Origin of the sequence: Pseudomonas chlororaphis subsp. piscium (genome assembly GCF_003850345.1) — a bacterium.
In the GTDB taxonomy this organism is placed as follows: domain Bacteria; phylum Pseudomonadota; class Gammaproteobacteria; order Pseudomonadales; family Pseudomonadaceae; genus Aquipseudomonas; species Aquipseudomonas piscium.
In genome coordinates this window covers 5,761,823-5,817,739 of record NZ_CP027707.1, presented here as the reverse complement: position 1 = coordinate 5,817,739, position 55,917 = coordinate 5,761,823, and the positions used below count along the sequence as shown (strand labels likewise).

General features: G+C 62.2%; 53 protein-coding genes and 1 tRNA gene (2 of these 54 only partly in view). 31 read left to right on the top strand and 23 right to left on the bottom strand.

The features are described 5' to 3' along the window. Together C4K38_RS26270 and C4K38_RS26265 are read right to left on the bottom strand one after the other, a co-directional pair. On the bottom strand, positions 1-1,069 hold the start of the coding sequence (locus tag C4K38_RS26270; RefSeq protein WP_053280794.1) for a multidrug efflux RND transporter permease subunit. It extends 2,027 nt beyond the left edge of the window; only the first 1,069 of its 3,096 coding nucleotides appear in the window; the start codon lies at positions 1,067-1,069; the stop codon falls past the left edge of the window. After that, a complete protein-coding gene (locus tag C4K38_RS26265) occupies positions 1,066-2,235 on the bottom strand; it encodes an efflux RND transporter periplasmic adaptor subunit (RefSeq protein ID WP_053280793.1) in 1,170 nt (389 codons plus the stop codon). Before C4K38_RS26265 ends, C4K38_RS26270 begins: the two co-directional genes overlap by 4 nt. 237 nt (positions 2,236-2,472) lie before the next feature. Between C4K38_RS26265 and C4K38_RS26260 the strand changes: the two genes are divergently transcribed. Further along, a complete protein-coding gene (locus C4K38_RS26260) occupies positions 2,473-2,715 on the top strand; it encodes a hypothetical protein (RefSeq protein ID WP_007922116.1) in 243 nt (80 codons plus the stop codon). Between the two features lie 128 nt (positions 2,716-2,843). Here C4K38_RS26260 and C4K38_RS26255 read toward each other — a convergent pair whose 3' ends face one another. The 5 genes from C4K38_RS26255 to norR all read right to left on the bottom strand — a co-directional run bounded on the left by C4K38_RS26255 (position 2,844) and on the right by norR (position 7,337). Further along, a complete protein-coding gene (locus tag C4K38_RS26255) occupies positions 2,844-3,593 on the bottom strand; it encodes a YkgJ family cysteine cluster protein (RefSeq protein WP_053280792.1) in 750 nt (249 codons plus the stop codon). A 92-nt stretch (positions 3,594-3,685) separates the two neighbouring features. Beyond that, a complete protein-coding gene (locus tag C4K38_RS26250; RefSeq protein WP_053280791.1) occupies positions 3,686-4,021 on the bottom strand; it encodes a hypothetical protein in 336 nt (111 codons plus the stop codon). 202 nt (positions 4,022-4,223) lie between these two features. Further along, on the bottom strand, positions 4,224-4,715 hold the full coding sequence (locus C4K38_RS26245; RefSeq protein WP_053280790.1) for a GNAT family N-acetyltransferase: 492 nt from the start codon (positions 4,713-4,715) through the stop codon (positions 4,224-4,226). Positions 4,716-4,718: 3 nt separating this feature from the next. Then, positions 4,719-5,621, bottom strand: a complete 903-nt coding sequence (locus tag C4K38_RS26240) for a chemotaxis protein CheV (protein ID WP_053280789.1) — start codon at positions 5,619-5,621, stop codon at positions 4,719-4,721. Between the two features lie 162 nt (positions 5,622-5,783). Further along, positions 5,784-7,337, bottom strand: coding sequence for a nitric oxide reductase transcriptional regulator NorR (norR, locus tag C4K38_RS26235; RefSeq protein WP_053280788.1), 1,554 nt, complete (start codon positions 7,335-7,337; stop codon positions 5,784-5,786). 156 nt (positions 7,338-7,493) lie between these two features. On the opposite strand from norR, the gene hmpA reads away from it, so the two are divergent. The 9 genes from hmpA (at position 7,494) to queC (ending at position 16,466) form a co-directional block, all read left to right on the top strand. Next, positions 7,494-8,675, top strand: coding sequence for an NO-inducible flavohemoprotein (gene hmpA, locus C4K38_RS26230; protein WP_053280787.1), 1,182 nt, complete (start codon positions 7,494-7,496; stop codon positions 8,673-8,675). A gap of 278 nt (positions 8,676-8,953) precedes the next feature. After that, complete coding sequence (locus C4K38_RS26225) at positions 8,954-9,493, top strand: ester cyclase (RefSeq protein ID WP_053280786.1); 540 nt, start codon at positions 8,954-8,956, stop codon at positions 9,491-9,493. 24 nt (positions 9,494-9,517) lie between these two features. Then, on the top strand, positions 9,518-10,027 hold the full coding sequence (locus C4K38_RS26220; RefSeq protein WP_053280785.1) for a disulfide bond formation protein B: 510 nt from the start codon (positions 9,518-9,520) through the stop codon (positions 10,025-10,027). Between the two features lie 795 nt (positions 10,028-10,822). Beyond that, on the top strand, positions 10,823-11,764 hold the full coding sequence (gene cyoA / locus C4K38_RS26210) for a ubiquinol oxidase subunit II (protein WP_009050698.1): 942 nt from the start codon (positions 10,823-10,825) through the stop codon (positions 11,762-11,764). Between the two features lie 3 nt (positions 11,765-11,767). Beyond that, positions 11,768-13,786: a cytochrome o ubiquinol oxidase subunit I gene (gene cyoB, locus C4K38_RS26205; RefSeq protein ID WP_007929700.1), complete on the top strand. Its 2,019-nt coding sequence runs from the start codon at positions 11,768-11,770 to the stop codon at positions 13,784-13,786. A 3-nt stretch (positions 13,787-13,789) separates the two neighbouring features. Next, positions 13,790-14,416: a cytochrome o ubiquinol oxidase subunit III gene (locus C4K38_RS26200; RefSeq protein WP_053280784.1), complete on the top strand. Its 627-nt coding sequence runs from the start codon at positions 13,790-13,792 to the stop codon at positions 14,414-14,416. Then, positions 14,416-14,751, top strand: a complete 336-nt coding sequence (gene cyoD, locus C4K38_RS26195; RefSeq protein WP_053280783.1) for a cytochrome o ubiquinol oxidase subunit IV — start codon at positions 14,416-14,418, stop codon at positions 14,749-14,751. Before C4K38_RS26200 ends, cyoD begins: the two co-directional genes overlap by 1 nt. 11 nt (positions 14,752-14,762) lie before the next feature. Continuing rightward, positions 14,763-15,650 carry a heme o synthase gene (gene cyoE, locus C4K38_RS26190; protein ID WP_025806166.1) on the top strand — a complete coding sequence of 296 codons (888 nt, stop codon included), beginning with the start codon at positions 14,763-14,765 and terminating at the stop codon, positions 15,648-15,650. A gap of 117 nt (positions 15,651-15,767) precedes the next feature. Then, a complete protein-coding gene (gene queC / locus C4K38_RS26185) occupies positions 15,768-16,466 on the top strand; it encodes a 7-cyano-7-deazaguanine synthase QueC (protein WP_053280782.1) in 699 nt (232 codons plus the stop codon). 93 nt (positions 16,467-16,559) lie between these two features. On the opposite strand, the gene C4K38_RS26180 is transcribed toward queC, so the two are convergent. Both C4K38_RS26180 and C4K38_RS26175 read right to left on the bottom strand, forming a co-directional pair. Next, complete coding sequence (locus C4K38_RS26180; RefSeq protein WP_053280781.1) at positions 16,560-17,441, bottom strand: queuosine precursor transporter; 882 nt, start codon at positions 17,439-17,441, stop codon at positions 16,560-16,562. Further along, positions 17,428-18,030, bottom strand: coding sequence for a helix-turn-helix transcriptional regulator (locus C4K38_RS26175; RefSeq protein WP_053280780.1), 603 nt, complete (start codon positions 18,028-18,030; stop codon positions 17,428-17,430). The genes C4K38_RS26180 and C4K38_RS26175 overlap by 14 nt, the downstream gene beginning before the upstream one ends. 494 nt (positions 18,031-18,524) lie before the next feature. Here C4K38_RS26175 and C4K38_RS26170 point away from each other — a divergent pair, with 494 nt between their 5' ends. Then, positions 18,525-19,880, top strand: coding sequence for a serine hydroxymethyltransferase (locus C4K38_RS26170; RefSeq protein ID WP_053280779.1), 1,356 nt, complete (start codon positions 18,525-18,527; stop codon positions 19,878-19,880). Between the two features lie 98 nt (positions 19,881-19,978). Here C4K38_RS26170 and C4K38_RS26165 read toward each other — a convergent pair whose 3' ends face one another. The 3 genes from C4K38_RS26165 to C4K38_RS26155 form a co-directional block, all read right to left on the bottom strand. Next, positions 19,979-20,683 (bottom strand): hypothetical protein, encoded by a 705-nt coding sequence (locus tag C4K38_RS26165; RefSeq protein WP_053280778.1) that lies wholly within the window; start codon positions 20,681-20,683, stop codon positions 19,979-19,981. Between the two features lie 213 nt (positions 20,684-20,896). Next, a complete protein-coding gene (locus C4K38_RS26160; RefSeq protein WP_053280777.1) occupies positions 20,897-22,039 on the bottom strand; it encodes a fatty acid desaturase family protein in 1,143 nt (380 codons plus the stop codon). Between the two features lie 14 nt (positions 22,040-22,053). Continuing rightward, positions 22,054-23,523: an amidase gene (locus C4K38_RS26155; protein WP_053280776.1), complete on the bottom strand. Its 1,470-nt coding sequence runs from the start codon at positions 23,521-23,523 to the stop codon at positions 22,054-22,056. Between the two features lie 433 nt (positions 23,524-23,956). Here C4K38_RS26155 and C4K38_RS26150 point away from each other — a divergent pair, with 433 nt between their 5' ends. From C4K38_RS26150 to C4K38_RS26090, 13 genes are all read left to right on the top strand, one after another. Next, entirely contained in the window at positions 23,957-25,711 is a 1,755-nt protein-coding gene (locus C4K38_RS26150; protein WP_231998592.1) for a fatty acyl-AMP ligase, read from the top strand. After that, positions 25,708-26,577 (top strand): LuxR C-terminal-related transcriptional regulator, encoded by an 870-nt coding sequence (locus C4K38_RS26145; RefSeq protein WP_053280774.1) that lies wholly within the window; start codon positions 25,708-25,710, stop codon positions 26,575-26,577. The genes C4K38_RS26150 and C4K38_RS26145 overlap by 4 nt, the downstream gene beginning before the upstream one ends. 472 nt (positions 26,578-27,049) lie before the next feature. Beyond that, positions 27,050-27,328 (top strand): acyl carrier protein, encoded by a 279-nt coding sequence (locus tag C4K38_RS26140; protein WP_025806154.1) that lies wholly within the window; start codon positions 27,050-27,052, stop codon positions 27,326-27,328. After that, entirely contained in the window at positions 27,321-29,933 is a 2,613-nt protein-coding gene (locus C4K38_RS26135; protein ID WP_053280773.1) for an aminotransferase class III-fold pyridoxal phosphate-dependent enzyme, read from the top strand. The genes C4K38_RS26140 and C4K38_RS26135 overlap by 8 nt, the downstream gene beginning before the upstream one ends. A gap of 28 nt (positions 29,934-29,961) precedes the next feature. Next, positions 29,962-31,098 (top strand): acyl-CoA dehydrogenase family protein, encoded by a 1,137-nt coding sequence (locus C4K38_RS26130; protein ID WP_053280772.1) that lies wholly within the window; start codon positions 29,962-29,964, stop codon positions 31,096-31,098. Between the two features lie 79 nt (positions 31,099-31,177). Beyond that, the gene (locus tag C4K38_RS26125; protein WP_053280771.1) at positions 31,178-32,482 is read left to right on the top strand and encodes a fatty acid desaturase; all 1,305 of its coding nucleotides are present in this window, start codon (positions 31,178-31,180) and stop codon (positions 32,480-32,482) included. After that, complete coding sequence (locus tag C4K38_RS26120; RefSeq protein ID WP_053280770.1) at positions 32,479-33,510, top strand: ferredoxin--NADP reductase; 1,032 nt, start codon at positions 32,479-32,481, stop codon at positions 33,508-33,510. The genes C4K38_RS26125 and C4K38_RS26120 overlap by 4 nt, the downstream gene beginning before the upstream one ends. Positions 33,511-33,536: 26 nt before the next feature. Beyond that, complete coding sequence (locus C4K38_RS26115; protein ID WP_053280769.1) at positions 33,537-34,493, top strand: fatty acid desaturase family protein; 957 nt, start codon at positions 33,537-33,539, stop codon at positions 34,491-34,493. Positions 34,494-34,541: 48 nt separating this feature from the next. Continuing rightward, positions 34,542-35,039, top strand: coding sequence for an HIT family protein (locus tag C4K38_RS26110; protein ID WP_053280768.1), 498 nt, complete (start codon positions 34,542-34,544; stop codon positions 35,037-35,039). 109 nt (positions 35,040-35,148) lie between these two features. Continuing rightward, complete coding sequence (locus C4K38_RS26105) at positions 35,149-36,663, top strand: flavin-containing monooxygenase (protein WP_053280767.1); 1,515 nt, start codon at positions 35,149-35,151, stop codon at positions 36,661-36,663. After that, the gene (locus tag C4K38_RS26100; protein WP_053280766.1) at positions 36,660-37,043 is read left to right on the top strand and encodes a hypothetical protein; all 384 of its coding nucleotides are present in this window, start codon (positions 36,660-36,662) and stop codon (positions 37,041-37,043) included. The genes C4K38_RS26105 and C4K38_RS26100 overlap by 4 nt, the downstream gene beginning before the upstream one ends. 162 nt (positions 37,044-37,205) lie before the next feature. After that, positions 37,206-38,021 (top strand): carbon-nitrogen hydrolase family protein, encoded by an 816-nt coding sequence (locus tag C4K38_RS26095; RefSeq protein ID WP_053280765.1) that lies wholly within the window; start codon positions 37,206-37,208, stop codon positions 38,019-38,021. Between the two features lie 105 nt (positions 38,022-38,126). Then, a complete protein-coding gene (locus C4K38_RS26090) occupies positions 38,127-39,221 on the top strand; it encodes a polyamine ABC transporter substrate-binding protein (protein WP_053280764.1) in 1,095 nt (364 codons plus the stop codon). 229 nt (positions 39,222-39,450) lie between these two features. Here the strand turns inward: C4K38_RS26090 and C4K38_RS26085 are convergent, their stop codons facing one another. Continuing rightward, entirely contained in the window at positions 39,451-40,725 is a 1,275-nt protein-coding gene (locus tag C4K38_RS26085; protein WP_053280763.1) for a glycoside hydrolase family 68 protein, read from the bottom strand. Between the two features lie 403 nt (positions 40,726-41,128). Here C4K38_RS26085 and C4K38_RS26080 point away from each other — a divergent pair, with 403 nt between their 5' ends. Then, positions 41,129-41,950: an amidohydrolase family protein gene (locus C4K38_RS26080; protein ID WP_053280762.1), complete on the top strand. Its 822-nt coding sequence runs from the start codon at positions 41,129-41,131 to the stop codon at positions 41,948-41,950. A 9-nt stretch (positions 41,951-41,959) separates the two neighbouring features. On the opposite strand, the gene C4K38_RS26075 is transcribed toward C4K38_RS26080, so the two are convergent. Continuing rightward, positions 41,960-42,199, bottom strand: coding sequence for a hypothetical protein (locus C4K38_RS26075; RefSeq protein WP_023967206.1), 240 nt, complete (start codon positions 42,197-42,199; stop codon positions 41,960-41,962). Between the two features lie 147 nt (positions 42,200-42,346). Then, positions 42,347-43,597, bottom strand: a complete 1,251-nt coding sequence (locus C4K38_RS26070) for a 2-aminoadipate transaminase (RefSeq protein WP_053280761.1) — start codon at positions 43,595-43,597, stop codon at positions 42,347-42,349. 225 nt (positions 43,598-43,822) lie between these two features. Between C4K38_RS26070 and vapB the strand changes: the two genes are divergently transcribed. Further along, complete coding sequence (vapB, locus tag C4K38_RS32660) at positions 43,823-44,047, top strand: type II toxin-antitoxin system VapB family antitoxin (RefSeq protein ID WP_053280760.1); 225 nt, start codon at positions 43,823-43,825, stop codon at positions 44,045-44,047. 13 nt (positions 44,048-44,060) lie between these two features. Here the strand turns inward: vapB and C4K38_RS26060 are convergent, their stop codons facing one another. Together C4K38_RS26060 and C4K38_RS26055 are read right to left on the bottom strand one after the other, a co-directional pair. Beyond that, positions 44,061-46,001 (bottom strand): alkaline phosphatase D family protein, encoded by a 1,941-nt coding sequence (locus C4K38_RS26060; RefSeq protein ID WP_053280759.1) that lies wholly within the window; start codon positions 45,999-46,001, stop codon positions 44,061-44,063. Positions 46,002-46,104: 103 nt separating this feature from the next. Further along, entirely contained in the window at positions 46,105-46,662 is a 558-nt protein-coding gene (locus C4K38_RS26055) for a hypothetical protein (RefSeq protein WP_053280758.1), read from the bottom strand. Positions 46,663-46,855: 193 nt separating this feature from the next. Between C4K38_RS26055 and C4K38_RS26050 the strand changes: the two genes are divergently transcribed. Next, on the top strand, positions 46,856-47,683 hold the full coding sequence (locus C4K38_RS26050; RefSeq protein WP_053280757.1) for an NYN domain-containing protein: 828 nt from the start codon (positions 46,856-46,858) through the stop codon (positions 47,681-47,683). Between the two features lie 413 nt (positions 47,684-48,096). After that, positions 48,097-48,369 (top strand): DUF3077 domain-containing protein, encoded by a 273-nt coding sequence (locus C4K38_RS26045; RefSeq protein WP_038634924.1) that lies wholly within the window; start codon positions 48,097-48,099, stop codon positions 48,367-48,369. Between the two features lie 226 nt (positions 48,370-48,595). Here C4K38_RS26045 and C4K38_RS26040 read toward each other — a convergent pair whose 3' ends face one another. The 4 genes from C4K38_RS26040 to C4K38_RS26025 form a co-directional block, all read right to left on the bottom strand. Continuing rightward, the gene (locus C4K38_RS26040; protein WP_053280756.1) at positions 48,596-48,991 is read right to left on the bottom strand and encodes a hypothetical protein; all 396 of its coding nucleotides are present in this window, start codon (positions 48,989-48,991) and stop codon (positions 48,596-48,598) included. Continuing rightward, positions 48,988-50,457, bottom strand: coding sequence for a PAAR domain-containing protein (locus C4K38_RS26035; RefSeq protein WP_053280755.1), 1,470 nt, complete (start codon positions 50,455-50,457; stop codon positions 48,988-48,990). The genes C4K38_RS26040 and C4K38_RS26035 overlap by 4 nt, the downstream gene beginning before the upstream one ends. Before the next feature lie 97 nt (positions 50,458-50,554). After that, on the bottom strand, positions 50,555-50,827 hold the full coding sequence (locus C4K38_RS26030) for a hypothetical protein (protein ID WP_053280754.1): 273 nt from the start codon (positions 50,825-50,827) through the stop codon (positions 50,555-50,557). Beyond that, the gene (locus tag C4K38_RS26025; protein WP_053280753.1) at positions 50,814-51,602 is read right to left on the bottom strand and encodes an MlaA family lipoprotein; all 789 of its coding nucleotides are present in this window, start codon (positions 51,600-51,602) and stop codon (positions 50,814-50,816) included. Before C4K38_RS26025 ends, C4K38_RS26030 begins: the two co-directional genes overlap by 14 nt. Positions 51,603-51,770: 168 nt before the next feature. Here C4K38_RS26025 and C4K38_RS26020 point away from each other — a divergent pair, with 168 nt between their 5' ends. Together C4K38_RS26020 and C4K38_RS26015 are read left to right on the top strand one after the other, a co-directional pair. Next, positions 51,771-52,481: a response regulator gene (locus C4K38_RS26020; RefSeq protein WP_009050668.1), complete on the top strand. Its 711-nt coding sequence runs from the start codon at positions 51,771-51,773 to the stop codon at positions 52,479-52,481. Continuing rightward, positions 52,478-53,821, top strand: coding sequence for a sensor histidine kinase (locus C4K38_RS26015; protein ID WP_053280752.1), 1,344 nt, complete (start codon positions 52,478-52,480; stop codon positions 53,819-53,821). The genes C4K38_RS26020 and C4K38_RS26015 overlap by 4 nt, the downstream gene beginning before the upstream one ends. Before the next feature lie 65 nt (positions 53,822-53,886). On the opposite strand, the gene ppk2 is transcribed toward C4K38_RS26015, so the two are convergent. Next, positions 53,887-54,987, bottom strand: a complete 1,101-nt coding sequence (gene ppk2, locus C4K38_RS26010) for a polyphosphate kinase 2 (protein ID WP_053280751.1) — start codon at positions 54,985-54,987, stop codon at positions 53,887-53,889. A 290-nt stretch (positions 54,988-55,277) separates the two neighbouring features. After that, positions 55,278-55,362, bottom strand: a tRNA-Leu gene (locus tag C4K38_RS26005). Between the two features lie 108 nt (positions 55,363-55,470). On the opposite strand from C4K38_RS26005, the gene queA reads away from it, so the two are divergent. Further along, on the top strand, positions 55,471-55,917 hold the 5' end (the start) of the coding sequence (queA, locus tag C4K38_RS26000; protein WP_053280750.1) for a tRNA preQ1(34) S-adenosylmethionine ribosyltransferase-isomerase QueA. Its footprint extends 603 nt past the window's final position; only the first 447 of its 1,050 coding nucleotides appear in the window; its start codon is at positions 55,471-55,473; the stop codon falls past the right edge of the window.

The window sequence follows — 55,917 nt, the reverse complement described above, 5'->3', positions numbered from 1 at the left end:
GGAACAGCGCCATCACCGCCACCACCAGCAGCACCGCGATCAGCAGGGTGATTTCCACTTCGTGCAAGGAGGCGCGAATGGTCTTGGTGCGGTCCGAAAGCACAGTCACGTCCACCGAGGCCGGCAGCATGGCTTCCAGGCGCGGCAGTTCGCCCTGGATGCGGTCCACGGTGTCGACGATATTGGCCCCCGGCTGGCGGAAGATCACCAGGTTGAGCCCCGGCTGATCGTTGGACCAGGCCTGTACATAGGCGTTTTCCGGGCCGCTGATGACCCGGGCGACATCCTTGAGCTGCACCGGCGCGCCGTTCTTGTAGGAAACGATCAACTGGTTGTAGTCATCGGGATGGAACAGCTGGTCGTTGGTCGATAGGGTCGAGATGCTCGACTCGCCATACAGCGCGCCCTTGGCCAGGTTGAGGCTGGCCTGCTGCAGGGCGACGCGGATATCGGCCAGGGTCAGGCCGATGGCCGCCAGCCGGTCGGGCGAGGCCTGGACGCGGATCGCCGGGCGTTGCTGGCCGGTGATGTTGATCAGGCCGACGCCGTCGATCTGGCTGATCTGCCGGGCCAGCAGGGTTTCCACGTAGTCGCTCAGTTCAGTGCCGGGCATCTGCGTGGAACTGATGCTGAGGATCAGCACCGGGCTGTCCGCCGGGTTGACCTTGCGCCAGGTGGGCAGGCTCGGCATGTCGTTGGGCAGCTTGCCCGAGGCGGTGTTGATCGCTGCCTGCACTTCCTGGGCGGCGGTGTCGATGCTCTTGTCGAGGGTGAATTGCAGGGTCAGGTTGGTCGAGCCCAGGGCGCTGCTGGAGGTCATCTGGGTCATGCCGGGGATGGCGCTGAACTGCACCTCCAGCGGCGTGGCCACCGAGGAGGCCATGGTTTCCGGGCTGGCGCCGGGTAGCTGCGCGGTGACCTGGATGGTCGGGAATTCGGCTTCCGGCAGCGGGGCTATGGGTAGCCGGGGAAAGGCGATGGCGCCCAGCAGCACCAGGGCAAAGGTCAGCAGCAGGGTGGCGACCGGATGATCGACGCACCAGGCGGAGATCGAGCCGTGGCCCTTCATGGCTGTGGCTCCGTATTCGCCGCCTGGATCTGTTGCGGCGGTTCGCTGAGCACCTCGATATGCGAGCCGGCCTTGAGCCGCGACTGGCCGTCACTCACCAGCAGGTCGCCGGCCTGCACGCCCTTGATGATGTTCTGGCCGCTGTCCTGATAGACCATCTGCACCGGGACGATTTCCACCTTGTCATCCTTGACCCGATACACGAAGTGCTTGTCCAGGCCGCGCTGCACCACGCTGGGCGGTACCACCAGGGCGGCTTTTTCCACGGCGGTCCGGATCTTGATGGTCACCAGCTGGCCGGGCCAGAGCTTTTGCCCGGGATTGCTGAATTCGGCCTTGGCGCGAATGGTCCCGGTGTTGGTGTCGATCTGGTTGTCGATCAGGCTCAGGTGGCCTTCGCCCAGGTGCTCGCCTGTGGCGGAGTCTGTATCGGCGCCCAGGTAGGCGTCCACCGTTGCCGGGTGTTCGGCGACCAGCAGCCCCTGCAGGGTCGGCAGCATCTGTTGCGGCAAGGAGAACTCCACCGCGATCGGGTCGATCTGGGTCACCGAGAACAGGCCCTGGGTATCGCTGGTGCGCAGGAAGTTGCCTTCGTCGACGGTGCGGATGCCAACGCGGCCGGACACCGGCGAGCGGATCTGGGTATAGGACAGCTGCACCTGCGCCGCGTCGATGGCGGCCTGGTTGCCCTGGGCGCTGGCCTTGAGCTGGTTGACCAGTGCTTGCTGCTGGTCGTAGGTCTGCTTGGACACGCCGTCATCCACCGACAGCAGCTTGTAGCGCTTGAGGTTGACCAGGGCCACCTGCAGTTGCGCCTGGTTTTCCGCCAGTTGCGCCCGGGCCTGGTCGAGGCTGGCGCGGATCGAGCGGTCGTCGATGGTCGCCAGCAGGTCGCCGGCCTTGACCAGTTGGCCTTCCTTGACCAGCAAGCGGGTGAGAATGCCGTCCACCTGGGGCCGGATCACCACGCTGTGCAGCGACAGCACCGAGCCGATGCCACTGACATACCGCGGCACATCCCGCTGGGCGACGCTGATCACCCGCACCGGCACAGCGGTTGGCGCGGCCAGTTTGGCGCTGGGCGGCTTGAGCAGGTGCCACAGGCCACCGGCGGCGAGAACGGCGAGCACGCCTGCGAGCACTAGGGTTGTTTTTTGATTACGCATGGACGCCAGCGCCGGGGGGCAGGTGGGACGGGAGGATGACCAGTATCGATGGCCCCTTTATAGCCGACCGACCGGGTCAGCAACGTGACGCCTGCCTGACAGCGCTGTCAGCAAAGGCCGACCTATGACCCTTGCCCCATCGGTCGCGGCAGCTCAAAGATCCGCAACCTGGGTATACTGCCGGCCTTCGCGGCCCGCTTCCCCGGGCCCGGCCTTTGCTTTTCACCCGGAGCTTCCATGACTACCCCAGCACAACCGCCTGTGTCCGACGCTCCCAGCGCCGACCAGGTCGATGACGCCAGCGCGCCTGGCGAAGGCAAACCGGCGATCGCGCCGTTCAAGTTTCCGTTCAAGCCGTCCGAGTTCGCCCAGGCCAAGAATGCCCAGCAACCCTGGTACAAGAACGGCGCCACCAACGGCCACACCAAGACCCCAGGCGCGGCGCCACCCGGCACCCGTCGCTCGATGGGCAAGCGCTGAAGCCCGAGCTTTGTAGCCGCTGCCGAAGGCTGCGATAAGGCCGTAGGCCTTCGACAATCTTGAGGTCTTGCGCCCCCTTCGGGCGCGATCGTCCGAACGCGGCCCGAGCCTGCGGCAGCGGCTACAGATCAGGCCGCACGCAGGGAAATGAAGGCGTAGGTGAGCGGCGCCTCGGTCACCACCTGGGCGCCGGCGTCCTGCACCTGCCCGGCAATGTCCGCACCGGATACATGGAACAGCCACTCGCTGGCCGGCGCGGCCAGCGGTTGCGCCTGGACCCGCTCGATGGCTTCGGCGAGGGCGGCCATGTCCGGCAGGTAGGCAGTGAAACCATCGCCCTTGAGCGCGGTGGTGTGAATGCCCAGCAGTTGGCAGATGGCTTGTTTGCTGTGGATATCGTCGCGGTCGGCCTGGCGTGAGCGCTGGATCAGTTCGGCCAGTTCCAGGTCCACCAGCTCACCGCCGACGATCAGCTCCGGGCCTTTTTCCCAGGATTCGGGCGGGCACTCCTTGATCGCCGGGTTGAGCGGGATGTGCGGGTTGATTTCCATCGGGTAGATGCGGCACACCAGCGGCCGGCGCTCATAGATCCGGCACAGCTGGTCTTCGTCAAGATTCCGGCAGGGGCCGACGTTGTAGGCGGCGAAGGTGATCGCCACGTGGGCCTGGGCATTGCCGCTGGGCACCACACAGGAGCGCCGTTCGGCGTGCTCACGCTGCTGGGCCGGCAGCCCCAGGCCGTTGCTCAGGAACCCCTCCACCAGCACTATCACCTGGCCGCCATCCAGCGCCCACTGGCGGGCTTCTCCGAGGGTCAGGGGAACGTGATGATCGTTGCAGCATTTGCCGCAGCCTACGCAGGAAAAACGAGTATTCATTGAGCCGGCAGCCATAGTCGAAAGGCGGAAGCGGCGACGGAATGACTCACATCGCCCTCTGGATAGCGCTCTCGAAGCAAGTTATGCGCCAGTCACCGGCCCTTGGCCTCGAGGGCGGGGCGAATCGAATCCCACTCGGTGACATGGGTGCTCTTGCGCTGTTTGTCGTACAGGCACAGTTCGACGCCAATCTGGCCCTTCATGTGTTTTTGCGGGTACTGGCCCTGGAGCAGCAGGGCGCTGTAGCCGACCCGGTCGTCGAACTGCGCGGCGTTGCCCAGCACTTTGACATTCTTCAACTGGCTGGCCTTGGTGCAACTGGCCCGCACCTGCTTGTCGAATGTCACCCAGGCGTCCGGGCTGGAGGCCTGGGCCTGGCTGGCGAGAAGGGCGGTCAGGCAGGCGAGGCTCAGAGACAGGGCTTTCATGGCGGGGCGTTCCTTCGTTCACGGGTGTGCGAGGGAGTATGCCTGAGGTGCGGGCGATGAAAATCGCAGCCACCTGATATCCCTATAGCCGCTGCCGCAGGCTCGGGCCGCGTTCGGACGATCGCGCCCGAAGGGGGCGCAAGGTTTCAAGATCGCTGAAGGCCTTCGGCCTTATCGCAGCCTGCGGCAGCGGCTACAGGCGTTACAGCGGCGTGTGGGGAACCTGCTCGCGGCGGATGGCGACCATGCCGACGCTGTCGTACAGCCCGCGAGCTCGCTGGTTGTCTTCCAGCACCCGCAGGTCGACAAAGGCTTCGCGGCGCTGGCGGAAGACCTCGAAGGCCTGCAGCAGCAAGGCCCGGCCCAGTCCCTGGCCGCGGGCCCGCGGATGCACCACCAGATCCTTGATATAGGCACTGGTCCAGCACTGGATCACCCCGACGACGCCCTCGGCATCCTGGGCCACCAGGCACAATTGCGGGTCGTATTCGGCGTCGCTTTCGAAACGTTGGCGCCAGCTGTCCAGCTCCGGCACGCGGCCGCCGCCATCCTGGTAGCCAAGATGCATCAGGCCATGCACCGCTTCGGCCAGTTCCGGTCGATAGCTGTAGAGGCTAAAGGCGGCCGGCCAGCTGGCGGGCGCCGGTTGTCCGGTCAGGTCGCGGCGCATCAGCAGGCAGTACTTGTCGGCCATGGCTCAGGCGCTCTGGGCGGCGACGTGACGGGCCGCTTCGATCAGGCAGCGGGTCAGGTCCGGCGAGGAGAACTTGGTCAGCACCGCGTTGGCGCCGGCCAGGCGGGCCTTTTCCGCGTTCATGGCGCTGTCCAGCGAGGTATGCAGCAAGATGTAGAGGTGGGCGAAGTCCGGGGTCTCGCGCAGAGTGCGGGTCAGGGCGTAACCGTCCATCTCCGACATCTCGATGTCCGAGACGATCAGGTTGATCTCCTGGGCGGTGCCTTGCAGGTCCAGCAGGCAGTCGATGGCCTCCTTGGCGCTGCGCGCGGTGTGGCATTGCAGGCCGAGGTTGCGCAGGGTATGCACCGACTGCTGCAGGGCTACCTGGCTGTCGTCGACCACCAGGATCCGCGCGTTACCCAGCAGTTCGGCGTCTTCCATGCTCAGCTCGGTCGGCGCGGTTTCGATCTGCGCCGGGGCGATGCCGTGGATGACTTTCTCGATGTCCAGCACTTGCACCAGGGTACCGTCGACCTGGGTGACCCCGGTGATATAGGACTTGACCCCGCCGGAGCCATAGGGCGGCGGGCGGATATCGGTGGTCAGGCAATGCACGATCTTGCTCACCGCCTGCACATGCAAGCCCTGCTTGGAGCGGCTGACGTCGGTGACGATCAGGCAGCCGCCCTCCGGGTCTTCCAGCGGCCTTTCGCCGATGGCCCGGCTCAGGTCGATGACCGACAGCGAATTGCCGCGCAGGGTGGCGATGCCTTTCACATGCGGGTGCGATTCCGGCAGTTTGGTCAGCGGTGGGCAGGGGATGATTTCACTGACTTTGAGCAGGTTGATTGCCATCAGCTTGCCGCTGCGCAAGGTGAACAGCAGAAGCGAAAGGGAATCTGCGCGGGCTTTGTTGGAAGACATAAAAACCTTCTGTGGAAAACAGGTGGTTCGCGCCATGGGCCGCGAACAGCTAGCGATAACGGGTTATCGACGCGTGGAGGGCTGGCTTTAGCGGCTTTGTCGGTTTGCGGATCTATTGCGACAGTGTAGGAGCACGTTCGCTCCTGCAAAGGTTCGCGCTGTTTATTTCAGTCCCAGGCGCTTGGCCATGCGCCCCAGGTTGGCGCGGTCCAGGCCCAGCTCGCGGGCGGCGCTGGCCCAGTTGTGCTGGTGGCGTTCAAGACAAGTGCTGATCAGTTGGCGCTGATAGTTTTCGGTGGCCTGGCGCAGATCGCCGATGCTTGGAGTGTCTGCTAGCTCTGTTGGGGCCGGCGCCTGGGGCGCGGTCGGCGCCGAGGCGTCTGGTAGGTCCAGGTCGGCGGCGCTCAGGCTGAGGATCTTCGGCCGTTCGCGGCAGTTGCCCAGGGCCTTGAGGGCGCTGCGGCCGATCAGGTGTTCCAGTTCACGGACGTTGCCCGGCCAGGCATAGGCCAGCAGCGCCGCCTGGGCATCGCTGGTCAGGCGCAGGCTGCCCAGGCCCATGCGCGAGCGATTCTGCTCGAGGAAGTAGCCGCTGAGCAGCAACACATCGCGGCCGCGGTCGCGCAGGGCCGGCACCAGCAGCGGGTAGACGCTGAGGCGGTGATAGAAGTCCGCGCGATAACGACCGCTGCGCACTTCTTCGGCCAGGTCGCGGTTGGTGGCGGCGATCAGCCGCACGTCGACCTGATGTTCCTGGTCCGACCCCAGGCGTTGCAGCTGGCCGCTTTGCAGCACGCGCAGCAGCTTGGCCTGCACGGTCAGCGACAATTCGCCCACTTCGTCGAGAAACAGCGTGCCGCCATTGGCCAGCTCGAATTTGCCGCGACGGTCGTTGGTGGCGCCGGTAAAGGCGCCCCGTACGTGGCCGAACAGTTCGCTTTCCACCAGGGTGTCGGGCAGGGCGGCGCAGTTGAGGCTGATCAGCGGCTTGTCGGCTCGGGGCGAGGCGGCGTGGATGGCCTGGGCCACCAGTTCCTTGCCGACCCCGGTTTCGCCGGTGATCAGCACCGTCAGGTCGCTGCCGCCGACCAGGCCGATTTCCTCCAATAGGCGTTTGTGGGCCTTGCTCTGGCCGATCATCTCGCGATTCTGGCCGCTGGCCTGGCGATAGACCTCGGCGCGCTGGTGTTCGTCTTCGGCGCGCAGGGCCAGGCGCTCGATGCGCTCGGCGGCGTTGACGGTGGCCGCCGCCAGGCTGGCGAAGGCCTGCAGGGCATCCAGTTCGATGGGTTCGAAGCTCTGCGGGTCGAGGGCATCCAGGGTCAGCAGGCCCCAGGGGCGCTCGTCGATAAACAGTGGGCAGCCCATGCAGTCGTGGACTTCCAGGTGTTCATGAAGGCCATCCACCAAGCCGTCGTAAGGGTCCGGCAAGTCGCTGTCGCTGGCGAAGCGGGTAGGGCCGGGATGGCTGAGCAGGGCAGCAAAACGCGGGTGCTCGCTGACCTTGAAACGCCGGCCCAGGGTGTCGGTGCTCAGGCCGTCCACCGCCAGCGGCACCAGCCATTCGCCATCCAGGCGCAGCAGCGCGGCGGCGTCGCAGGGCAGCAGGGCGCGCATGGCTTCCAGCAGGCGGCGGTAGCGCTCGCCTTCGGGCAGTTCGCGGGACAGGTCGGAGACCAGTGGCAACAAGGCGGTGAGCAGGGATTTTGCGGTCATAATGACTCCGTATGGTCTTAATGACTATAAGTGCGGCTTTGTCGATATGACTACAAGTATTTTAAATTATTGATTTATATGGATTTTATTTTTGGCACGGAAACTGATAGGTAAAGGGCAACCTGCAAGTAGTCAGAAAGCTCAGGAGTAGTACCTATGCTTAGCGTCGAAGATCGTGCCATCATCAAATCCACCGTGCCGCTGCTGGAAAGCGGTGGCGAAGCCCTGATCACCCACTTCTACCGGATGATGCTCTCCGAGTATCCGCAAGTGCGTCCGCTGTTCAACCAGGCGCACCAGGCCAGCGGCGACCAGCCACGGGCCCTGGCCAACGGCGTATTGATGTACGCCCGGCACATCGACCAGCTCGACCAGTTGGGCGACCTGGTGGCGAAGATCATCAACAAGCACGTAGCCCTGCAGATCCTGCCGGAGCATTACCCGATCGTCGGCAGCTGCCTGCTGCGCGCCATCTCCGAAGTGCTGGGCGAAGAGATCGCCACGCCGGCGGTGATGAGCGCCTGGGGCGCGGCCTATAACCAGCTGGCGGACATCCTGATCGGTGCCGAAGGCGCGATCTACGACCAGAAGGCCCAGGCCCCGGGCGGCTGGCGCGGCGCGCGGGAATTCAAGCTGGTCCGCCGGGAGCAGGAGAGCGCGGAAATTACCTCGTTCTATTTCGAACCTGTGGATAACGGCCCGATTCTCGCCGCCGAGCCGGGTCAGTACATCGGCATGCAACTGTTCCTCGATGGCGAGGAAATCCGCCGCAACTACTCGCTGTCGGCCCTGTCCGACGCCGGCCAGTACCGCATCAGCGTCAAGCGCGAAGCCGGTGGCCGCGCTTCCAACTATTTGCACGACCAGATGCAGGTTGGCGCCAGCATCCAGCTGTTCCCGCCGGCGGGCGAATTCACCCTGGCGGACAGCGAGAAGCCGCTGGTGCTGATCAGCGGTGGCGTCGGTATCACTCCGACCTTGCCGATGCTTGAAGCCGCATTGGCCAGCCAGCGTCCGGTGCACTTTATCCACTGCGCGCGCAATGGTGGGGTGCATGCGTTCCGCGATTGGGTCGATGGCCTGGCCGCGCGTCATCCGCAACTCAAGCGCTTCTACTGCTATGCCGAAGACGACGGTGTCAGCCCGGTGGCGGACAAGGTCGGCCTGCTGAGCCAGGAGCAACTGGCCGAATGGTTGCCGCAGGAGCGTGACCTGGACGCCTACTTCCTCGGCCCGAAAGCCTTCATGGCGGCGATCAAGCGCCACCTCAAGGCCCTGGGCGTACCGGAAGAACAAAGCCGCTACGAGTTCTTCGGCCCGGCCGCGGCACTGGAGTAACCCCACCGGCCAGCCTCCGCCGGGAGGCTGGCTTCTTGTAGCCGCTGGCGCAGCCTGCGATCGAGCGCGCAGCGCTCGCAACACTATCCCCCCGAGTACACCAGGCAAACCGCGAGCTCAGGCTGGCGGTCGCTGCGCAACCGATCGCAGGCTGCGCCAGCGGCTACAAGGGCCGCACTCGTAAAAATCCTTTAAAGGTTAATCCGTTCTTAACCTGTTTATCGTTAATTCCCCGATGCTGATGATAGGCGCTCGTTCGCACTGATCAGGATCATTCCATGCAACTCTCAGCCATTCCCCGCATCACCCTGGCCGCAACCCTGCTCGCCAGTCCCCTGGTTTTCGCCGAGCCGGCCTTGCTCCAGGCGCAGACCCTGATCGTCGATCAGAGCCTGCCCAAGGTCCAGCGTGAAGCCATGGAACTGGCCGCGCGGCGCTACGGCAGTTTCTGGAACAGCGGCGATGAAAGCCTGGCCAAGGCCGCGCTGGCGGAGAACTTCGTCGATATGACGCCGCCTGCAGGGCGGGTCCAGGGCCCGACCGGACCGCTGCTGGCGTCGCGGTTCTTTCGTACGGCGGTGCCGGACCTGAGCGCACAAATCGAGCAGATGATCGTGGCCGGGGATCGGGTGGTGCTGCATCTGCATTTTCGCGGGCACTTCAGCGGGACCTTCAATGCACTCAAAGGTCATGGTCAGCGTGTAGACTTCCGGGCAACCGATATCTATCAGATCGCCGATGGCCGGATCACGGCCAATTGGCATATCGAAGACAACCTCAGCCTGATGCAGCAGTTGCAAACGCTGCCGTCGGGTTGAGCCACAGACAGAAAGGAATTGAGGATGACTGACGACACACTGCGCTTGGGGCGCGAGCGACGCTTTCTGGTGTTGCTGGGGGTGATCTGCCTGGCGCTGATCGGCGGCGCGCTGTACATGCAGGTGGTGCTGGGCGAGGCGCCTTGCCCGCTGTGCATCCTGCAGCGCTATGCGTTTCTGCTGATCGCGATTTTCGCTTTCATCGGCGCGGCCATGCGCAACCGTCGCAGCCTCACCCTGCTGGAAGCCCTGGTGATGATCAGCGCGCTGTTCGGCGCGGCGGTGGCGGGGCATCACGTCTACACCCAGGCCAACCCCGCGGTCAGCTGCGGCATCGATGTGCTGCAGCCGATCGTTGACAGCCTGCCGCTGGCGACCGTCTTCCCCCTGGGCTTCCAGGTCGATGGCTTCTGCTCCACGCCGTACCCGCCGGTGCTGGGCCTGTCCCTGGCGCAATGGGCGCTGGTGGCCTTTGTGCTGACCCTGGTGCTGGTGCCGCTGGGCATCATTCGTAACCGTCGCAAAAGCGCCTGATCCGGCGCAAAAAAGCCCCGGTCCCGATGTTCGGGAGCGGGGCTTTTTTGCGTGTAGGACAATGTGCGAAAGGGGCCTGATATGGGGCAATCGGATGCGCGATAAAAGTGCGACATGTTGTCACATGGCGGTGTCGCAGCTGTGTTTCAGCGGATGACGTCGAGACGATTTTTCTTGCACCAGGAGCGAAAAAAGTCTGTCAGTTCGTGTCGGCGTGGTGAGCGGCAAAACACCCATAGCCGGCTATCTAAATAAATCGTTTCAGCCCTCGTTTTACAAGGGATAGCGCGATGCCATCGGTGGATTTTGCGCGGGTGGAAGGTCCCTTTTTCGACCTGGCTGGAAGGCGTTTTTGGGGCTTTTTATTGCGAATGAATATCGATATGATCGCGACCCGTTGCAATAATCGCCACGTATTGTTGCGCGAACCGATAAAAATTATTTCGGGATAAGACATGGTTTATAAAACGCTACATATCTACAATCGCCCGCACTGAATTTCCGGCGCTGCTCACCCCTGAGCTTACGACGGCGGTCGAGGGGCGTTGGACGCTCCATGCGACCCCAGGTGTCGGCACCTTCCAAATATCCGCACCAAATGGAATTGGTCTGTAACAAGGCCTTTGACCACGAATTCGAATAAGAACTCACTGCTAGCCCAGGATTTGTCAAACAGCGCGTAACGCGCCGGGCAGGCCCTTATTCAATCGAAGAAAAAATGCCAACCCTTGGCACGGTGAAGTGTTGGCCATCAAAACCCAACTGCATTGCGCAAGCTGCTTTAGAGGTCGTGAGATGAGTAAAAACAGGTACCCCCGATTACTAGGCTTTTTGCCGCTGCTTGGCATGATGTTAATGCTGGGAGGCTGCAAGTGGACCTTGCTCGACCCGAAAGGACAGGTCGGTCTGGATGAACGAAACCTGATCATCACCGCCACCCTGCTGATGCTGTTGGTCGTGATTCCGGTGATCGTGATGACCTTCGCGTTTGCCTGGAAATACCGTGCGTCCAACACCAACGCGACCTACGCGCCTAAGTGGTCGCACTCCACCAAGATCGAAATCGCGGTGTGGCTGGTCCCGATCCTCATCATCATTGCCCTGGGTTATGTGACCTACAAGTCCACCCACGCGCTGGACCCGTATCGTCCGCTGGAATCCGACGCCAAGCCGATCAACATCGAAGTGGTCGCGCTGGACTGGAAGTGGCTGTTCATCTACCCGGACCAGGGTATCGCCACTGTTAACCAAATCCGGTTCCCGGAGCACACTCCGCTGAACTTCAAGATCACCTCCGACGCTGTGATGAACTCGTTCTTCATCCCTGCTCTGGGCGGCCAGATCTACGCGATGGCAGGCATGCAGACCAAGCTGCACCTGATCGCCAACCAGAAAGCTGAAATGGAAGGCATCTCCGCTAACTACAGTGGCGCTGGCTTCACCGGCATGAAATTCAAAGCGATCTCGACGAGCCAGGAAGATTTCGACGCCTGGGTAGCCGAAGTCAAGGCCGCACCTAAACAGCTTGATCAAGCTGAATACGAAGCCCTTGCCAAACCAAGCCAGAACAACCCTGTCGCGCTGTACTCCTCGTACACGCCGGACCTGTTTCAGAAAATTGTCGACAAGTATGAAGGCATGAAACCAGGCAAGCCGGTCAAGCACGAGAAGAAAGAAGTGGCCGCTGTGGAAGGGACTGACATGAGCTCGCATTCAGCTGCTGGGGCAGAGGAGTAAACGATGTTTGGTAAATTAAGTCTGGACGCGATACCGTTCCACGAGCCGATTGTCATGGTGACCGTTGCCATGATCATCCTCGGTGGTCTGGCGCTTGTCGCGGGTATCACGTACTTCAAGAAGTGGTCCTACCTGTGGACCGAATGGCTGACTTCGGTCGACCACAAGAAAATCGGCGTGATGTACATCATCGTCGCCATGGTCATGCTCCTGCGCGGTTTTGCCGACGCGATCATGATGCGTACCCAGCTGGCCATGGCCACCGAGGGTTCGCCGGGCTACCTGCCTCCTGAACACTATGACCAGATCTTCACCGCCCACGGTGTGATCATGATCATCTTCATGGCGATGCCATTCTTCACCGGCCTGATGAACCTTGCAGTGCCGCTGCAGATCGGCGCGCGTGACGTTGCCTATCCGTTCCTCAACTCCCTGAGCTTCTGGCTGCTGGTTTCCGGCGTCGTGCTGATCAACCTGTCCCTGGGCGTCGGCGAATTCGCCAAGACCGGCTGGGTTGCGTATCCGCCGCTGTCGGGCCTGCAATACAGTCCGGGCGTGGGTGTCGACTACTACATCTGGGCGCTACAGCTATCCGGGCTAGGGACGACGCTGACGGGGGTCAACTTCCTGGCCACCGTGCTGAAAATGCGTACCCCGGGCATGAAGATGATGGACATGCCGATCTTCACCTGGACCTGCACCTGGGCCAACGTGCTGATCGTGGCTTCGTTCCCGATCCTGACCGCTACCCTGGCACTGCTGACCCTCGACCGTTACATGGATTTCCACATTTTCACCAATGAACTTGGTGGCAATCCAATGATGTACGTGAACCTGTTCTGGGCTTGGGGTCACCCTGAGGTGTACATCCTGATCCTGCCGGCGTTCGGTATCTTCTCCGAAGTCATCTCGACCTTCTCGGGCAAGCGTCTGTTCGGCCACCACTCGATGATCTACGCTTCCGGCGCGATCTCGGTACTGGGCTTCATGGTTTGGCTGCACCACTTCTTCACCATGGGTTCGGGGGCTAGCGTCAACGCCTTCTTCGGCCTGGCGACCATGCTGATTTCCATCCCGACGGGGGTGAAGCTGTTCAACTGGCTGTTCACCATCTACCACGGCCGTCTGCGTATCACCAGCCAGGTTCTGTGGACCCTGGGCTTCATGGTGACCTTCGCCATCGGCGGCATGACCGGCGTACTGCTGGCCATCCCGGGTGCTGACTTCGTCCTGCACAACAGCCTGTTCGTGATCGCGCACTTCCACAACGTGATCATCGGTGGTGCTGTATTCGGCTACATCGCTGGCTTCAGCTTCTACTTCCCGAAAGCGTTCGGCTTCAAGCTGCACGAAGGCTGGGGCAAGGCTGCATTCTGGTTCTGGATCTCGGGCTTCTTCGTCGCGTTCATGCCGCTCTATGCACTGGGCTTCATGGGCATGACCCGTCGTCTGAACGCCACTACCAACCCTGAGTGGGTGCCGTACCTGTACGTCGCCATGTTCGGTGCGGTGATGATCGCCATCGGTATCGCCTGCCAGCTGATCCAGCTGTACGTCAGCGTGCGTGATCGCAAGCAGAACCAGACCGTTTCCGGCGACCCGTGGAATGCCCACACCCTGGAATGGTCGACTTCGTCGCCACCGCCGTTCTACAACTTCGCCGTACTGCCGAAGGCCAATGGCATCGACCCGTTCACCGAAGCCAAGGAAAACGGTACCGCGTACCAGAAGCCGGCTCGTTATGAACCGATCCACATGCCGAACAACACCGCCACCGGCCTGGTGATGGGTGCTCTGCTGACCGTCTTCGGTTTCGCGATGATCTGGCATATCTGGTGGCTGGCGATCGCTAGCCTGGCCGGTACCGTGATCTATTTCGTGATCCACGCGGCTCGCGATGATCAAGGCTACATGGTGCCGGTCGACGTGATCGAACGCATCGAAGCCGAGCAGCACGCTCGCCTGGTAGCCGAGAAGAAGATTCCGGCCAACCGTGTAGAAACCTCGTTGGAACAGGCTTAAACCATGTCGAACTTAGTGACCAATGCTGGACACACCCATGTCGATGACCATGGGCACGATGACCATCACCACGACTCGGGCGAGATGACCGTATACGGTTTCTGGCTCTACCTGATGACCGACTGCATTCTGTTTGCGTCGATCTTCGCGGTGTACGCGGTACTGGTAAACAACGTAGCGGGTGGCCCGTCGGGCCACGACATCTTCGAACTGCCTTACGTGCTCGGCGAAACCGCCTTGCTGCTGTTCAGTTCGATCACCTACGGCTTCGCCATGCTGGCGTTCTTCCGGGGTAACAAGAAGCAGGTCCTGGGCTGGCTGGCCCTGACCTTCCTGTTCGGCCTGGGCTTCATCGGCATGGAGGTCAACGAGTTCCACCTGCTGATCTCCGAAGGCTACGGTCCTAGCCGCAGCGGCTTCCTGTCCGGGTTCTTCACCCTGGTCGGCACCCACGGTCTGCACGTGACCGCTGGCCTGATCTGGATGGCGATCATGATGTATCAGGTCAACAAGCACGGCCTGACCGCAACCAACAAGACCCGCCTGAGCTGCCTGAGCCTGTTCTGGCACTTCCTGGACGTGGTCTGGATCTGCGTCTTCACCGTTGTTTACCTGATGGGGACTATGTAATGGCTAATGCACACTCCCATGACAGCCATGATGCCAGCCACGGCAGCGTAAAGTCGTACGCCATCGGCTTCATCCTGTCGGTGATCCTGACAATCATCCCGTTCGGCCTGGTGATGTACCCGACCCTGCCGAAATCCATCACCCTGATGATCGTGCTCGCCTTCGCGGTGATCCAGGTCCTGGTTCACCTGGTGTACTTCCTGCACCTGGACCGCTCCGAGGCCCAGCGTAACAACGTGATTGCGTTCGTCTTCGCTGCCCTGGTGATCGTCCTGCTGGTTGGTCTGTCGTTGTGGATCATGTTCAGCATCCACACCTACATGATGGCGAAGTGAGGTAAGACCCGATGTCGCTCAAGCACTTTATCCAAATCACCAAACCGGGGATCATTTTCGGTAACGTGCTTTCTGTGGCGGGCGGTTTTTTCCTGGCCTCCAAGGGACATGTCGATCTGGCCATCTTCCTGGCCGCGATGATCGGCACGTCCCTGGTGGTAGCTTCCGGTTGTGTGTTCAACAACTGCATCGACCGCGACATCGACCTGAAGATGGAGCGCACCAAGAACCGCGTGCTGGTTCAGGGCCTGATCTCCCTGAAAGTGGCACTGGTCTACGCGACCATCCTGGGTGTCGCCGGCGTTGCGTTGTTGTACAAGGTGGCCAATCCGCTGGCGGCGCTGTTTGCCGTGATCGGCTTTGTCATCTACGTCGGCTTCTACAGCCTGTACCTCAAGCGCAAGTCGGTGCACGGCACGCTGGTGGGCAGCCTGTCCGGGGCGATGCCGCCGGTGATCGGTTACGTGGCCGTGAGCAACAGCTTCGACATGGCCGCGCTGACCCTGCTGGTGATGTTCAGCCTGTGGCAGATGCCGCATTCCTACGCCATCGCGATCTTCCGCTTCAACGATTACCTGGCCGCATCGATTCCGGTGCTGCCAGTGAAGCGCGGCATCCTGGTGGCCAAGAAGCACATCCTGCTCTACATCCTGGCGTTCCTGGTGGCGACCCTGATGCTGACCTTCAGCGGTTATGCCGGCATGAGCTACCTGGCCGTCGCGGCCGCGATGGGCATGTACTGGCTGTACATGGCCTGGACCGGCTACAAGGCGGTGGACGACACCGTCTGGGCCCGCAAGCTGTTCGTGTTCTCGATCTTCACCATCACCGCGCTGAGCGTGATGATGTCCCTGGATTTCAAGGTACCGAGCGAACTGCTGCTGACCTACGCGCCATAAGCTGCAAAGGCTGTAAAAAAGCCCCGCCTTCGAGAGAAGCGCGGGGCTTTTTATTGAGTGTCAGTCGGTGGGCTGTTTAAATATTCAAATGACTTTACTCATGCAGGAAGCAGATTAATGAAGAAAAAAGCCGTTGTCGTATTCAGTGGCGGGCAGGACTCGACGACCTGTCTGATCCACGCATTGCCGCTCTATGATGAAGTGCACTGTATTACCTTTGATTACGGTCAGCGCCATCGCGCAGAAATAGAAGTGGCGCAGCAGCTCGCGAAGCAGCTGGGGGCGACAGTCCACAAAGTGCTGGATGCTTCGTTGCTCAATGAGTTGGCGATCAGCAGTCTCACTCGGGACAATATTCCGGTTCCGACGGTGAACAGTTCAGGCGAAAGCCTGCCCAGCACTTTCGTGCCGGGAAGAAATATTCTGTTTCTGACCCTGGCCTCTATCTATGCCTACCAGGTAAAGGCTGAAACGGTCATTACCGGGGTGTGTGAGACGGACTTCTCTGGTTATCCCGATTGCCGTGACGAGTTTGTAAAGGCCTTGAACAAGGCCGTCGAGTTGGGCATGGAATACCGCCTGCGTCTTGAGACGCCACTGATGTGGCTGAACAAGGCGCAGACGTGGGCCCTGGCGGATTATCACAATCAGTTGAGCCTGATTCGCGAGCAGACCCTGACCTGCTACAACGGGGTGATTGGCAGCGGTTGTGCCAATTGCGATGCTTGCAATCTTCGTGGCAGAGGGCTGAATGAGTATCTGGGGAACAAGACAGCAGTCATGAATAGCTTGAAAAGCAAGATGAACTTGCAATGAAGGCTTGAGCGACAGCCTGCCAATGGATTTCAACACTGTATCCACCTGCCGGATGAGTGTTGAATCCATCAGCTTGAGACAATAGGGGTTGTACTATTTTGTCTGGCTGTCCGTCATGTATCTTTTGAACAGCGATCTTGCTCCATAGGCAGGCAAGATGTTGAAGAAGGCAAAGCACACCTTGATCGCGATCTGCACATAAATCATGTTCAGGATGTCGCTGTTTTGCATCGAGCCATAAAAGGCAATGTAGCAAAACAGGAAGCTGTCGATAATGACCGCAAACAGCGTACTCAAGAATATCCGCAGGAACAGGAACCTGGAATTCGTCAGCTCTTTTATCTTGCACAGCAAGTAGGAGTTTATGTTCTCGGAAACCAGGAAAGACACAGAGGACGCCACCAGGACAGATGACACATGAATGATCACGTCGTTGTACGGGGTGTCGAGCTTCCAGCCTGGCAGGCCGGGGAGAAAGGTCGAGCCATAGAGCAGGATGATAATCATGGCGTTGCTGGCAAAGGCAAAGAAGATCGCTTTTCTTGCCAGCCTGAGTCCGAAGTTCTCGTTCAACAGGTCAACGATCAAGAATGTCAGAGGGTAAAGGAAGGTACCCGGAGTGATAATGATGCCAAGGGATTCAAGATAAATGGGTTTGGTAGCGGCAATGCTAGTGAATATATAGAAGGTAAAGAGCAGTAGATTGAGAATGATATAAATCATCCATGAGCTTTCGTGGCGGTCATTCAGGTCGTATGCGGTCAGCGCTCCTCCTTGGGAGTAGAATTTCTTGTAAATGTTTTTAACTTCCATTTTGTTCAGGTTTTCCATTATTTCGCTGTTAAGCACTTCGCTCAGTTTGATCTTTATGACTTTGCCTGTAGCGATGATCATGATCACGGCCAGGCTCTTGTTGTTCTCAAAGCCCAGAAGTTTATATTTGCTGTTCTCGAGTTCGCCTTCATACGCTGTCATTGAAGCGCTCCTCGATGATGTCACCCACCACAAAAACTCGGTCTGAGTCGGAGCATGGCTCATTGATGATGAACAGCTTTTTTGTCTGTCTGTCGTAGACCAGTTTTTCCTTGTCGTCGGTCGACGTTCCCTTTTGAATGATCAAGAGGTCGCCGACTCCGTATAGGCCATTGATCTCATTCTCGAGCAGCACTGCTATCAAGTTGTAGGATGCGCCGAAGTAATAGGTCAATGGATAAAGTATGGCCAGTTCGCCAATCCGTTTGTCCATGTTGATCATCAGCAGGCTTTCCTTGAGGATCGGAACCGCCGCCGGGTTCATGTTTCCTTGTGGAGAAATACTGCTGTCGATGATCTCCTTCTCTTCAAAATCGACGGTTTCTATTTCTTCGTAGGAGACACCGAAGAAATCAGAGATTTTGCGAATGGTGGATTGCTGTACGTTGCTGACCTTGCCTTCCAGAATGTTGTATATGGTCGTTCTGGTCAGGCCGCTGGCATTGCATAAAGACAGTTGCGTCTCGCCGCGACTTTTTATCAGGTACTTGATATTGCTCTTCAAATACTCTGTTCTTTCTCTTCTGTGCATCAAATGCTCACCATTTCCTTATAGTCGCCACGCATAGAGTCTTTCATAGAGGGCGTGGCTTACATGACATTCAACTGCTCGACGTCAAAAGTGAGAACAGTCGGATCGATGCGGCAAGAGCTTGTCGGCTTCTTTCTTGGTCGGTACCAACTCGCTAGCGCTCCTTTAGCCAGCCTGCATCCATCCTGGAATATTTCGTTGTCGGTATAGGGCGCGCTCGGAATCCTTGGGAGGGTTCGGATCGAGGCGCCGCGGGGGGCAAGTGTTGCATGTCCCAGTCATGACAATAAAGCCCCGAAATGCGCGGTGCCATCGCCTTGAAGGGCGAGCATTCAGCCGCAACGCAAATCCGGTGTTCCTTCCCACTCCTCGGAAAAGAAGCATTTTGTTTGGAAAATGTTTAATTTTTTGATTAATTGGCTGCTCGCGAACGTTAAACCAGGAAGCGTGCTGTCGTTCGTGGCACGCAAACGACAAGGAAGGAACACCGAACGATGGCAGCTTATACAGAACTACTCAGGAACCAGGCCGACCTGCTGCGACAAGGTCTGGCGAATCTGCGAGCAGAAGACGCCGAACTGGCTGGGATCCTGGACGCTGAAGTCACGCGTCAACACCGCACACTGTCCCTGGTTTCATCTTCCTGTGCGGCCAACCCGCGAATCCTCGCGGCGTCTGCCTCGGCACTGGTCAACGTCACCGCCGAGGGCGCACCAGGCAAGCGCCATCAGGTTGGCTGCGAGAACGTCGATCTGGTCGAGTCTCTGGCGATTCGCAGGGCGCGGGAGCTGTTCGGGGCGCAATATGCCAGCGTACAGTCACACTCCGCCTCGAACGCCAACTACCAGGTGCTTGCCGCCCTGCTCGAACCCGGGGACACCATTCTCGGAATGGCCCTCGATCATGGCGGGCATCTGACCCACGGCAGCCCTGTCGCCTTCACGGGCACCCACTACAAGGCGATCCGCTACGGCACCACATCGCAGGGCGTGATCGATTACGCAGAGGTACGCCACCTGGCGCTCGCCCATCGTCCGCGCATCATCATCTGCGGTGCGAGCGCCTATTCCCGGGTCGTGGACTTCCAACGCTTTCGCGCTATTGCCGATGAGGCCGGGGCCATCCTGCTGGCGGACATCTCCTATATCGCCGGGCTGGTCGCAACGGGACGGCATCCGAGCCCGATCGACGTGGCGCACGTCACCACCGCTTGTACCCACAAGCAACTCGCGGGGCCTCGTGGTGGCCTCATCCTTTCCGGCCGGGACGCCGACACCAAGGTTCCCGGCCTGAGGGCGAGCTTCAGTCGTGTCCTTGAGCGAGCGGTATTCCCCAGGATGCAGGGCTCGCCGGCGGTCAACATGATTGCTGCCAAGGCCGCTGCGCTGGGCTACGCGATGTCCCCGGAGTTCGACGCCTACATGGGGCGGATTCGCAGCACGGCCGATGCAATGGCCAGCGCATTCATGGCGCAGGACTACGAGGTCGTGGGCGGGGGGACGGAGAACCACACGATTCTGCTCAGGTTGCGGGGGGGCATCAGCGGTTCGATTGCCGCCTCGGCACTGGAGCGATGCGGCATCATGGTGAGTAAAAACCGCGCACTGGGGGAAACCCGATCTTCATTCGTCGCCAATGGCTTGTGTATCGGCACGGGTTCCATCGCCCAACGCTACATCGATCCTGTGGGGTGTCGTGAAGTGGTCGATCTGGTTTGCCGGATATTGGACAAGGTGACACCCCTCAGCGAGCAGAAGTACCGCCTGGAGCCCGAGTTGCAGGAGCAGTTCCGTCTTCAGACCGAGGCTTTGTGCGCGATGTATCCCATCGCCGATTACCGGGGCAACTGAGGGGCCCCGGCCTTTCATTCGTAGGAGCCAGCCGCTGAGGGGGCGTGCTGCGCCGTTGCGCAATCCGCCCTCTGCGCGAGCCAGCTCGCGGGTACGGGTTATTGCTGCTGTAGAGCGCTGTAGCCTTCGAACGCGGTCTGCTGCTGGATCGCGGTAACGATGTTCTTGCGGGTGGCCGGCTGTTCGTTGCCGTCCTTGTCGAAGAACACTTCGCTTTCCAGTTCTGCCTCGTCGCCTTCGCCAACAAAGGCGAAACCGAGGAACTCGAAGACTTCACGGTCGACGTTGGCCTTGGAGCGCGGACGGATCGGCAGGGTGACGCTGATGCCGTCCTTGCTGATGGCGAACACTTCCATTTCCTTCTTGGCCCGCGAGGCCTTGCTCTTGCCACCGCCCGGGCTGCTGATGGCCTGGTGGGTCTGGTTCAGCACTTTCAGCGCCAGGCCGTAGACCAGCTCCTGGAAGCTCGGATCGTCCTTGTAGCTGGACAGGATGCGGCTGATCGGGAACTTGCTGCTCAGGTCTTCGAGGGCGGCGCTGTCGGCGGCCTCGGCGTCCTTGAGCTGCTTGAGCTGGCCCATGAGTTCATAGGCGCGGTCGTCGTCGAAGCGGTCGTGAGCCTGGCGGATCTCGGCGCGCAATTCGCGGATCTGGTCGCTTTCCTTGGTGGACTGGAAAGCATCGAGGACCATCTCGCTGATGGTCTTGGCCTGGGAGACGTGCTGTGAAAGATTGATGGCGTTTTCGTATTCCGCTTTGGACGACAAGGCGTTTACGGATTCTTCTGTATTGGAATCAGACATTGATATTTCACTACTTCGTTTAACTGGAAATGAGGCTAGAAAAGCACCGGGCCTTTTCAGGGCGCCTAATTTATGGGACCGAGGCCCCATTGTCACGGACCAACGGACCGGTGCGAAAAGGCGTGGCTCTACTGACCCGCGATTGGCGGGAAAATTCCGGCGCCGATCTTCCCTGGCGAGCGTTCGCTGGGCAACGCTTCCGCCGCATTTCCTTCAGCGTTGCGCCTGCTGGCGAAACTCGGCGAACGAGATCATGCGCTGGCGCGCCGGGTCCCACAGCTTGAGCCGCAGGCAGCGGTAGATATCCCGCGGGTGCAGCGAGGTGGTGATGGGCGACTGCAATGCCGGGATCGCCGCCATGGCTTCCGGCAGGCGGTAGAAGGGGATGCCCGAGTTGGCGTGATGCACATGGTGGTAGCCGATATTGGCGGTGAACCAGGCCATCAGCGGGCCGGTGCGCATGTAGCTGGAGGAGAACACCGCGGTGGCGGCGTAGTCCCAGTCGGCGCGCTCGGGGTAACGCACGCCGGGGAAGTTGTGCTGGCAGTAGAACATGTAGGCGCCCAGCGCCGAGCCGGACAGGCTGGGGATCAGCACCCCGTACAGCAGGATGTCCGGCGCCAGCAGCGCCAGGGCGACGGCGCTCGCCAGGTTCAGCGCCAGGGCCAGCAGCGACCAGAGTCGGTGCCGCGGCTGGGTGATCAGCGACACCATGCAGATGCTGAAAATGAAGATGCTGAATGACGCCAGGAGGATCATCAGCGGGTGCCGGGCGACGCGATAACGCAAGCGCTTGAGGCGCCCGGCCCGGGCATATTCCTCGGTGGACAGCAGGGGAAAGGTGCCCAGGTCCGTGTGGGTGGACAGCAGCGGCAGGCGGTTCTGCTCCGCGCCGACGTACTGGCAGCTGTGGCCGTGATGGTAATCGTGGGACTGCTTCCACAGCGTCGGCGGGGCCATCAGCAGCAGGCCGAAGGTCTTGAAGAACACCTCGGCGAAACGCGAGCCCTTGAGAATCGCACCGTGCATGTAGTCGTGGTACAGCACGAACATGCGCACCAGGGACAAGCCCAGCAGCACGCCGCACGCCAGGCGCAGCGGCCACCACAGCGGCATGCCCACGGCCGCGCCAAACAGCCCGATCACCAGCAGCGTCGAGTAGAAATGCCACCAGCTCAGGCGGCGGTTTTCCACGGTGAAGGGCAGGGTCTGGCGAATCAGCTCCTTGCCATGACGCGCCAGTTGCTCGCGGTTCAGGCCATCGGTGGGCCAGGGTATGGCCCCCGGCAGAGGCTGCTCCTGGCCTGAGCCGGCAGGGCAATAAGGCGGGGCGGTCGAGGTGTCCAGCGTGCGCATGGGTGCTGTTCTCCTTAGCCGATAACCGCTTCATGGGGGCGGTGCTGCATGAACAGCTGCGGCCGCCGGTCCTTCCACGGGCGGGCCTGCTCCAGCTGGCCGGCCAGGCGGAACAACAGGCTTTCCTCGCCAAAGGCGGCGCTGAGCATCAGGCCGATCGGCAGGCCCTCGGCGTTCCAGTGCAGCGGCAGGGAAATCGCCGGTTGCCCCGAGGCGTTGTGGATGGCGGTGAAAGGGCTGTAGTCGATCAGCGGGCCGTAGGTGTTTTCCAGGTCGCTGGAATGGATATCCACCACCCCGTTGCGCAGCGGTGGTCGGGCCAGGGTCGGGGTCAGCCAGCAATCGTAGGTCTGGTGGAAGCGCGCCATTTCCCGGCCGACCTGCTGCAACACCAGCTCGGACATCTGGTACTCCACCGCACTCACCCCGAGGCCGCGTTGATGCACGGCCTGGGTCAGGTTCTCCAGCTCGCCGGGCAGCGGGCCGCGTCCCAGTTGCAGGCTCATCAGCTCCACGGCGAAGGCGATCCCGGAGAACCACAGGGCGCTGAAGGCTTCGGCAAAACTTTGCAGGTCCAGCTGCGGTGCGGCTTCTTCCACATGGTGGCCGAGGGATTCGAGCAGGCGCGCGGTGCTTTCCACCGCCGCGATGCAGTCGGGGTGCAGCGGCCGCCCGGCCGGGTCGGTGCTGGAAAAGGCGATGCGCAGGCGCCCCGGCTCGCGGCCGAGCTGGTCGAGAAAACGCCCCTGCATGGGCGGCGCGCGGTACGGGTCGCCCGGCACCACGCCGTGGGTGGCGTCGAGCAGGGCGGCGCTGTCGCGCACGCTGCGGGTCAGCACATGTTCGTCCAGCAGGCCGCTGAGCAGCTCGCCGAAGTCCGGGGCCAGGGAGTTGCGCGCCCGGGTCGGCTTGAGGCCGACCAGGCCGCAGCAGGAAGCGGGAATGCGAATCGAGCCGCCGCCATCATTGCCATGGGCCGCCGGAACCATGCCGGTGGCCACCGCGGCGGCCGCGCCACCACTGGAGCCGCCGGTGGAATATTCCAGGTTCCACGGGTTGCGCGCCGGGCCGTAGAAGGCGCCTTCGGTGGTGGGCAGAATGCCGAACTCCGGGGCGTTGGTCTTGCCGACGAACACCAGTCCGGCCTGGCGAAAACGCTTCACCAGCTCGCAGTCCTGGGGCATGACCCGCGCTTGCAGCATGCGCGAGGCCAGGGTCGAGGGCAGGTCCTGGCAGTCGCCGAGGATGTCCTTGAGCAGGAACGGCACGCCGTGCAGCGCCCCCGTCGCAGGCGCCTTGTCCTGTTCGACGGCCTGCGCCCGGGCCTTGTCGTAGGCCTTGTAGACCACGGCGTTGACCGCCGGGTTGAAAGCTTCGATGCGGCGTATGGCTTCCTCCAGCAGTTCGGAGGGGAGTACCTGCTTGGTTCTGACCAGGTCGGCCAGGCCGACCGCATCGAAGGTGGCGTATTCGCTAAAAGACATCCTGTTCTCCCGGTGCTGCGCACGCTGGTGGCGAAACCGGAACGCTCCCGTTCCGGCCTGGATTTCATGACATGGCCGGTTACACAAGCCCGGCTTGCGCAGGCCCGGATAGTCGGCTTCACATCTTTGAAAAGGCTGATGACTGCAAGGGTGTATGGCAAAAAGCCATGCATGCATCGAGCTGTGAGGCGAATATGCGCCGGGGGCGGAAATTGCGGGTATACGCCGTTCGGAGTATTAACTTCGAGTGCGCGCTCCCAGAGGATGATCAAGCGTAATGGATGCGCAAGGCCGCAGATTTCGGGCCTTGCGGGAGATGGCTAAGTACGGCTGCCTGGACAAAATAATGACTACGAACGACCACGATAGCGACGTTCCGTATGCGAATTTTTCGGAATGTCTGCAGCTTCACGCCCATACGATCCCGGACCGATTGGCCTATCGTTTTCTGCACAACGGGCGAGACGAAGAAACCCTGATCACCTTCTCTGAACTGGACCGCGCGGCCCGAGCGGCGGCGGCCCGGTTGCAGGGGCATTGCCTGGCGGGGGACAGGGTGCTGATCCTGCTCAAGCCTGGCCTGGACTATGTGATCGCCTTCATGGGCTGTCTATATGCCGGGCTGGTGGCGGTGCCGGCTTATCCGCCGGGGGCGACCAAGACCCTGGACCGGCTGGACGGCATCATCGATGACTGCCAGCCGACGGCGGCGCTGGCCAGTGGCGAGGATGTCCCGACCATCCTCGCCCGGCTGGGGCAGGCCGAGAGTCCGCGGGTACTGGACATGGCGACTCTGGACCTGGCCCTGGCCAGCCAATGGCGGACGGTTCCTGTGACCCGGGACGATATCGCCTTTCTGCAATACACCTCCGGCTCCACCGGGATTCCCAAAGGAGTGGCGGTGACCCACGGCAACCTGATTCACAATTCGCGCAGCATCAGCCGCGGTTTCCTGACCCACAAGGACAGCCACCTGGTCAGCTGGCTGCCGCCGTATCACGACATGGGGCTGATCGGCGGCATCCTGCAATCCTTGTTCGTCGGCTTCGGCTCGACCCTGCTGGCGCCGATCCACTTCCTGCAACGGCCGCTGCGCTGGTTGCAGGCCATCAGTACCTACCGCGGCACCGTCAGCGGTGGGCCGAACTTCGCCTATGAATTGTGCCTGCGCAAGATCAAGGACGAAGAACTGGCCGGCCTCGACCTGAGCAGTTGGGAGGTGGCCTTCAACGGTGCCGAGCATGTGCGGGCGCAGACCATTGCCGCCTTCCATGAGCGTTTCGCCCGCGCCGGTTTTGCCAGCACCTCGGCCTTTCCCTGCTATGGGCTGGCCGAGGGCACGCTGATGGTCAGCGCCGGTGGCAGCAAGCGCGAGCCGGTAATCCGCCAGTTCCATGCCGGCTTGCTGGAGGACAATGTGGCGCGCCTGCATGACGGCCAGGGCAGCGAGGCCGAACTGCGCCTGCGCACCCTGGTCAGCAGCGGCCGCGGCATTCCGGGGCAGGGTCCGTTCATCTGCGACCCGCACACCGAACAGCCGCTGGAGGACGGGCGGGTCGGGGAGATCTGCATCCTTGGCGACAGCGTTGCCAGCGGTTACTGGCAACGCCCGGAGAGCACCGCCGCGGCCTTTCGCCCGGCCCCGCCGGCGCTTGGCTGGTCGCGCTACTTTCGCACCGGCGACCTGGGGTTCCTGCTCGACGGCGAGCTGTTCGTCACCGGGCGGCTCAAGGACCTGATCATCGTCAATGGCGTCAACCATCACCCCGGCGATATCGAGAACACCGTGCTGCGCACCCATGACAGTTTTCGCCCGGACGGCACCGCGGCCTTCAGCATCGAGACCGGCGACAGCGAGCAGGTGGTGATCGCCCAGGAAATCGAGCGGCGTGCCTTGCGCAGCCTCGACCTGCCGCAGCTGTTCAGCGACTTGAAGGCGCGGCTGTGGCAACAGCACCAACTGGCGCGGCCGGTGCTGTTGCTGGTGTTCGGCGGGTCGTTGCCGCGTACCTCCAGCGGCAAGATCAAGCGCCAGGAGTGCCGCAAACAGTTCGCTCCCTGGCTGGCGGCACTCGAGGGCACGGCGCCGGCCGAAGCCCATCCGCTGGACAAGTCGGTGGTCGCGGTGGAGAGCAACGGCCGGGTATTGCGTGACATCACCCTCGACAGCCAGGTTGTGGAAGCATGACCAGTCTATCGATCGGCCCGGTGCACGCGCCCAAACCCGCGGCGTTGCTGTTCGCCCAGCCGGCCTTCTGCGAACCGCGTCTGGAGCTGGCCAGCCGCCCGCGGTCGGTGCTGTCGTTGCCGCCCACCGACAGCCAGCAACGGCTGCAACTGACCAGCGTGCTCAACTCCATCACCTCGGCGCGCAGCATCGCCGAGCTGACGCAGCAGACCCAGCTGGCGCTGCCGCAGATCCTGCCGTGCGAGAACTTCGTGTTCGCCAGCGGCCGGGTCCGCGCGCACCGGGTGTTCTTTTCGCACCTGATTCATCCGGACAGCGTCTCCGACGACCTGATCAAGGCCATCGTCGGTCGCGACGGCATGATTCCGCCGCTGGGCATCGACCCCATCGAGCATTGCGGACGTCCCAAGTTCACCACCCTGGAGCGCCTGGGCAACTCGTCGGACCAGGTGTGGGCGAAGATCTTTCGCGAACACGGCATACGCAATCTGGGCTGGACCCTGCTGCCCGGATTGCACCGCAACACCTTCACCGGCTACTTCTTTCACAACATCTCGGCCAGCGTGGCCCATGAAAGCAAAATGCGCATGATGGTCTTCGCCCCGTACCTGCACATCGCCCTGAACCGGGCGCTGGGCAGCAAGCTGTTGCGCCACAACCCGGGGCCGAACCATCAACTGTTGTCCATCCTGTCCAGCCGCGAAGCGGAGATTTCGCGCTGGGTGGCCCGAGGCAAGACCAACTGGGAGATTGGCCAGATCCTCGGCATCAGCGACAAGACCGTGAAAACCCACCTGCAGAACATCTTCTCCAAACTCCAGGCGTCGAGTCGGGCGCAGATCGCGGCGTTGTTCTGCGACGAGTGAGTGCTGCCTGCCTGTCTTTCATCCGGTAACCCTTCCACAGTGCTGACGGGGGTCAGTGCTTCGGCGTCGCCTGCGCCTCTGTAGGCGCGAGGCTTGCCCGCGAAAAAATCTCAACGACGGCACGGTGCCCAATGGAGCTGCCGCTGCGCGGCTATCGCGAGCAAGCTCGCTCCTACAGGGGGGAGGCGGTCGATGCTCGGTCGTTGACGCGGCATTTCGAGGCGTCGCGTGCCCGCTCATTTTCGGCTTCGACCGCGCCCTCCGGTCCGGCGCTACTCCTTACGGAGTATTGAGCTGAACCGGCATGACGCCGAGCATCGGGGTGTAGCAAATGGCCTGCTGCGGCAGGGCATCCACACTCAAAACGCGTTTGCATCATGACGCCTGCCCAAGCGTTGATCCCGTGGTTTTACCATGGGGTGGCGCGGGCCAACGGCCATGCAAAGGAAGCGAAATACGCTGGGAGGCGACTGTGCATATAGACGAAATAACCTTTGCCGTGACCGAAACCCTGGCCAGCCTGCTGGAGGTCGATTCCGGGTCGCTGGACGTCGAGCGTTCGTTCCATGAGATGGGCGTCGACTCGGTGCTGATCGTCGGCCTGTCCGCCGAGTTCGAAGACCGTTTCGGTATCTCCCTGGACCCCGAACTGGCTTACCAGCACGACACCGTGCGCAAGGTCAGCCAGCACCTGTATGGCGTCATCAACCAGGGCGCGCGCCGGGCTGTGGCGGAGGTGAGCCATGGCTGATTCGCTGCTCAATATCACCCGCCAGGAACTGCTGGAATTCGTCGGCCTCAACGAGACCGTGGTTCGCGCCCAGGGCACCCGTATCGAAACCGCCAGCGGCCAGACCCTGATCGATTTCGTCGGCCAGTTCGGCGCGGTGCCCTTCGGTTATGGCGCGGCGCCTATTACCGAGGCAATCCACAAATTCCTCGCCAGCGGCCAGGCCTCGCTGGTCCAGCCGCTGATCAACCCCGGCGCCGAAGAACTGGCGCGGCGCCTGATCGAACTGGCGCCGGGCAGCCACTCGAAGGTGACCTTCACCACCAGCGGCGCGGAGACGGTCGAAGCGGCGATCAAGCTGTGCCGCGCCGCGACCCAGCGCGAACTGGTGATCGGCACCCTGACCGGCTTTCACGGCAAGACCCAGGGCGCGGTCGGGGTCACCGGCAAGGCCACTTACCGCGAGCCGTTCCAGATCCGCGCCGAGGGGTTCAGCCATGTGCCTTATGGCGACCTGGAGGCCCTCGAGGCGTTGCTGAAAACCCGGCGTGCCGCGGCTTTTTTCGTCGAGGCGGTGCAGGGCGAGGCGGGCATGATCACCCCCCCGCCAGGCTACCTGCTGGCGGCGCAGAACCTCTGCCGGCAATACGGCACCTTGTTCGTTCTCGATGAAATCCAGACCGGCCTGGGCCGCACCGGCGAGCTGTTCGCCGCCACCGCCCACGGCCTGGAACCGGACGTGGTGTTGCTGGCCAAGGCCCTGGGCGGCGGCGTTGCAGCCATCGGTGCATGCATCTACGGCGAGCAATGCTGGAGCCGCGATTTCGACCGGCACCACAGTTCCACCTTCGCCGTGAATGGCTTCAGCGCCGCCATCGGCCTGGCCGTGCTCGACCAGCTCACGGCCAACGACGGCGCCCAGCTCAAGCATGCGGCGGAGCAGGGCGCCTACCTGCACGCCGGGCTGTCGCGTCTGGTGCGCGACTATCCCGAGGTGTTCCACAGCCTCGACGGCCGCGGCCTGATGCTCGGCCTGAAGTTCCGCCGCTGGAGCGGCGAGCGGCTGTACACCCTGTCCCTGGCCAGTGCCTTCGGTGCCCTGGTGCCGATCGTCTGCGGCTACCTGAAAAGCCGGCATGGCGTGTACTGCCTGCCGACCCTCACCGAAGGCAACGTGTTGCGCATCCAGCCGCCGCTGTGCATCGAGCGCGCCGACATCGACCTGCTGCTCGAAGGCCTCAAGGCGGTGGCGGAACTGGTGGTGCACAACCAGCAGCATCGCTTGATTCTCGAAGCCCACGGCTATGCCGGGCCACGGGGCGTGTCGAGCCCCTGGGTGGTGCCCGGCAAACCGCGCAGCAGCGGGCGCTGCCTGGGACGCTTCGCCTTCCTGCTGCACCCGACCACTGCCGAGAGCGTCAACGGCGACAGCGTGGTGGACGGCCTGGGGCTGTCGGCGGCGGAAAAAACCTTTATGCAGGGCTGGCTCGACGACTTCTCCGAATGGGCCAAGCCGGACCTCGATGCCGGTGTGTCCTATCACGCCCGGCGGGTCTACAACGATGCCGGCGACTACGTCGAAGGCTGGCTGGTCGGCAGCCTGCTGCAACCGCGCGACCTGATGCGCCTGAGCCTGGGCAAGCGGCGCAAGCTGCTGGGCAACTACCTGGACAGCGTCGCCGAGCTGGAGGTGGATTTCGTCGGGCTGGGGGCCTACACCTCGGTGATTTCCAGTGCCGGGGCGGATGTCATCAACGAGCGGTTCCACACCACCACCGGCAACAGCCTGACGGCCATGGTCGGCGTCGATGCGCTGCTGAGCACCTGCGCCAACCGGGGCGCGCCACTGGCCAAGCGCCTGACCGGGGTGATCGGTGCCTACGGTTCGGTGGGCCGCCTGGCCAGCCTGCGCCTGGGGCGCTTCTGCGAGCACCTGGTATTGCTCGGCAATGGGGCCAATCGGGGCGCCATGGACGAGCTGCGGCTGGTGGCCGGAGAGCTGTATCGCGACGCCTTGCTGCAGATCCAGGGCGGCCACAGCAGCGGCATCGCCAAGACCCTGGTGCTGCTCCTGCCGAGCCTTGCCAGCGTCGAGCAACTGCTGGATCGCGACCTTGGCGACGAGGAGCAATTGCGCGAACTGTTCGACAGCGTCGATGCCCTGGCCCAAGGCAAGCCGCAGGTGCAGCCGCCGCTGGTGATCACCGCGGACCTGGGGAGCTGGCTGCCGCGCCTGGAAGCCGTGCTCTCGGCCACCTCCAACGGCTCGGCCTTTATCGACCCGCTGGTCCTGCATCAGAACGCGATCATCTGCGACTGCGCGCAGCCGCCGGACATCGGTCACGTCACCTTGGCGCTGCGCCCGGACGTCACGGTGATCGAGGGCGGCCTGATCCATCTGCCCGACCGCAGCCAACGCTTCGGCCAACAGAACCTCACCGGTCTGCCCACGGGCGTGACCTTCAGCTGCCTGGCCGAAACCATGGTCCTGACCATGGCCGGCCTGCAGCGCGACTACAGCATCGGCAAGCGTCCTCCGCTGGAGGATGCCGAAGCGATCTTCGACCTGGCCCGAGCCTTCGGTTTCGCCCCCGCGGTGGAGCAGTTGATCGAAAAAGCCGGTTAACCCTGACAACGAGAAAGGAGTCCATACCATGTCGATGCACAACGCCCGCAACGCCACCGAGAAGTACCTGCCGGGCCTGCTCGCCGCCCTCCGGGAGCGTGGCCTGATGGCCCTGGAACAGGCCGACCCGGCCGTGCTCTGCGGGCTGTTTCGCGACTACCGCGCCGCCGGCCTGATCATCCCCGAGACCTACGGCGGCCTCGGCGCCTCGCCGGAGGAAACCGTGGAGATCCTGCGGGCCATAGGTTCGCTGTGCCCATCCCTGGCGGTGATGATGACCATGCACCACCACACCATCGCCACCATCGTGCAATTGGGTGGGTTGATCCCGGCGGCGGAAGAACTGCTGTGGGGCATCACCCAGAACCAGCTGCTGATCGCCTCGGCCTTCGCCGAGGGCAAGCCGGGCTCGGAGATCTTCAACCGCAGCGTCAAGGCACGGCCGGTGGAGGGCGGTTTCGTCCTCGACGGCAGCAAGAAGCCCTGCACCATGAGCCACCACATGGATGTGATCGTGGTCGGTGTCGCCTGTGAACAGGACGACGGCAGCGTCAGCCAGGGTTTTGCCGTGGTCTTTGCCGATGGCAGTACGGTCACCCGCGAACCCTTCTGGAACGCCACGGTGCTGCGTGCCACCGACAGCAACGAACTGGTGTTCAACGGCGTGTTCGTGCCCAGCGAGCGCATGCTGCTGGCCGACGGCGCCGACAGCGAGGAAGTGGCCGCCACCGCCATGGAAACCTCGCTCAACGGCTTGAGCTGGTTCCAGCTGATGGTCGGCGGCAGCTACCTGGGCGTGGCCTCGGCCCTGGTCGACCGGCTGCTGCGAAAAGCCTTCGCCGACCCCGCGCAACTGGCCCTGCTGTGCATCGAGCTGGAAGGCGCCCATCAGGCGCTGCTCGGCACCGCCGGCGAATTGCAGGCGCAACAGGATGCGCCAATGAACACCTACCACAAGGCGCTGTGCACGCGCTTCCTGGTGCAGGCGGCGATCGAGCGTGCGACCAACCTCAGCGTCGAGCTGTTGGGCGGCATGGCCTTCATCGCCTCCGACGAGGTGGCCTATCTGCTGGCGGCCTCCCGGGCGATCTGCTTCCACCCGATCTCCCGCAGCGCCGCCACGCCGTTGCTGGCGCAGTTCCTGCGCGAGTCCTACAGCGCCTGATTCGCCTGCTACCGCAGCCGGAGCTGTGGCGCCCCTGGCGTCGCTCCGGCCTCGGCAACATGCCTAATGGAGTAGAAGCATGAGTAGCGATTTTCTCTATCCGCCGCGCCCGGCCAATGTCGGTCGCGGGTTTCACTGTCTGGCTGTTCCGCTGTTCAGTCTGCTGCTGGTGTTCAACACCGCGGCCATCGTTGTGATCCTGGCCCTGTCCTGCACCTTGCAGGCCGGGCGCCGGATGCTGTCGTGGCTGCCGGGAATGAAGGCCCTGGGCGGCTGGCTGGTGGCGAGCTATCACCGCTTGTTGCAGCCGCTGGCCGACCGTTTGCTCAAGGATCCGCGGGACGAGCCGATCCTGGCCGCCGCCATCAGCCTGGGTCTGACCGCCGGGCCGGTGTTCATCGCCCAGCTGTGGCTCAAGGAAATCTCCTGGCTGCTGGTACTGCTGTTCTATGCCTTCGTCTACGGCCCGAACATCCGCGGCTTCGTCCGCTCCTTCAGCGCCATGCATCAGGAAGGCCACGTGCCCGGCGGCATCTTCAAGCGCTCGAGCCTGCTGGATCGCTGGGTCGGCAACTCCTTCCTGTACATGTTCTTTGCCATTCCCATGGGCCTGATCCCCCACGCGGCGGCGCATTTGCAACAGCATCACCGGGAGAACGCCGGGCCGCTGGATGTCTACGCCACGGCGCGCTACGACCATGCCAGCGCCTGGGATTTCGCCGTGTATATGGTGCGCGAGGTGATGTACCAGCAGCTCATGGTTTCGCCCTGGCTGTACTTCAAGAGCAAGCACAAGCGCAGCCAGGCCCGGGCCATGGTCATGGGCAACCTGGTGCATGTCGGGCTGTTCGTCGCGCTGGCGTTCTACAGCCTGCCGATCGCCGTGTTCTACATGCTGGTGCCCTGGTGCGCGAGCAACTTCCTGATGGGCGTCATCCACTGGAGCCAGCACGCTTTCTACGGCGGCCAGGAAGACCCCAAGGACTGGATGTACAACACCGTGACCCTGCTGGAAACGCCGGTGAATATCCTCAACGAGGGTTATCACGCCTGCCACCATCACTGGTCCATCGGCCACTGGTCGGAGAGCCCGGCGCTGTTCGAGCGGCTCAAGCCGGAACTGGCGGCCGCGGGTTCCATGGTGTTTCGCGACCTCAGCGTGTTCGGCCTGTTCGTGCTGCTGATGCTGCGCCGCTTCGATGCGCTGGCGGACAAGCTGGACTGGTGGCAGCCGCTGGAGCACGACGAGAAAGTCCGCCTGCTGCAATACCGGGTGCTGCCGGCGCCCATCGCGGCCCATGAGCACGCCCATCAACGGCGCCTCGCCACACCGCACGATGCCCACGAATCCACACCCGCGCACAGCGCCCTGGGCCAGCCATGAACCGTCCCCTGACCTTGAAAGTCGCCGCCATCGAACGGGAAACCGACGACGCGGTGACCATTCACCTCAAGCAGCCGCTGCTGCGCAAAGTCCGCTACAGCGCCGGGCAGTACCTGACCCTGGAGGTCGACGTCGACGGCGCCAAGGGCTGCCGCGCCTATTCCATCAGCAGCACGCCGGGGCTGGACAAGACCCTGTCGATTACCGTCAAGCGGGTGGCCGGCGGCAAGGTTTCCAACCGCCTGGTGCAGGAGCTGAGTGCCGGCGACGCGGTGCAGACCCTCGGCACCCACGGCCGCTTCACCTTCGCTCCGCAGCCGGGCAGGGGGCGGCATCTGGTGCTGCTGGCGGCGGGCAGCGGGATCACGCCGATCTTCTCGATCCTCAAGTCGGCGCTGCACTTCGAGCCGGACTCGCAGGTGTCGCTGATCTACGGCAACCGCAACCAGGAGTCGGTGATCTTCCGCGACAAGCTCGACCAGCTGCGGCAGACCTTCGGCGAGCGTTTGCAACTGGTGCATGTGCTGTCGCGGCCGGACACCCCGGGGGCCCACGAAGGGCGCCTGACCCGCGAGCGGGTGATGGACATTCTCGGCGCGTTGCCCGGCCCGCAGGCCCGCGAATACTACAGCTGCGGCCCCAGCGGCATGATGGACGAGGTGACCGCCGCCCTGGAGGCTCTGGGCATTGCCCCGGAGCGCGTGCACCAGGAGCGTTTCACTCCGGCCAAGGCGCCAGAGGTCGGCGGCGACACGGAAAAACGCGTGGAGCTGCTGATGCAGGGCCAGGCGTTCAATTTCACTGTTGCCCCGGGCCAGACCCTGCTCGACGCGGCCCTGGCCAGCGGCGTGCAGCCGCCGTTTTCCTGCCGCAGCGGTTTCTGCACCGCCTGTGTCTGCACCCGGCTGACGGGGCAGGTACGCATGCGCGAAGACCATGGGCTGTCGGCGGACGAACTGAATCGGGGCCAGGCACTGTTGTGCGTGGGCTATCCATTGACGGACGACGTGCGCCTGCAAGTCGATTAGCGATACAGACAGAGGAAGGTCAATTCATGAGTCATTCAACCCACCATGCCGCCGAAGACCAATTGCGGCTGGCCAAGCGCGCCGAACTGCGGGTCGACCGCGAGCGCCAGGCCCAGTTGCAGGCGCTGATGCAGCCGCAGCCGCTGAAGTTCGTGCTCTGGTCGTTGCTGCACGTGCTGGTCTGGTGCGCGGCGGCGCTGTACATCCTGCTTGGCGACAACCCCTGGGGCCAGGCGCTGGCGGTGCTGGTACTGGGCAACCAGCTGCATGCCTTCACCGTGCTGCAACACGATTGCGGGCATGCCAGCGGCTTTCGTTCGGCGGCGCTGAACCTGTGGGTCGGGCGCTTCATGGCCTGGTTCATCCTGTTCCCGTTTTCCTCCTTCACCGAATGCCACAAGTACCATCACCGCTACCTGGGCGATCCGGACAAGGACCCCGACGACTGGAACTACACCGGCGGGGTGAAGTGGATGTTCCTGCGCATCGCTGTGTTCGTGCCGCGCTTCATCTACTTTTCCCTGGTGCGCTACGGCAAGGCGGTGCGCAATCGGGTGCTGCGCGAGCTGGCGTTCAATCTGCTGTCGATGGCGGCGATCGGCGCCTGGTGCTACAGCCAGGGGCTGATGCTGCAGTTCGTGCTGATCTTCATCGTGCCGCTGCTGTTGCTGGCGCTGGTGATCAACCCGATTTCCCGGGGCTACGAGCACTTCCCTATGGCCACCCTGGAGGTCGGCGACCCGGAGCGCCTGGATCTGGCGAAGAACACTGTGACCGTCAGCGACCGGCTGATCGGCCTGTTGTGGGCCAACATCAACTACCACGTCGAGCATCACATCTACCCCGGCGTGCCCTTCGTCAATCTGCCGCGGCTGGCGGCGCTGCTGGATAACAAACCCTACCTGCGCGACCGCTGGCTGCTGGCGCGGATGTTCGCGCGACGTCCGGTAACAACTTCCGCCGAACCTCGGCGAGCGGCGTGAGCTACATTTACAGCGCCCGAAGGAGCGCCACCCACCGAGGACTCACGGATGACCTGTATTTTCTGCCAGATCGCAGCCGGCGAATTGCCCAGTGCCCTGGTTTATCGCGACACCCACTGTATGGCCTTCATGGACGTACACCCACTGGGGCAGGGCCATGTGCTGCTGATCCCGCTGGCCCATGTGGAAAAACTCGAGCAACTGCCCACGGTCATCCGCCAGCACCTGTACCAGGTGTTCGATACCTTGCTGGCCGCCCAGCGTCGCGCCGGCTTCGGGGTGGAAGGCACGCACCTGATCGTCAACGACGGCAAGGCCACCAACCAGCACATCCCCCATGCCCACCTGCACCTGGTGCCGCGGCAAAGGGGCGATGGGCTGGGCTTCGGGATGCGCATGTTCATGCACTTCACCGGTGTGTTCGGCCGCCGCACGCCCCTGCAGACCCTGCGCCGCCAGGCCCTGGTGATCGCCGCCGAACTCGACCCACAGGCGCTGGAGAACCTGGCGCACCGGACCAGCAGGCTGCACGCCGAGTCGACCTAACCGCCCGGGCTGGCCAGCGGTCGGCCCTCGATCCACAGAGGTTTAAAATAAACAGTGCATGCGCTGCGGACGGTCACGCCCGGCGTTTGTGTCGCCAGGAGCCAGGAACATGAGTGCGCTACTTCAGGAGCAGGCCGATCCGGCGCGGGTCTATCGGGTATTGATCATTGGCGCCGGTTTCTCCGGCATCGGCATGGCGATCAACCTGCGCCAGCGCGGCGAGCAGGACTTCCTGATCCTCGAGCAGGAAGCCGGCGTCGGCGGCACTTGGTGGGTCAACCAGTACCCTGGGTGCGCCTGCGATATTCCCTCCCATCTCTATTCGTTTTCCTTCGAGCCCAACCCCGACTGGTCGCGACGCTTTTCCCCGCAGCCGGAGATCCGCGATTACCTCAGGCACTGCGCCGACAAGTATCAGGTGCTGCAACACTGCTGTTTCAACACCGCGGTCACCAGCCTGCGCTGGCTGGAAGAGCGCGCCCTGTGGCAGGTAACGGATGCCCGTGGCGGCGTGCGTTATGCCCAGGTGGTGGTGGCTGGAACCGGGGCCTTGTCGACCCCGGATTATCCCCGGCTACCGGGGCTTGAGCGCTTCAAGGGGCGGGTCTTTCACTCCCAGCAGTGGGACCACGACTACGCCCTGGCCGGCAAGCGGGTCGGGGTGATCGGCACCGGCGCCTCGGCGATCCAGTTCGTGCCGCGGATCCAGCCGCAGGTGGCCAGCCTGGCGGTGTTCCAGCGCACGCCGCCGTGGATCATCCCCAAGCCGGACCGGGCCTTTTCCACTGCCGCCCAGGGCCTGCTGCGGCGTTTTCCCGCGGTGCAGCGGCTGTTGCGCGGACTGATCTACACCGCCCATGAAACCCGGGTGTTCGGTTTCGTGTTCAACCCGCGGCTGATGGCCCTGCACAAATGGCTGGCGCTCAACCTGCTGCGGCGCCAGGTCAAGGACCCGGAACTGCGCCGGCGCCTGACCCCGGACTACGCCATCGGCTGCAAGCGCATCCTGCTGTCCAACGATTACTTCCCGGCCCTGGCCCAGGCCAATACTCGGCTGGTCACCAGCGGCATCCGCGAAGTCACCGAGGATGCGCTGATCACTGTCGACGGCCAGCGCCATGCCCTGGATGCGCTGATCTTCGGCACCGGCTTCAAGGCGCGCACGCCGTTCCCGGCGGGGATGATCCTCGGGCGCGGCGGGGTGGACATCATCGATACCTGGCAGCAGGGCAGCGAAGCCTACAAGGGCACCACGGTCAGCGGCTTTCCCAATCTGTTTCTGCTGATGGGGCCCAACACCGGCCTGGGGCACAACTCCATCGTCTACATGATCGAGTCGCAGATCGCCTACATCCTCGGCGCCCTGGACACTCTGCAACGCCTGGGCGTGACCAGCGTCGATGTCGACCCGCAGGCCCAGGCGCGCTTCAACCAGGGCCTGCGCCACAGGCTGCGCGGCGCGGTGTGGAGTGTCGGCAGTTGCCAGAGCTGGTACGTCGACCCTCACAGCGGGCGCAACGTCGTCCTGTGGCCGGGGTTCAGCTGGCAGTTCCGCCAGCAGACCCGTTATTTCGATGCCGAGGCCTATCGCCTCACATCCCATCCCCAAGGAGTAAAACCATGAGCCATCCGGGCAAGAGCGTGTTTCTGTTTGGTCTGTATATGTTGTTGCTGGGCGCCGCGCTGGTGCTGGCGCCCAACCTGCTGCTGCCGTTGTTCGGTTTCGCCCTGACCGACGAGGTGTGGATCCGGGTGATGGGCCAGCTGGCGCTGTACCTGGGGGTCTATTACGTCTGGGCCGGCTACACCGAGCGGCGCGAGTTCATGGCCATGACCGTGGCGATCCGCCTGTCGGTACCGGTGTTTTTTGCCGCCTTCGTCGCCGCCGGGTTGATATCGCCTGTGCTGTTGCTGCTGGCCTTGCCGGACCTGTGCAGCGCGCTCTGGACCTGGCGCGCGCTGAAAGCCCCGACGCCTTCCCGCCAGTCATTGGGTAACGCCTGAACCCTTCATTCTTGCGCTGACTCGCCCCGCCAACTAACCCTGGCGGGGTACTCCATTGAAGTAATTACCCTGCGGCTGCGCGCCCTCCATACTCGCCACCAGCCCTGGCGGGTGCCGCCCATGCGGCGTTCGGAGACCTGCCGACACTTCAAAGGATCCGCGATGAAGATTGAACTGATGCAACTGGCCGGCCGTGACGGCGACACGGCCTACAACCTCGAGCGGGTCCTGCGGGGCATTGCCGACTGTGACGGCGACATCGACCTGCTGGTATTCCCGGAAACCCAGATCAGCGGTTTCGCCAACCCGCAGCAACTGGCCGAGGTCGCCGAGCCATTGGACGGGCCGAGTATCCAGGCCGTGTTGCGGGCGGTGCGCGCCAAGGGTGTCGCGGTGGTGGTCGGCATCGCCGAAAAAGCCGCCGGCCATTACTACAACAGCTCGCTGCTGGTGACCCCCGAAGGGGTGGCGACGAGCTATCGCAAGACCCACCTGTGGCCCGACGAGCGTGGCCTGTTCCAACCCGGCGACCGTTACAACACCGTGCTGTGGCGGGGCGTGCGGGTCGGCCTGCTGATCTGCTACGACATCGAACTGCCGGAAAGCGCCCGCGCCCTCGGCCAACTGGGCGCCGAGCTGATCCTGGTGAGCAACGGCAACATGGACCCCTACGGCCCGGTGCACCGCACCGCGATCATGGCCCGTGCCCAGGAGAACCAGGCCTTCGCGGTGATGGTGAACCGGGTCGGCAACGGTACCGACGGTCTGGTGTTCGCCGGCGGCAGCGCGCTGGTCGATCCCTTCGGCCGGCTGCTGTTCGAGGCCGGCCGCGACGAGTGCCGGCAGGTGGTGGAACTCGACCTCGGGCAACTCAAGGCCGCTCGTCGCGATTACGACTATCTGCACGACCGGCGCCTGCAACTGTCCGGCGAATACGTCGAGCATGCCGATGGCCGTCGCGAGCTGTTGATTCCTTAAACCCCATCGCTGTTTTTCCGCCGCTTTCGGCCCTGCCATAACAATCCATAATCAGCAGGCGAGGCGCACGTCCCTTGGACGGGTGCCAACGCTCGGAGTCCTCAGATGAAAGCTATCCGCTGTTTGCCCCTGGCCCTGGCCGCACTGTTCGGTTTCGCTACGGCCCAGGCCGCCGAACCGAGCGTGCATTTCTACAACTGGTACGACTACATCGCCCCGGACACGCCCGTGCAGTTCCACAAGGAAACCGGCATCAGCGTGCTGCAGGACACCTTCGACAACAGCGACGTGATGCAAAGCAAGCTGATGGCCGGGCGCAGCGGCTATGACGTGGTGGTGGCCAGCAGCGACCTGCTGCCGAACCTGATCAAGGCCGGGGTGCTCCAGGAACTGGACCGCAGCCAGCTTGGCAACTGGTCGCACCTGGACCCCGAGATGCTGGCCAAGGTGCAGAGCAACGACCCCGGCAACCGCTTCGCCGCGCCCTACCTGTGGGGCACCACGGGCATCGGCTACGACGCCGACAAGGTCAAGGCGCTGCTTGGCGACCAGGCGCCGGTGGATTCCTTGGACCTGATCTTCAAGGAAGAGAACCTGGCCAAGCTCAGCCAGTGTGGGGTGGCCATGCTCGACTCTCCGAGCGAAATCATCCCCATCGCCTTGCATTACCTGGGCCTGCCCCACAACAGCCAGAACCCCGAGGACTACAAGAAGGCCGAGGCCTTGCTGCTCAAGGTCCGGCCGCATATCCGCTACTTCGATTCGTCGAAATTCATCACTGACCTGGCCAACGGCAACATCTGTGTGGTGCTGGGCTGGAGCGGCGGGGTGTTCGATGCCCAGGTCGCCTCGCAGAAGGCCAACAACGGCCGCCGTCTGGTCTACAGCATTCCCCGCGAAGGCGGGCCGGTGTGGGTGGAAAACCTGGTGCTGCTCAAGGATGCGCCGCATCCCCAGGACGGCCTGAAGTTCATCGACTACCTGCTGCGCCCGCAAGTGATTGCCCAGTCTTCCGACTACCTGGGCTACCCCAACGCCAACCGCGATGCCACGGCGCTGGTGGCCCAGAGGATCCGCGACAACCCTGGGGTCTATCCGTCCGCGGAGGTGATGGCCACGCTGTTTCCGCTGGAACCGCTGCCGCTGAAAATGGAACGGGTGCGTACCCGGGTGTGGAGCAAGGTCAAGACCGGGAGCTGACCCCGGGAAGGCCACTGCTGGCCGGAGAGAGGAGGGCGCTGCTGCGGTTTGCGCAAGCAGGAGCAGAACTGGCTACATCCGTGTAGCCAGTTCCGAAGGGTCGGTACTACGCATTGTTCAATGAAGCTCCTGAGCAAAGTCGCAGTGAGCCAGGCGGGATATCTCGATCATATCCACAACGGGTTCTTCATCGAACTCGAGCCCGCTGCCTGAGCGCCCTGTGTCGCTATTACTTGAGCGTTACATCGAGCATCGGCGGGATGTAACCGTAGTCGTACTCGGCCACCACGAACGTCTGCTGCCCTTTGATCTTGATCTCCACCGTCGGTGCTTCGGTACCGCCGATACGAGTCTGGGTGCCGCTTTCGTCGGTCGGTACGCTGTCGATAAAGGAGGTCACCAGGCCGTTGGGCATCACACAGTGCGAGTAGGTCTGGAACGGCTGGGAAGACGGGTTGCCCAGCACCAGGCCGGAACCGTTCAACGGCACGTAGGGACCGAACAGCGAATCGGCGACAAAACCGTACACCCCGTCCGGCCCGGTCACACCGTCGGCATAGGTGAAGGTGTGGCTGATGGTGAACAGGTAGTACTTGCCGTCCTGGAACACGAAGTGCGGGCGTTCGGTCTGGTCGTTGACGCCGACCGCGGTCAGCAGCGGCGGCAGCATTTCCCAGTCGTCGCCGTCTTCGTCGCGGGCCACGGCGATACCGACGCAGGCGGTCTGGAAACGGGAGTTGCCGACGTCTTCATGACCCGGCGGCACATCGCCGATTTCCGCTTTCCCGACCTTGTGCGAGCCGCGCTCGCCGGCCACGTTGCCTTCGAACAGCATGTACAGCTTGCCGTCGTTGGGGTCGCGGAACGGCCATGGATCGCGGAAGCCCCAGAAGGGGTTCTGCGCTTCGGTCTGGTACATCTTGCCGTCGGCCTCGAACAGCGGCTTGACCTTCTCGAAGCCGACCATGCTGACGCCATGCTCGGTCGTCACCACTCGGCCACGCACCTTGACGATGGTCGCGCCTGGAGTGACGGCGGTGTAATACAGGTCCACTTCACCCTGTTCGTTCAACAGGATCGGCGTGCCGGCCCATTCGCGAACCGTCGGCGAAACGCCTTCGGCCATCACCCGGCCACCCAGCTTCCAGTCCTTGCCGGTACGGGAAAACCAGTAGTACATCTTTGCCCGGCCGTGGCGGTCGTTCCAGTCGCGGGTGATGTCGTAGTTGCCGTTTTCGTCGATGTACTGCGGGTCGTTCGGATGACGATCCGCAGTCAGGGTGAAGATCACCGACCAGCCATCGACAGAGGTTATGTTTCCGTCCATGTCGCGCAGCGGCATGGTGTCCCAGATGAACACCTCGTTGCTCAATACTGGGAAATTCGCGCTGACCAGTGGCTGGGTCGTGGTGGGATCGTCCGCGTGAACTTTCAGCGCATCGGCCCGGGTCCAGAGGCTGGGTTGATGGGGTGTCTTGCCGAATTTTTCAGTGTTGCTTTTCATAGGTAATACCTCGTCCGTGAATGGATTCGCTTATCAAAAATACTGTATGTGCATACAGCAATTTCACCTTAAGCGAGCCGATTTTTCGGGTCAAGGGTAAATTTGCATTTATGCATGATTGCCGTTTTTGCTGTAGCTGATACGTTTCAGCTAGTTATATTTCCAGAAGTTTGTTTTTCGGCCTGATCAGCGACGATGCCAGCAAAATGCGCGCTTGGAACCGTTGGTCGGTCCGAGGGGCAGGGAAGGGGAAAGGAGGGAGGCGGAACCAGGTGAAGGGCGGGCGCCGAGCCTGGGCGGATCGGTCAATGCCGCCGAGCGCTGCGAACATTGTCGCTGTCATGGCGCGGACGTAGCCTGGGCCTTCGTCGCCTGAATCACTGCCAGCAGAGGGGATAGGTCAATGAAGGGAGCCATCGACGCATGGGCACAACCAGCCAACGGCCGGGCGCGGCAGTTGCTGCCGGAAGTGGCGCGGCTGTTCGAGAAGTCGGGTTCGGCGCACTTGCTGGACCAGCCGCTGAGCATCGAGCAGACCGTCGAGCTGATGGACCAGGCCGGGGTGGAGAAGCTGATGCTGGCGGCCTGGTGCCGGCCGGAGCGCTGGGTGTTCAGCAACGATGAAATCGCCGCCTACACCCGGGCTTATCCCGAGCGTTTCGTTGGCGTGGCCACGGTGGACCTGAGCCGGCCGATGGCGGCGCTGGCCGAGCTGCAGCGGGCAGTGGGCGAGCTGGGCTGCAAGGCCCTGCGCATCGTGCCCTGGCTGTGGAAACTGCCGCCCAACCATCGCCTGTACTACCCGCTGTACGCCAAGTGCGTGGAGCTGGGCATCCCCTTCTGCACCCAGGTCGGCCACACCGGCCCGCTGATGCCTTCGGAAACCGGGCGGCCAGTGCCTTATCTGGATGAAGTGGCGCTGGACTTCCCGGAACTGCAAATCGTCGCCGGGCACATCGGCCACCCCTGGACCGACGAGATGATTGGCCTGGCCTGGAAGCACGACAATATCTACATCGATACTTCGGCTTACCTGCCGGCTTACTACCCGCCGCAGTTGCTGCATTTCATGCGCACCTACGGGCAGGACAAGGTGCTGTTCGGCAGCAACTTCCCGCAGTTGCCGTTCGACAAATGCATGCGGCAGGTCCAGGCCCTGGAGCTGTCGGAGCCGGTGCGGGACAAGTTCCTGCATGGCAATGCGCGGCGGGTATTCGGCTTGTAGCGCAGCGCCTCAGGCGTGGTCCTGGTAGCGGCGTCGGCTGAAAAACAGCGAGCTGCCCATGGTCACCAGCGCCACGGCGGCCAGCCCGGTATCGATATCGCCCAACATGGGGGGCAAGAACAGTATCCACAGCAGCCCGGCGAGGCCCATGGCCAAGCCTGTCCATTTCCTCAGCGGGTAAGGCTTCATCCAGTAGTACAGCGGCATCAGCAGCAGGTATAGCAGTAGAAAGGGGATGTACTGCTTCATGAGTCTTGCTCGCCGCGGCTGAAAATCGCTGGGCTGGCGGCCGTGGGCCGCTCTCTGTAGCTGGGACACATCATGTTGCGCTTCCTTGTCGATGGCATGAGGCGCGCCAGTGTCCATGGAGAGCGGCTTTTGCGCAAACGCGCGGTGTTATGCCAACCGCGCCAGGCAGTCCTCCAGAATATCCAGCCCTTCTTCCAGCACCTGCGGTTCAATGGTCAGCGGCGCCAGCAGGCGGATGATGTGTCGCGACTTGCCGCTGGGCATCAACAGCAGGCCGGCGTCCCGCGCGGCGCTGAGCAGGGCGCTCAGTTGCTCCGGGGCCGGCGAGCCGTCGGCCTTGACCAGCTCGATGCCACGCATGGCGCCGACCCCGGTCAGGCGTCCGAGATAAGGCGTCAGGCGCTCGGCTTGCCAGCGCTGGTAGCGGCCGACGATGGCCTGTTCCTGGCGCTCGCCCCAGGTTTGCAGGTGGTGATCGCTCATCTCGTCCAGGGTCGCCAGGGCCGCCGCGCAGGCGATGGGGTTGCCGGAATAGGTGCCGCCCAGGCCGCCCTTGGGCAGGTTGTCCAGCAGCGCCTTGCGCCCGACCACCGCGCCCAGGGGCACACCGCCTCCAATGCTTTTGCCCAGCAGCACCAGGTCTGGTTCGATCCCCAGCCGGGTGAAGGCGAAGCGCTGGCCGGTGCGACCGAAGCCGGACTGGATTTCATCGGCGATCAGCAGGATGCCTTGCTCATCGCAAAAACGGCGCAGGGCGCGGGCGAACTCGACGTCCAGGGCCAGGAAACCAGCCTCGCCCTGCACCGGCTCGACGATGAAGCAGGCCACTTCGGCGACGTCGACCTCCACACTGAACAGCCGGTCCATGGCCTTCAGCGCCTCCTCGCAGGTCACGCCGTTGTCCGCGCTCGGGTAGGGCAGGTGATACACCGGACCGGGCAGCACACCGATCTTCTGCTTGTAGGGCGCGACCTTGCCATTGAGGTTGAGGGTGGCCAGGGTGCGGCCATGGAAACCGCCGTCGAAGGCGATCACCGCCGTGCGCCCGGTGGCCCCACGGACGATCTTCAAGGCGTTCTCCGCCGCCTCGGCACCGCTGTTGGTGAGCATGCCGCTGACCGGGTAACTCAAGGGCATGAAACGCGCCAGCCGCTCCATGAACTCGACATAGGGCCCGTGGGGCGCCGCGTTGAACGCGTAGTGGGTCAACCGGGTGGCCTGCTGCTGAATCGCCGCCACCACCCGCGGGTGACAATGCCCCAGATTGAGCACGCCAATACCGCCGACGAAATCGATGTGGCGCTTGCCATTCTCGTCCCACACCTCGGCATTCTTGCCATGGCTCAAGCGGATGGGGTGAACGATGGAAATCGACTGGCTGATGCTTTCGCTGCTCATGGGCTAAGGGCTCTGGCTACCTGGAACATGGCGGCTATCTAAGCCAAGAGCGAGGCCGCGTCGCAAACGAAATAAAGTGCGGGGGTCAGTATGAAAATTCTGGATGTTGGGGGGAGAGCAGTGTTTTGAATGCTCCTCTGGTCTGTTCAGGGACAGGAGACAAATGAACTCGACCGCTGGCTTGCTAAGCTAGATCCTTTGCCAAAAACGCGATGAGGTGGCTCGATGGCGCAAGGATCACTTTTCAAGAGCAGCGGTGGCCAGACTATTCACCTGCCCCAGGCCCTGACGTTTCCTGACGATGTCACGCAAGTGGAAATTATCGCCATAGGGCGTAGCCGGATCATCGCCCCGGTTGGAGAGGCTTGGGATAGCTGGTTCGATCAGGCTTCTGTGAGTGAGGACTTTATGATGGACAGGGGGCAGCCAACTGAACCAGAACACGTCTGAATGACTTCGTTGTTCAGTCTTCATCCGGCGCCAGCATCCGGGTTTTCGGCGCGCCATTGGCGTTGTGTTGGTAGATCTCCCGGGGCTGGCCTTGGTCGTTGAAGAACACCTGGCCAATGCCCGCCGAGTTCCACAGCCGTTCGCCGGCCTCGCGATGTTCGGGGCTGTAGGGCACCACTCGCATCAGCCGGCGGCGGGTGAACCAGTTCAAGGGGGAGCGCGGTGAATATAGCCAGCGATTGAGACGGTCGAACCATTCCAGCAGGGTCGCTGGGAATTCGTTCTTGATGCCGCTGCTGGTGATCTGCCAGATTTTCGGGCCGCCCTTGCGGTGGCGGATCAGCACTTCGTAGACGAAGGAATAATGCACATCGCCGGAGAGGATCACGTAGTTACCCGGGGTGCGCGAGTGGCGGAAGATATTGAGGATGACCTGGGCCGCGCCGCGGTGGGCCATCCAGTTTTCCGCGTCCACCAGCAGCGGGTGACCGCACCAGCTGAAGACCTTCTGCACCGTCTCGATCAGCTTGACGCCGAACACCGGCGCTGGGGAGACGATGATCGCCGACGGGTGATCCAGCAGTTCATGTTGCAGTTCGCTCAGGGCTTCCCAGTCGAGCAGGCCCGAGGGCTGCGCCAGGTTGAACTCGCTGCGCCAGCGCCGGGTGCGGGTGTCCAGCACCACCAGCGTCGGGGTGGTGGGCAGGGTGTATTGCCATTGCTGGAAACGCAGCAACTCGTCGATCAAGGTGTCCTGGGTGGCGCTGTCCAGGTAGAGCGCATCGCCTTGGGCCTCGGCGCTCAGGGCGCGGGTGTGTTGCAGCGGCGTGGCGAAGGCATCCGGGTTGTTGCCCCAACCCTGGCACAGCATGTAGGCGATCAGCGCATTGCCGATGATGCGTTTGGAAAACGGGTGGCCGTAGGCGGTTTCTTCCCACTGGGCGCTGAGGTTCCAGTCATCGGTGATGTCGTGGTCGTCGAAGATCATCAGGCTTGGCAGGTGGGCGAATACCCGCGCCACACCACCCAGGCCTTTGGCGAAAGCCTCGATCCGCAGTTGCTCGCGCTGGTAGCGCTGTTGCTCCTTGGCAGCGAGCTGTGGCGGTCGCGGATCGATCAGACCCCAGGGCACCGGTGACCAGACCAGCAGGTACATGGCCATGACCTCGGCGAAGGTCACCAAATGATTGTCGGCACTGCTGCTGGTGAAGATTGGCTTTTTCACCCCGCCGAAGAAACGCTCGCGCAGGGTCTCGTTGCTTTTCAGCGCCGGCAGCAATTCGGCGCGTTGGTAATAGCTGGCGCGGTGCCGGTAAAGCGCGGCGCTGTCGCTTACCACCGCGCCTTCCAGATGCTCGCCGAACAAACCCAGGCGCTCGATCAATGCATGAATCGCCCGCAGCATCGGCCCGGCTACGTCGTCGGCGTAGACCTGGTCGCCGGTCATTAGCAAAAGGGCAGGGCGTTGCAGCGGATCGGGTGTTTCCGCCAGCAGGCGATCGACACAGAGCAAACCCTCGTCCGCCGAATGATGGGGCTTGCGGCACGAGCCGTGGACCAATTGCTGGATGCGGCTGTGTAGGACGAAATCCGGCTGGCGTTTTTGCCCATAAAGCAGATGCGGCGCCCACTCGGCCATGCCTGAACGGGAGCCATCGGCATTGGCGATCAGCACGTCGTAGTCGATGGGCACATCGCAGGGGAGAGCATTGTCCAGCGGCAGGTCGATCAGGTGGATAAAGGCGTGTTGGCCTACCGGGATCACCTGGCACTGCTCGGCGGTGAGCGGGTAGTCACGGCTTTTCGCCTCGCTGCTTGCCTGCAAACGCAACGTTAGCTCCAGCGCACGGGAACCCACCAGCCACAACACCAGCCGCGTGGGTTCCAGGCGGCGTAGCAGGGGGCCGGCCAGCACAGGGGGAGACGTGAGTGTCGCTGGAGGCGCTGATTGCATGCGTTAAGGTTTCGGAAAAAATTGAGTCGGGATCATATAGCGGAGGATGTAGAAGTTTTGTCAGTACGAGACGAAAGAGGAGTACTTATCCTCGCTCGGGGCTTCAGTGCTTCTTCTTTTTGGGCGACTTGCTGGAGCTTTTGAACAAAGTGAATCCATGTGGGTTTCTGTAGCGGCCAGCATAAGAATCAAATGCCTTTTGTACGGACTTCTTGGTCTTGAAAAGCTTGTGATAGTAGATGTGTGCGAACAAGGCTGCGTTATAAAAGCTGGGTGAGCCTGTTGGGGCTATATAGTTTTTGCAGCCAAGCTCTTTGGTGAGGAGCCTGGCAAAAGGTTGTGAGCCTGACTGGCAGGCGGTGCTGACGATAGTGGTGCCTTTCAGCGATATGGAACTCTCTCGCAGCTTCGCATGCGAGCCCTCTCCATCATGTGTCCACCATCCTGCGAAGCGCTTTTTTTTCGTCACTGCGCCATGGGTCGCTATATGCACGTGGGTCATTTCAGTCTGAGTCAGGGCCTTGAGAAGCTGCTTAATCGACTTCACACGGATCAATTTGGATTTGACCTGCATCAGGTTGAATATTTCTTTGAGGACCTTTCCCTCTGATCCGGGATCGTCTTCACAGACGCACTCGATGATGCAAACGCCTTTGGTCATCTTCAGGGCTCTTTAAATGGGCAGTGGGCGAGTGTAAGGGAATGCCCGGCTAGCTGGCGGTGGACGATGCGATGGCAAAATAGTAGCTTTTATCCCCAGTCCATTGCTAACGGCCCTTCCAGGTCGTTGCATCCCAGGCTTTGCTCGTTAAGGAAGACGTTCTACTCCAGTCGCTAGCCCACAAGGATGAACCATGGCCATCAAGTCCACGCACTCGAACCAGCAAAAACACCTCGCCGTGCTTATCGATGCCGACAACGCCCAGGCGTCAATTGTCGAGGCATTGTTCGAGGAGATCGCCAAGTACGGCATTGCCAGTGTGAAGCGCATGTACGGTGACTGGACCGGGCCGCAATTGGGCGGGTGGAAGAAGCTGATGCTGGAGCATTCGATCCAGCCCATCCAGCAGTTCGCCTACACCAAGGGCAAGAACGCAACCGATAGCTCGTTGATCATCGATGCCATGGACCTGCTTTATACCCGGCGTTTCGACGGCTTCTGCCTGGTGTCCAGCGACAGTGACTTCACCCGCCTGGCCGGGCGCCTGCGCGAAGAGGGCATGACGGTATACGGCTTCGGTGAAGCGAAAACGCCAGAGCCCTTCGTCAAGGCCTGCGACAAGTTTATCTACACCGAAATTCTCCGTCCCCAGGACGCCACTGAGCCCGCCGCTCAGGGCGACAAGACCCAAGCTACTTCCAGCCCCATCGAAGAGGCGGGCAAACAACCAACCGCTTCATCTTCCAGCAGTCCGGCGAAAGTGCCGGTGGAGTTCATCGCCAAGATCCTCGATGACATCGCCGAAGAGGACGGCTGGGCACCCTTGGCCATGTTGGGTACCACCATCAGCAAGGTGCGTCCCGCATTCGACTCTCGGCTGTACGGCCACACCAAACTCAGTGGCCTGATCCGCAGCCAGAGCAAATGGTTTGACCTGGATACCCGTGGCGGCTCGCCCACCGGCGGGGCCGTGTTGTACGTGCGCAACAAAAATAGAGCCCCCGACCAACAGGCGCGCTGAGTCAGCTGGCCACGACCGATTTGAACTCCCGACATCGGGGGGCTCTACTGAAATCTTTGGTCTAAATGCGTGTCTTGTGATTTTTTTATCAGGACCTATCCTGTTTTCGTCGCTGCCAATCCAGCGATCGGGCCTGAGAACCCGTGGAAACAATAGGCGCACAGGCGCCACCATGCATTAGACTGCTGGCGCTTTTTTGCGCTCGCACACCTTGTTATGGCGGCTGTGCGCGGGAGGTCTTCGGACCTGCCGGGTTTCCTATTGTCCCGGTTTCTCAGCCTGCGCACAGCTGCCACCCTTTCGCCTGAGAACGAACGTGGTAGCACTCAAATAGGAGTGAGTTCCATGGACGTTTTGACTCAGTATCTTCACCCCGCCACCCTTTGCACCAAGGCCCAAGCCGGAGGTGCGCAATGACTATTAAGACCCTTGGTACCGTCACCTTTGCTCCTTGCGGCGAGGCCCAGCATCCGTTGTTCCGGGTTAATCCAGATGTACCGCTGCGCGAGGCCTTGGAACACGTATCGCAATTGCTGTTTCATGCCAAGTATCTGGCCCAGGATGCCGCTCTAGAGCGGGACGATCGCTATGCCTGGGCCGCCCATTACTTCAGCGAGATGGGCAAGGCGATTGTGGATGATCTGTGCCTTGGCGAGTGGCCGGTAGCGGGCGGTCGCCGGCCCTGATGTGATCATCGTCGCCTGGATGTAAGTCCTGAATGAAGGCCCTACTGGTGGGCCTTTATGCCAAAGCAAACGCGTAATGCCAACCGCGCTTGTTGGTTTCCTTCAAGCGCAGATGGAAGCCTCATGAGTGGCACAACAACGTTATGAGGATACCGAAGGGAATTCTGGCTGCTATATGAGAGGGAAGGCAGGATGCAAAAAAGGCCCTTAAAGGGCCTTTTTGTATTCAGGTGAAGCGCTCAATTAATTTCATTGCACTAACCGACAACAGCATGCCTCCCCCAACCCCCCATACAATATAGTGCGAAATGATGAGCCTTCTTTTAAGTGGCTGTGGGAAAGTATCTATCTCGTTGGCGTCCAATATGCCTTTTTTAATGTAGGAAGTCGGGCGAGCTAAAAAACCTGCCACCATGCCGACCATTACAAGCCTTCCCCAAGGACCCATGTGAAGATAGAACCTGCTCCCGGTTATTGCCTTGCAGTTTTTAACGTGGCCAAGTATTTCCTCCATGCGGGTGTACCCCCAATAGAGATAGATGCCACCCATGCTGAATATTCCAAGAAAAGTCAGGACGCATAAAACAACAAAAAAATCATGTGGGGAGCTAATCAGGTTCATTTTCCTTTCTCATATATAAACTCTCCAATGCTCTCGCCCCCGGCTTCACCTAGTTTTCCTGCCGCATAAGAGCCCCCTCCGATGACTATCAGGCCGCACACCACGCTACCGATGCCACCTGTAGGGACTCCGATGGCCACACAAACAGTTCCGGTCGCGGCGGTACCTAATGCCATTCCCGCAAACATTCCACCTGCTACCCCGCCCGTAAAGCTTCCGGCCTCCGTGAACCGTACTTTCTCACAAGCCTCCTTATTCCCCGCTGAGCAAACGTCCTGAACCTTCACATAAGACGCTCCACCGCCCAATGCTGTCCCAAGCCAACCGCCCAACTTAAGTACCTTGGAGGCTCGGGAAACACCCTCAATATGCGTGGCGTACCCTGGAATCTGACCTACCGCGCCCGCCTGGGTCCAGCGATGCACCAGACTTCGACTGGAAATCCCCAAGGCGCTTTTAAGGCTGGGGTGATCGGGGAAGGCAATGCTCATTTTTGTGATAGAGGTCAGGTTGCTATCCAGTTGGGCAAACAGCTTTCTCCTTTCACTGAAGAACTCGACACTACGCAGATGTCCGTCCCGCAGAAAGAACTTCTGATGGAGTTCTTCGATATCCAGCAAGGTTCTTTTCAAGCTGTCCATATGGTTGCCCACGGCCGCCGTACTGACACCTAAAACAGTCGAACCGTAGGACAGTATCGATTCAACCTGCGCCCGGTGCTTGAGCATAAAGGCCGCTTCCTCATCACTCATGGACGCCAAGGCCGCACTGACCTTCTCCGCCGCCTCCATCAGCAAGGCTTCTTCACGGGTGCATTGATAGTTGTCGGGATGACTGACTACGACAAGTTGCCCAGGTTTGGCAGGGCTTGATAGCTGAGGATTGAGCCGGCGGAATTTCTCCAGCACAGCTTCATCGGCCTGGCCGAACAGCACCGTCTCCAGCGCAGCCCGGCTCATCGGCGTTTGCACGATATGAAAACCCGGTTCTACGAGGTGTTGCGTGTCCTGCACGGACAGTGGCGGAGACACGATATCGCCATGAGCAACGCTCAGGCCGCGCACCTGATCTCGCGGCACCGCATCGGCAAACTCGTTTTGCGGGTAGCCCTTATGAATCGCGTCGGCCCAGCGCTGGGTATTGATCACCGCGGGCCCGATGTAATCGCTGTCGAGCGGGATGGTCGGCTGGTCCCCGGACATGACCGAGTTCTGGGTGGCAATCAGGCGATTAGCCCCGCTCGGACAGCCACACTGCACAAGGCCGCCTTCCACCGCCGTTGCTTGCTGGGTATCCAACAAGGTGTGATGGCCTTCGGCGATAAAACCTACTGTTTGGCACACCGGGCACCAGACCGGGTCGGCAATGCGGGCGACCCGTTGGTCCACGACAAAGGTGGTTGCCGATCCGGCAATGACTTTGCCGCCGGTGGTGGTAGGGTCGCCTTCCCTGATGACAAAGGCCATGGGCTACGTTCTCTTTGAGGAATGGGCCTCGAACGTAACAACGCATATCAGGTTGCTGAATCAGGCGATCCTGAAACGCCTTACCCCTTGGCTGGCATCACGACGCAAGACCACTATCCGCCCCTCGCACCAACACCTGCGGTTCCCCCTGCTTGATCACCCACCGTATCAACTCGCTCACGCTGATGCGGTGCTGGCGCTCGACCCATTCCAGGCCTTCGGGGCTGTAGTGTTCGCTGTAGCGGCTGAGGATCAGGTGTTGCTGGTCGGCCGAGAGGCACAGGCTGACTTCGCGGCATTGCAGGGAGGCGTCGCCGTGTTTGGCCACGCGTTGCAGCAGGACCAGGGCGTCGGTTTCAGAAGTCATCATGGGTCGCTCCTTCACAACGATGTTTGGCAGGGTCAGTAGCGCCTTGCTTGCCTTCCTGCACGAAGGCGGCGCGGTGTTCGGCGTTCACGTCGCGCAGGGCGCTGTAGTAGTCGGGCATGGTTTTCAGGCTGTCGGTCAGCGGCAGCAGGGCGGCGCGGCCGTCCACTACGCCACCGACCAGGGCGACGGTGCCCAGGGTCTGCACGGTGTCGCTGTTGTCGCCGAAGGGGGAGACCACGAAGTTGAGGATCTTGCCCACCGAGTCGCGGCTGTTGTCGGTGCCCAGCAGCGGCAGTTCGACGATGGGGCCATTGCCGATGCCCCACACGCCGAAGGTCTGGCCGAAGTCGGCGGTGTGGCGCGGGATGCCGATCGGGTCCGAGACGTTGAATAGGCCGAGTACGCCGACCGTGGTGTTGACCGCAAAACGCCCCAGGGTGTTGACCGAGCGCTGCGGGTTGCCCTGCAGCAGGTCGTTGATGAAGACCTTGGGTTCGCCGAAGTTGCTCGCGAAGTTATGCACGCCTTGTTGCATGAAATCCGGCAGGTGGCGGTAACCGCGGGCGACCGGTGCCAGTGCGTAGTCGTCGACGGCCTTGTTGAAGGCGAACACGCCACGGTTGACCGGCTCGGCGGGGTCATAGATCGGATAGTCGACCTTCGCGCACTCGGGTTGAGTGGCGGACCCCGTGCTGGTACAGCCCGCCAGGTAGGACAGGGACAGCAGCAGGGCGGTATGACGACACAGGCGGGTGGAGCACAGGAATGAGCGCATGGGCGGACGACCTTGGGAACAGGGAGGCCGATGCTGGCATGGGGGTTTTGCCTGAAGATGTCTGCTTTATTGCGGGGTTGTCGGTTTGTTACCGCGTTGAAATATATGACGGGCCGCGTCCAATGGTTTTGAATGAGAGTTCTTTCCGAGCTTGAGTGATACGCACTGGTGAGCAGTCTGTTGATCGTGGACGACGACCTTGAGGTCCTCGCGCTGCTGAAGAAATTTTTTGTGCAACACGGCTACTCGGTGGAAGTCGCCACCGAGGGCGCTTCGCTGTGGGCGGCGCTGGAGCGGCAGGTGCCGGACCTGATCATTCTCGACCTGATGCTGCCGGGGGAAAACGGCCTGACCCTGTGTCAGCGCCTGCGTCAGCAGCACGCCGTGCCGGTGATCATGCTGACCGCCATGGGCGAGTTGAGCGACCGCGTGGTGGGGTTGGAAATGGGCGCTGACGATTACCTGAGCAAACCCTTCGATGCCCGCGAACTGCTGGCTCGGGTGCGAGCGGTGCTGCGCCGCGCCGGAGAGAGCCGGCCGGTGGTCGGGGAGGTGCCGCGGCCGCTGATCAGGTTCGCCGACTGGCAACTGGACCTGACTCGCCGCGAGCTGCGCTCGCCGGATCAGGTGATGATTCCGCTGTCGGCGGGGGAGTTCGACCTGTTGCTGGTGTTCGTCGAGCATCCGCAACGCATCCTCAGCCGCGAGCAGTTGCTCGACCTGGCGCGCGGGCAGGCCCATGACGCCTTCGATCGCAGCATCGATGTGCAGGTCAGCCGCCTGCGGCGCAAGTTGGAGTTCGACACCAAGCGCCCGGCGATGATTCGCACGGTGCGCAATGGCGGCTATCTGTTCACCCCCAGCGTGACCCGTCAATGAGGACGAGACACAGGCCGGGCGGCCCGCGAGACACCATCGCCCGCTGGATTGCCCTGACCACCCTGATGGCGATGCTCACCGCCCTGGCCTTCAATGCGCTGTTCGTGCAGTTGGCCGGGGTCTGGGCCAAGCCGCCGTTGAGCGAATCCGGCCTGGTGGAAAAGATCGCGTCCATCAGCAATCTGATCGACGCCTCGGAGCCGGTGCAGCGTGCTCGCCTGGCCGAGTCGGTCAGCGACCAAGCCCTGAGTGTGACCTGGCACCCGACGCGACGGGATATCGAGGTACCGGTAGTCGATGAGCCGGAATACCGCGAGGGTTCGACGAAACTGAAGCAGTTGCTCAAGCCGGGAGTGGGTCACATGGAGGCCTACCAGCCCAGTGACTGGCCGGGGCCGGGCGGATCTTATGCGTTGCTGATCCAGATGAGCGATGGCTCCTGGCTGATGTTCTCCTCGGTCTCGCGCAGTTGGGGGTTGGATGAGGGGCCGCGCAACCTGATCGTGATCGGTCTGGTGTTGTTGTCCACCGTCCTGGTCGCCTTGATCGCCACCCGCCGCCTGGCCAGGCCCCTGCAGCAGTTCGCCCTGGGTGCGCGGCGGTTTGGCGTGGACTTTCGCGCACCGCCCATCGAGCCGGTCGGCCCCCACGAAATTCGCCAGGCGATCCTCGCGTTCAACGCCATGCAGGCCCAGTTGCAGCACTTCATCAAGGACCGCACGCAGATGCTCGCGGCGATCTCCCATGACCTGCGTACTCCCCTGACCCGTATGCGCCTGCGCGGCGAGTTCATCGAGGACCCCGAGCAGCAACGCCGGCTGTTCCATGACGTCGACGAGATGCAGGCGATGATCAATTCGGCCCTGGAGTTCTTCCGCGACGATGCGCGGCTGGAGGAGGCGACCTCCTTCGATCTGGCGGAGCTGCTGCAAACCCTGGTCGACGATTACCGCGACCAGTCCATCGACATCGCGTTCAGCGGCCCGCCGCGCCTGGTGTATTTCGGCCGCCCGCTGGGGCTCAAGCGGGTCATGAGCAACCTGCTGGAAAACGCCATCAAATACGCCAGCGAACCGGCGATTGAAGTGGTGGCGGATGCCGAGCAGGTGAAGGTCTGTGTGCTGGATCGCGGGCCGGGGATTCCCGTCGAATGGCATGAGCAGGTGTTCGAGCCGTTCTTTCGCATGGAAAGCTCGCGCAACCGCAACACCGGCGGCGTCGGCCTGGGGCTTTCCGCGGCGCGGGCGATCGTGCTGGAGCACGGCGGCGAACTGCGCCTGCGCAACCGTGGCGGTGGCGGGTTGGAGGTGTGTGTGCTGTTGCCGGTGCAGGGTATCTAGCTGGTCGGACCCGCTTCAGGACCTTTCATAGATCCTGGAGCGGGGCCTTCTTCAAGACTGACTCTTTACGCGAGTGTCACCTGTGGATTGCGCACCGGCTCCGCGGCCGCTTCGTTGTACACCCGCTCGTCTTCCTCCATGACCCGCGACGCCCGGCCGACCAGCACCGGGTCGGGTTGATGGGCCACGCGCAGGTTCTTGCCCGGATAGTCGAGGGAGTGCAGGAAGTGGCGGATGCAGTTGATCCGCGCGCGCTTCTTGTCGTCCGACTTGATCACGGTCCAGGGCGCATCGGCGGTGTCGGTGTGGAAGAACATCGCCTGTTTGGCGGCGGTGTATTCGTCCCACTTGTCCAGCGACTTGATGTCGATGGGCGAGAGTTTCCAGTGCTTGAGTGGGTCGTCGCGGCGCGAAATGAAACGGCGCAGTTGCTCGTCGCGATTGACCGAGAACCAGTACTTGAACAGCAGGATGCCGCTGTTGCACAGCATGCGCTCCAGCTCGGGCGTCTGGCGCATGAACTCCAGGTATTGCAGGGGCGAGCAGAAGTCCATGACCCGCTCGACGCCGGCGCGGTTGTACCAGGAGCGGTCGAAGAACACCATTTCCCCGGCGGTGGGCAGGTGCTGGATATAACGCTGGAAATACCACTGGCCCTGTTCCTGCTCGCTGGGTTTTTCCAGGGCGACGATCCGCGCGCCCCGCGGGTTCAGGTGCTCCATGAAACGCTTGATGGTGCCGCCCTTGCCCGCGGCATCGCGCCCCTCGAACAGCACCACGACGCGCTGCCCGGTTTCCTTGACCCAGCTTTGCACCTTGAGCAGTTCGATCTGCAGCTCCTGCTTGGCCTTTTCATACTCGGCGCGACGCATGCGGCTGCGGTACGGGTAGCTGGCGGGCAGCTTGGCGGTGGAGCTGTCTTCATTGCTGCCATGGGGCGCGCTGGCCACCTGCAGGGCGACCGGCTGCTGGCTAATGGCGCTGATTTCGGCTTCGGCGGTCTTTGCAGCGGCAGGTTTAGTGGTCGCACGTGGCCGGCGCGGGCGTGGAGTGGCCGGTTTGCGTGGGGCGCTTTTGCTGCTGGCCGTGACCGTCGGTTTGGCTGCTGGCGTGGCTTTTTCCGGAAGGGGGTTGGGAAGGGGGCGCGCGGTGGATTCTTCGCTCATATCGGGCCTGTCTGATCGCTCCAATGTCTTTCAGACAGTCTATGGCGCACAAGACCGGGCTTCTTGATACGTATCAAGGAAGCTTTTGAGCAGGTCTGTATTGGTGCTTTCAGTCGTCCTCCGTAGGAGCGAGGCTTGCCCGCGAAACAGGCGCTGCGCAGTGTCAGCCAATCCGCGTCATCGTTCATCGCGAGCAAGCTTCGCTCCTACAGAGTCCTGGTGCGCAGGAGCTGCAGCACTTTTCTGCAGGCGAAAAAAAAGACCTTGAATTTCAAGGTCTTTTTTAAGTTTGGTGCCCCGAGGGAGACTCGAACTCCCACTTCTCTCGAAAACGGATTTTGAATCCGCCGCGTCTACCAATTCCGCCATCAGGGCTCAATGGCGGCGAAGTATAGAGACGTGCCTACCGTTGGTCAATCAGGTTTCATGGTCAATTTTGGCTATTTCCGCTAAACTTTCCGGCCCTGCTAGACGAACCCCATCATGCGTGTTGCTGACTTTACCTTCGAGCTCCCTGATTCGCTGATCGCCCGCCATCCCCTGGCCGAGCGTCGCGCGAGTCGCCTGTTGACCCTGGACGGGGTCACCGGCGCCCTGGCCCACCGTCAATTCACTGATTTGCTTGAGCATTTGCGCCCGGGCGACTTGATGGTGTTCAACAATACCCGGGTGATTCCGGCGCGCCTGTTTGGCCAGAAAGCCTCCGGCGGCAAGCTGGAAATCCTGGTGGAGCGGGTGCTCGACAGCCACCGTGTACTGGCCCATGTGCGCTCCAGCAAGTCGCCGAAACCGGGTTCGAAGATCCTGATCGAAGGCGGCGGCGAGGCCGAGATGCTGGCCCGTCACGACACCCTGTTCGAGCTGGGGTTTGCCGAGGAAGTGCTGCCGCTGCTGGAGCGCGTCGGCCATATGCCGTTGCCTCCTTATATA

What these genes read in the sequence shown, in the direction of transcription:
- C4K38_RS26265 (WP_053280793.1), bottom strand. Translation starts at nt 2,235, where the DNA reads ATGCGTAATCAAAAAACAACCCTAGTGCTCGCAGGCGTGCTCGCCGTT.
- C4K38_RS26260 (WP_007922116.1), top strand. Translation starts at nt 2,473, where the DNA reads ATGACTACCCCAGCACAACCGCCTGTGTCCGACGCTCCCAGCGCCGAC.
- C4K38_RS26255 (WP_053280792.1), bottom strand. Translation starts at nt 3,593, where the DNA reads ATGAATACTCGTTTTTCCTGCGTAGGCTGCGGCAAATGCTGCAACGAT.
- C4K38_RS26250 (WP_053280791.1), bottom strand. Translation starts at nt 4,021, where the DNA reads ATGAAAGCCCTGTCTCTGAGCCTCGCCTGCCTGACCGCCCTTCTCGCC.
- C4K38_RS26245 (WP_053280790.1), bottom strand. Translation starts at nt 4,715, where the DNA reads ATGGCCGACAAGTACTGCCTGCTGATGCGCCGCGACCTGACCGGACAA.
- C4K38_RS26240 (WP_053280789.1), bottom strand. Translation starts at nt 5,621, where the DNA reads ATGTCTTCCAACAAAGCCCGCGCAGATTCCCTTTCGCTTCTGCTGTTC.
- norR (WP_053280788.1), bottom strand. Translation starts at nt 7,337, where the DNA reads ATGACCGCAAAATCCCTGCTCACCGCCTTGTTGCCACTGGTCTCCGAC.
- hmpA (WP_053280787.1), top strand. Translation starts at nt 7,494, where the DNA reads ATGCTTAGCGTCGAAGATCGTGCCATCATCAAATCCACCGTGCCGCTG.
- C4K38_RS26225 (WP_053280786.1), top strand. Translation starts at nt 8,954, where the DNA reads ATGCAACTCTCAGCCATTCCCCGCATCACCCTGGCCGCAACCCTGCTC.
- C4K38_RS26220 (WP_053280785.1), top strand. Translation starts at nt 9,518, where the DNA reads ATGACTGACGACACACTGCGCTTGGGGCGCGAGCGACGCTTTCTGGTG.
- cyoA (WP_009050698.1), top strand. Translation starts at nt 10,823, where the DNA reads ATGAGTAAAAACAGGTACCCCCGATTACTAGGCTTTTTGCCGCTGCTT.
- cyoB (WP_007929700.1), top strand. Translation starts at nt 11,768, where the DNA reads ATGTTTGGTAAATTAAGTCTGGACGCGATACCGTTCCACGAGCCGATT.
- C4K38_RS26200 (WP_053280784.1), top strand. Translation starts at nt 13,790, where the DNA reads ATGTCGAACTTAGTGACCAATGCTGGACACACCCATGTCGATGACCAT.
- cyoD (WP_053280783.1), top strand. Translation starts at nt 14,416, where the DNA reads ATGGCTAATGCACACTCCCATGACAGCCATGATGCCAGCCACGGCAGC.
- cyoE (WP_025806166.1), top strand. Translation starts at nt 14,763, where the DNA reads ATGTCGCTCAAGCACTTTATCCAAATCACCAAACCGGGGATCATTTTC.
- queC (WP_053280782.1), top strand. Translation starts at nt 15,768, where the DNA reads ATGAAGAAAAAAGCCGTTGTCGTATTCAGTGGCGGGCAGGACTCGACG.
- C4K38_RS26180 (WP_053280781.1), bottom strand. Translation starts at nt 17,441, where the DNA reads ATGACAGCGTATGAAGGCGAACTCGAGAACAGCAAATATAAACTTCTG.
- C4K38_RS26175 (WP_053280780.1), bottom strand. Translation starts at nt 18,030, where the DNA reads ATGCACAGAAGAGAAAGAACAGAGTATTTGAAGAGCAATATCAAGTAC.
- C4K38_RS26170 (WP_053280779.1), top strand. Translation starts at nt 18,525, where the DNA reads ATGGCAGCTTATACAGAACTACTCAGGAACCAGGCCGACCTGCTGCGA.
- C4K38_RS26165 (WP_053280778.1), bottom strand. Translation starts at nt 20,683, where the DNA reads ATGTCTGATTCCAATACAGAAGAATCCGTAAACGCCTTGTCGTCCAAA.
- C4K38_RS26160 (WP_053280777.1), bottom strand. Translation starts at nt 22,039, where the DNA reads ATGCGCACGCTGGACACCTCGACCGCCCCGCCTTATTGCCCTGCCGGC.
- C4K38_RS26155 (WP_053280776.1), bottom strand. Translation starts at nt 23,523, where the DNA reads ATGTCTTTTAGCGAATACGCCACCTTCGATGCGGTCGGCCTGGCCGAC.
- C4K38_RS26145 (WP_053280774.1), top strand. Translation starts at nt 25,708, where the DNA reads ATGACCAGTCTATCGATCGGCCCGGTGCACGCGCCCAAACCCGCGGCG.
- C4K38_RS26135 (WP_053280773.1), top strand. Translation starts at nt 27,321, where the DNA reads ATGGCTGATTCGCTGCTCAATATCACCCGCCAGGAACTGCTGGAATTC.
- C4K38_RS26130 (WP_053280772.1), top strand. Translation starts at nt 29,962, where the DNA reads ATGTCGATGCACAACGCCCGCAACGCCACCGAGAAGTACCTGCCGGGC.
- C4K38_RS26125 (WP_053280771.1), top strand. Translation starts at nt 31,178, where the DNA reads ATGAGTAGCGATTTTCTCTATCCGCCGCGCCCGGCCAATGTCGGTCGC.
- C4K38_RS26120 (WP_053280770.1), top strand. Translation starts at nt 32,479, where the DNA reads ATGAACCGTCCCCTGACCTTGAAAGTCGCCGCCATCGAACGGGAAACC.
- C4K38_RS26115 (WP_053280769.1), top strand. Translation starts at nt 33,537, where the DNA reads ATGAGTCATTCAACCCACCATGCCGCCGAAGACCAATTGCGGCTGGCC.
- C4K38_RS26110 (WP_053280768.1), top strand. Translation starts at nt 34,542, where the DNA reads ATGACCTGTATTTTCTGCCAGATCGCAGCCGGCGAATTGCCCAGTGCC.
- C4K38_RS26105 (WP_053280767.1), top strand. Translation starts at nt 35,149, where the DNA reads ATGAGTGCGCTACTTCAGGAGCAGGCCGATCCGGCGCGGGTCTATCGG.
- C4K38_RS26100 (WP_053280766.1), top strand. Translation starts at nt 36,660, where the DNA reads ATGAGCCATCCGGGCAAGAGCGTGTTTCTGTTTGGTCTGTATATGTTG.
- C4K38_RS26095 (WP_053280765.1), top strand. Translation starts at nt 37,206, where the DNA reads ATGAAGATTGAACTGATGCAACTGGCCGGCCGTGACGGCGACACGGCC.
- C4K38_RS26090 (WP_053280764.1), top strand. Translation starts at nt 38,127, where the DNA reads ATGAAAGCTATCCGCTGTTTGCCCCTGGCCCTGGCCGCACTGTTCGGT.
- C4K38_RS26085 (WP_053280763.1), bottom strand. Translation starts at nt 40,725, where the DNA reads ATGAAAAGCAACACTGAAAAATTCGGCAAGACACCCCATCAACCCAGC.
- C4K38_RS26080 (WP_053280762.1), top strand. Translation starts at nt 41,129, where the DNA reads ATGAAGGGAGCCATCGACGCATGGGCACAACCAGCCAACGGCCGGGCG.
- C4K38_RS26075 (WP_023967206.1), bottom strand. Translation starts at nt 42,199, where the DNA reads ATGAAGCAGTACATCCCCTTTCTACTGCTATACCTGCTGCTGATGCCG.
- C4K38_RS26070 (WP_053280761.1), bottom strand. Translation starts at nt 43,597, where the DNA reads ATGAGCAGCGAAAGCATCAGCCAGTCGATTTCCATCGTTCACCCCATC.
- vapB (WP_053280760.1), top strand. Translation starts at nt 43,823, where the DNA reads ATGGCGCAAGGATCACTTTTCAAGAGCAGCGGTGGCCAGACTATTCAC.
- C4K38_RS26060 (WP_053280759.1), bottom strand. Translation starts at nt 46,001, where the DNA reads ATGCAATCAGCGCCTCCAGCGACACTCACGTCTCCCCCTGTGCTGGCC.
- C4K38_RS26055 (WP_053280758.1), bottom strand. Translation starts at nt 46,662, where the DNA reads ATGACCAAAGGCGTTTGCATCATCGAGTGCGTCTGTGAAGACGATCCC.
- C4K38_RS26050 (WP_053280757.1), top strand. Translation starts at nt 46,856, where the DNA reads ATGGCCATCAAGTCCACGCACTCGAACCAGCAAAAACACCTCGCCGTG.
- C4K38_RS26045 (WP_038634924.1), top strand. Translation starts at nt 48,097, where the DNA reads ATGACTATTAAGACCCTTGGTACCGTCACCTTTGCTCCTTGCGGCGAG.
- C4K38_RS26040 (WP_053280756.1), bottom strand. Translation starts at nt 48,991, where the DNA reads ATGAACCTGATTAGCTCCCCACATGATTTTTTTGTTGTTTTATGCGTC.
- C4K38_RS26035 (WP_053280755.1), bottom strand. Translation starts at nt 50,457, where the DNA reads ATGGCCTTTGTCATCAGGGAAGGCGACCCTACCACCACCGGCGGCAAA.
- C4K38_RS26030 (WP_053280754.1), bottom strand. Translation starts at nt 50,827, where the DNA reads ATGATGACTTCTGAAACCGACGCCCTGGTCCTGCTGCAACGCGTGGCC.
- C4K38_RS26025 (WP_053280753.1), bottom strand. Translation starts at nt 51,602, where the DNA reads ATGCGCTCATTCCTGTGCTCCACCCGCCTGTGTCGTCATACCGCCCTG.
- C4K38_RS26015 (WP_053280752.1), top strand. Translation starts at nt 52,478, where the DNA reads ATGAGGACGAGACACAGGCCGGGCGGCCCGCGAGACACCATCGCCCGC.
- ppk2 (WP_053280751.1), bottom strand. Translation starts at nt 54,987, where the DNA reads ATGAGCGAAGAATCCACCGCGCGCCCCCTTCCCAACCCCCTTCCGGAA.